Annotated in this window: 48 protein-coding genes (2 of these 48 running past the window's edge); 16 read left to right on the plus strand and 32 right to left on the minus strand. The window is 68.4% G+C overall.

Annotation, left to right across the window (positions count from 1 at the left end; genetic code table 11):
- Window positions 1-449, plus strand: partial view of a response regulator transcription factor gene (locus tag J2W68_RS12010; RefSeq protein WP_310236200.1) — the 3' portion only. Its footprint begins 217 nt before the window's first position; only the last 449 of its 666 coding nucleotides appear in the window; its start codon lies off the left edge, out of view; it ends in the stop codon at window positions 447-449.
- A gap of 246 nt (window positions 450-695) precedes the next feature.
- Here J2W68_RS12010 and J2W68_RS12015 read toward each other — a convergent pair whose 3' ends face one another.
- Together J2W68_RS12015 and J2W68_RS12020 are read right to left on the minus strand one after the other, a co-directional pair.
- Window positions 696-1,997 (minus strand): amidohydrolase family protein, encoded by a 1,302-nt coding sequence (locus tag J2W68_RS12015; protein WP_310236202.1) that lies wholly within the window; start codon window positions 1,995-1,997, stop codon window positions 696-698.
- Window positions 1,994-3,379: an amidohydrolase gene (locus tag J2W68_RS12020; RefSeq protein ID WP_310236203.1), complete on the minus strand. Its 1,386-nt coding sequence runs from the start codon at window positions 3,377-3,379 to the stop codon at window positions 1,994-1,996. Before J2W68_RS12020 ends, J2W68_RS12015 begins: the two co-directional genes overlap by 4 nt.
- A 175-nt stretch (window positions 3,380-3,554) precedes the next feature.
- Here J2W68_RS12020 and J2W68_RS12025 point away from each other — a divergent pair, with 175 nt between their 5' ends.
- Window positions 3,555-4,331, plus strand: a complete 777-nt coding sequence (locus J2W68_RS12025) for an AMP nucleosidase (RefSeq protein WP_310236312.1) — start codon at window positions 3,555-3,557, stop codon at window positions 4,329-4,331.
- Between the two features lie 476 nt (window positions 4,332-4,807).
- Here the strand turns inward: J2W68_RS12025 and J2W68_RS12030 are convergent, their stop codons facing one another.
- Entirely contained in the window at window positions 4,808-5,227 is a 420-nt protein-coding gene (locus J2W68_RS12030) for a hypothetical protein (protein ID WP_310236204.1), read from the minus strand.
- A 103-nt stretch (window positions 5,228-5,330) separates the two neighbouring features.
- Between J2W68_RS12030 and J2W68_RS12035 the strand changes: the two genes are divergently transcribed.
- The gene (locus J2W68_RS12035) at window positions 5,331-5,873 is read left to right on the plus strand and encodes a DUF924 family protein (protein ID WP_310236206.1); all 543 of its coding nucleotides are present in this window, start codon (window positions 5,331-5,333) and stop codon (window positions 5,871-5,873) included.
- 84 nt (window positions 5,874-5,957) lie between these two features.
- On the opposite strand, the gene cls is transcribed toward J2W68_RS12035, so the two are convergent.
- The 8 genes from cls to J2W68_RS12075 all read right to left on the minus strand — a co-directional run bounded on the left by cls (window position 5,958) and on the right by J2W68_RS12075 (window position 14,011).
- The gene (gene cls, locus J2W68_RS12040; RefSeq protein ID WP_310236208.1) at window positions 5,958-7,382 is read right to left on the minus strand and encodes a cardiolipin synthase; all 1,425 of its coding nucleotides are present in this window, start codon (window positions 7,380-7,382) and stop codon (window positions 5,958-5,960) included.
- A gap of 514 nt (window positions 7,383-7,896) precedes the next feature.
- On the minus strand, window positions 7,897-8,061 hold the full coding sequence (gene rpmG / locus J2W68_RS12045) for a 50S ribosomal protein L33 (RefSeq protein WP_096296520.1): 165 nt from the start codon (window positions 8,059-8,061) through the stop codon (window positions 7,897-7,899).
- 11 nt (window positions 8,062-8,072) lie between these two features.
- Entirely contained in the window at window positions 8,073-8,309 is a 237-nt protein-coding gene (gene rpmB, locus J2W68_RS12050; RefSeq protein ID WP_096209782.1) for a 50S ribosomal protein L28, read from the minus strand.
- Between the two features lie 317 nt (window positions 8,310-8,626).
- On the minus strand, window positions 8,627-9,235 hold the full coding sequence (locus tag J2W68_RS12055) for a DUF2894 domain-containing protein (protein WP_310236210.1): 609 nt from the start codon (window positions 9,233-9,235) through the stop codon (window positions 8,627-8,629).
- Complete coding sequence (locus tag J2W68_RS12060; RefSeq protein ID WP_310236212.1) at window positions 9,225-9,869, minus strand: OmpA family protein; 645 nt, start codon at window positions 9,867-9,869, stop codon at window positions 9,225-9,227. Before J2W68_RS12060 ends, J2W68_RS12055 begins: the two co-directional genes overlap by 11 nt.
- Window positions 9,866-12,217: a DUF802 domain-containing protein gene (locus J2W68_RS12065; protein ID WP_310236213.1), complete on the minus strand. Its 2,352-nt coding sequence runs from the start codon at window positions 12,215-12,217 to the stop codon at window positions 9,866-9,868. The genes J2W68_RS12060 and J2W68_RS12065 overlap by 4 nt, the downstream gene beginning before the upstream one ends.
- A 10-nt stretch (window positions 12,218-12,227) precedes the next feature.
- A complete protein-coding gene (locus J2W68_RS12070) occupies window positions 12,228-12,947 on the minus strand; it encodes a DUF3348 domain-containing protein (RefSeq protein ID WP_310236215.1) in 720 nt (239 codons plus the stop codon).
- 251 nt (window positions 12,948-13,198) lie between these two features.
- Window positions 13,199-14,011, minus strand: coding sequence for a fatty acid desaturase (locus J2W68_RS12075; RefSeq protein ID WP_310236218.1), 813 nt, complete (start codon window positions 14,009-14,011; stop codon window positions 13,199-13,201).
- 142 nt (window positions 14,012-14,153) lie between these two features.
- Here J2W68_RS12075 and J2W68_RS12080 point away from each other — a divergent pair, with 142 nt between their 5' ends.
- Window positions 14,154-14,855, plus strand: coding sequence for a hypothetical protein (locus J2W68_RS12080; protein WP_310236220.1), 702 nt, complete (start codon window positions 14,154-14,156; stop codon window positions 14,853-14,855).
- Window positions 14,856-15,023: 168 nt separating this feature from the next.
- Here the strand turns inward: J2W68_RS12080 and J2W68_RS12085 are convergent, their stop codons facing one another.
- Entirely contained in the window at window positions 15,024-16,664 is a 1,641-nt protein-coding gene (locus J2W68_RS12085) for a MutS-related protein (protein ID WP_310236222.1), read from the minus strand.
- A 129-nt stretch (window positions 16,665-16,793) separates the two neighbouring features.
- Between J2W68_RS12085 and J2W68_RS12090 the strand changes: the two genes are divergently transcribed.
- Window positions 16,794-18,563 carry a DUF2207 domain-containing protein gene (locus J2W68_RS12090; protein ID WP_310236224.1) on the plus strand — a complete coding sequence of 590 codons (1,770 nt, stop codon included), beginning with the start codon at window positions 16,794-16,796 and terminating at the stop codon, window positions 18,561-18,563.
- A gap of 60 nt (window positions 18,564-18,623) precedes the next feature.
- Here the strand turns inward: J2W68_RS12090 and J2W68_RS12095 are convergent, their stop codons facing one another.
- The 9 genes from J2W68_RS12095 to J2W68_RS12135 form a co-directional block, all read right to left on the minus strand.
- Window positions 18,624-21,551 carry a bifunctional diguanylate cyclase/phosphodiesterase gene (locus tag J2W68_RS12095; protein WP_310236226.1) on the minus strand — a complete coding sequence of 976 codons (2,928 nt, stop codon included), beginning with the start codon at window positions 21,549-21,551 and terminating at the stop codon, window positions 18,624-18,626.
- Between the two features lie 182 nt (window positions 21,552-21,733).
- Window positions 21,734-24,901, minus strand: coding sequence for an efflux RND transporter permease subunit (locus J2W68_RS12100; protein ID WP_310236228.1), 3,168 nt, complete (start codon window positions 24,899-24,901; stop codon window positions 21,734-21,736).
- Window positions 24,902-25,191: 290 nt separating this feature from the next.
- On the minus strand, window positions 25,192-26,175 hold the full coding sequence (locus J2W68_RS12105; protein ID WP_310236230.1) for an efflux RND transporter periplasmic adaptor subunit: 984 nt from the start codon (window positions 26,173-26,175) through the stop codon (window positions 25,192-25,194).
- Window positions 26,172-27,467 carry a TolC family protein gene (locus tag J2W68_RS12110; RefSeq protein WP_310236231.1) on the minus strand — a complete coding sequence of 432 codons (1,296 nt, stop codon included), beginning with the start codon at window positions 27,465-27,467 and terminating at the stop codon, window positions 26,172-26,174. Before J2W68_RS12110 ends, J2W68_RS12105 begins: the two co-directional genes overlap by 4 nt.
- Before the next feature lie 54 nt (window positions 27,468-27,521).
- Window positions 27,522-27,869 (minus strand): hypothetical protein, encoded by a 348-nt coding sequence (locus tag J2W68_RS12115; protein ID WP_310236233.1) that lies wholly within the window; start codon window positions 27,867-27,869, stop codon window positions 27,522-27,524.
- Window positions 27,870-28,042: 173 nt separating this feature from the next.
- Entirely contained in the window at window positions 28,043-28,960 is a 918-nt protein-coding gene (locus tag J2W68_RS12120; protein ID WP_310236234.1) for a ParB/RepB/Spo0J family partition protein, read from the minus strand.
- On the minus strand, window positions 28,957-29,772 hold the full coding sequence (locus J2W68_RS12125) for a ParA family protein (RefSeq protein ID WP_310236236.1): 816 nt from the start codon (window positions 29,770-29,772) through the stop codon (window positions 28,957-28,959). Before J2W68_RS12125 ends, J2W68_RS12120 begins: the two co-directional genes overlap by 4 nt.
- 194 nt (window positions 29,773-29,966) lie before the next feature.
- Window positions 29,967-30,608, minus strand: coding sequence for a 16S rRNA (guanine(527)-N(7))-methyltransferase RsmG (gene rsmG / locus J2W68_RS12130; protein WP_310236238.1), 642 nt, complete (start codon window positions 30,606-30,608; stop codon window positions 29,967-29,969).
- 292 nt (window positions 30,609-30,900) lie between these two features.
- Complete coding sequence (locus J2W68_RS12135; RefSeq protein ID WP_310236240.1) at window positions 30,901-31,494, minus strand: 4'-phosphopantetheinyl transferase family protein; 594 nt, start codon at window positions 31,492-31,494, stop codon at window positions 30,901-30,903.
- 149 nt (window positions 31,495-31,643) lie between these two features.
- On the opposite strand from J2W68_RS12135, the gene J2W68_RS12140 reads away from it, so the two are divergent.
- Window positions 31,644-33,026 (plus strand): AMP-binding protein, encoded by a 1,383-nt coding sequence (locus J2W68_RS12140; RefSeq protein WP_430539727.1) that lies wholly within the window; start codon window positions 31,644-31,646, stop codon window positions 33,024-33,026.
- A 105-nt stretch (window positions 33,027-33,131) separates the two neighbouring features.
- Window positions 33,132-33,389 carry a GlsB/YeaQ/YmgE family stress response membrane protein gene (locus tag J2W68_RS12145; RefSeq protein WP_310236241.1) on the plus strand — a complete coding sequence of 86 codons (258 nt, stop codon included), beginning with the start codon at window positions 33,132-33,134 and terminating at the stop codon, window positions 33,387-33,389.
- A gap of 145 nt (window positions 33,390-33,534) precedes the next feature.
- Here the strand turns inward: J2W68_RS12145 and xth are convergent, their stop codons facing one another.
- On the minus strand, window positions 33,535-34,308 hold the full coding sequence (gene xth, locus J2W68_RS12150; RefSeq protein ID WP_310236243.1) for an exodeoxyribonuclease III: 774 nt from the start codon (window positions 34,306-34,308) through the stop codon (window positions 33,535-33,537).
- Between the two features lie 128 nt (window positions 34,309-34,436).
- Between xth and J2W68_RS12155 the strand changes: the two genes are divergently transcribed.
- Entirely contained in the window at window positions 34,437-35,804 is a 1,368-nt protein-coding gene (locus J2W68_RS12155) for an amidohydrolase family protein (protein WP_310236245.1), read from the plus strand.
- Between the two features lie 9 nt (window positions 35,805-35,813).
- Here J2W68_RS12155 and J2W68_RS12160 read toward each other — a convergent pair whose 3' ends face one another.
- Window positions 35,814-37,223 (minus strand): coniferyl aldehyde dehydrogenase, encoded by a 1,410-nt coding sequence (locus J2W68_RS12160; RefSeq protein ID WP_310236247.1) that lies wholly within the window; start codon window positions 37,221-37,223, stop codon window positions 35,814-35,816.
- Window positions 37,224-37,283: 60 nt separating this feature from the next.
- Between J2W68_RS12160 and J2W68_RS12165 the strand changes: the two genes are divergently transcribed.
- The 7 genes from J2W68_RS12165 (at window position 37,284) to J2W68_RS12195 (ending at window position 44,669) form a co-directional block, all read left to right on the plus strand.
- The gene (locus J2W68_RS12165) at window positions 37,284-37,826 is read left to right on the plus strand and encodes a gamma carbonic anhydrase family protein (protein WP_310236249.1); all 543 of its coding nucleotides are present in this window, start codon (window positions 37,284-37,286) and stop codon (window positions 37,824-37,826) included.
- Between the two features lie 80 nt (window positions 37,827-37,906).
- On the plus strand, window positions 37,907-38,590 hold the full coding sequence (locus tag J2W68_RS12170; protein WP_310236251.1) for an RDD family protein: 684 nt from the start codon (window positions 37,907-37,909) through the stop codon (window positions 38,588-38,590).
- Window positions 38,587-39,588 (plus strand): stage II sporulation protein M, encoded by a 1,002-nt coding sequence (locus J2W68_RS12175; RefSeq protein ID WP_310236253.1) that lies wholly within the window; start codon window positions 38,587-38,589, stop codon window positions 39,586-39,588. The genes J2W68_RS12170 and J2W68_RS12175 overlap by 4 nt, the downstream gene beginning before the upstream one ends.
- A complete protein-coding gene (locus tag J2W68_RS12180; RefSeq protein WP_310236256.1) occupies window positions 39,578-41,191 on the plus strand; it encodes a DUF4129 domain-containing protein in 1,614 nt (537 codons plus the stop codon). The genes J2W68_RS12175 and J2W68_RS12180 overlap by 11 nt, the downstream gene beginning before the upstream one ends.
- Window positions 41,191-42,315 (plus strand): DUF4350 domain-containing protein, encoded by a 1,125-nt coding sequence (locus tag J2W68_RS12185; RefSeq protein WP_310236258.1) that lies wholly within the window; start codon window positions 41,191-41,193, stop codon window positions 42,313-42,315. The genes J2W68_RS12180 and J2W68_RS12185 overlap by 1 nt, the downstream gene beginning before the upstream one ends.
- 25 nt (window positions 42,316-42,340) lie before the next feature.
- Window positions 42,341-43,333 (plus strand): AAA family ATPase, encoded by a 993-nt coding sequence (locus J2W68_RS12190; RefSeq protein ID WP_310236260.1) that lies wholly within the window; start codon window positions 42,341-42,343, stop codon window positions 43,331-43,333.
- A 34-nt stretch (window positions 43,334-43,367) separates the two neighbouring features.
- Window positions 43,368-44,669: a DUF58 domain-containing protein gene (locus tag J2W68_RS12195; RefSeq protein WP_310236263.1), complete on the plus strand. Its 1,302-nt coding sequence runs from the start codon at window positions 43,368-43,370 to the stop codon at window positions 44,667-44,669.
- A 92-nt stretch (window positions 44,670-44,761) separates the two neighbouring features.
- Here the strand turns inward: J2W68_RS12195 and J2W68_RS12200 are convergent, their stop codons facing one another.
- The 8 genes from J2W68_RS12200 to epsE form a co-directional block, all read right to left on the minus strand.
- Window positions 44,762-46,045 (minus strand): lipopolysaccharide biosynthesis protein, encoded by a 1,284-nt coding sequence (locus J2W68_RS12200; RefSeq protein WP_310236265.1) that lies wholly within the window; start codon window positions 46,043-46,045, stop codon window positions 44,762-44,764.
- Entirely contained in the window at window positions 46,042-47,217 is a 1,176-nt protein-coding gene (locus tag J2W68_RS12205) for a glycosyltransferase family 2 protein (RefSeq protein ID WP_310236267.1), read from the minus strand. Before J2W68_RS12205 ends, J2W68_RS12200 begins: the two co-directional genes overlap by 4 nt.
- Window position 47,218: 1 nt before the next feature.
- Entirely contained in the window at window positions 47,219-48,124 is a 906-nt protein-coding gene (locus tag J2W68_RS12210) for a glycosyltransferase family 2 protein (RefSeq protein WP_310236269.1), read from the minus strand.
- Window positions 48,121-49,551, minus strand: coding sequence for a haloacid dehalogenase-like hydrolase (locus J2W68_RS12215; protein ID WP_310236271.1), 1,431 nt, complete (start codon window positions 49,549-49,551; stop codon window positions 48,121-48,123). The genes J2W68_RS12210 and J2W68_RS12215 overlap by 4 nt, the downstream gene beginning before the upstream one ends.
- 142 nt (window positions 49,552-49,693) lie before the next feature.
- The gene (locus J2W68_RS12220) at window positions 49,694-51,157 is read right to left on the minus strand and encodes an O-antigen ligase family protein (RefSeq protein ID WP_310236273.1); all 1,464 of its coding nucleotides are present in this window, start codon (window positions 51,155-51,157) and stop codon (window positions 49,694-49,696) included.
- A gap of 4 nt (window positions 51,158-51,161) precedes the next feature.
- Complete coding sequence (locus J2W68_RS12225; RefSeq protein ID WP_310236275.1) at window positions 51,162-51,896, minus strand: CpsD/CapB family tyrosine-protein kinase; 735 nt, start codon at window positions 51,894-51,896, stop codon at window positions 51,162-51,164.
- Window positions 51,897-51,898: 2 nt separating this feature from the next.
- Window positions 51,899-53,347: a Wzz/FepE/Etk N-terminal domain-containing protein gene (locus J2W68_RS12230; RefSeq protein WP_310236277.1), complete on the minus strand. Its 1,449-nt coding sequence runs from the start codon at window positions 53,345-53,347 to the stop codon at window positions 51,899-51,901.
- A complete protein-coding gene (epsE, locus tag J2W68_RS12235) occupies window positions 53,347-54,240 on the minus strand; it encodes a polysaccharide export protein EpsE (RefSeq protein WP_310236278.1) in 894 nt (297 codons plus the stop codon). Before epsE ends, J2W68_RS12230 begins: the two co-directional genes overlap by 1 nt.
- A gap of 197 nt (window positions 54,241-54,437) precedes the next feature.
- Between epsE and J2W68_RS12240 the strand changes: the two genes are divergently transcribed.
- On the plus strand, window positions 54,438-55,679 hold the full coding sequence (locus J2W68_RS12240; RefSeq protein ID WP_310236280.1) for a glycoside hydrolase family 5 protein: 1,242 nt from the start codon (window positions 54,438-54,440) through the stop codon (window positions 55,677-55,679).
- A 100-nt stretch (window positions 55,680-55,779) separates the two neighbouring features.
- On the opposite strand, the gene J2W68_RS12245 is transcribed toward J2W68_RS12240, so the two are convergent.
- Window positions 55,780-56,412, minus strand: the 3' portion of a protein-coding gene (locus tag J2W68_RS12245) for a WecB/TagA/CpsF family glycosyltransferase (RefSeq protein ID WP_310236282.1). The gene runs 216 nt beyond the window's last position; only the last 633 of its 849 coding nucleotides appear in the window; its start codon lies off the right edge, out of view — the gene reads right to left on this strand; it ends in the stop codon at window positions 55,780-55,782.

Consider the following 56,412-nt stretch of genomic DNA (forward strand, 5'->3'; position numbering starts at 1 on the left):
AGTTCCCGCAATTGCCGGTGCTGATGGTGTCCGCGCGTGAGGAGCCGGCCGTCATGCGCCGCGCGCTCGACCACGGCGCATCGGGGTTCGTACCCAAATCCGCCGATGCCGAAACGCTGGCCCGCGCTGTCGCGCAGGTGCTCGATGGCGATCGCTTCATACCGGAAGCGGCCGCGTCCGCCGTCGGCGTCTCACCCGGCGAACACGATGTCGCCGCCCGTCTGCGCGATCTCACCCCGCAGCAGTTCCGCGTGCTGCAGATGCTCGGCGACGGCATGCTCAACAAGCAGATCGCCTACGAACTGGGCGTGTCGGAAGCGACCGTCAAGGCGCATATGACCGCGGTGCTGCGCAAGCTGGGCGCGTCGAACCGCACGCAGGCGGTGTTGATCGCCGGCAAGTTGGCGGTGGATCCAGATCCGGAGGAGATTCCGGCGGACGCGCGCTGAGGCGTCAAGCACGCATGGCGGGTGTGACGTCCGCATCAGTCTTCGAGCGCGCTGTGAACTGCTCCTTCCCCCGCCCGCGGGGGAAGGCTGGGATGGGGGCGAACGATCCGTCCGCGAATCAGTCTGCTTCCGCAGCGTTTTTTGCGTTAGAAGCGAGTGTCCGGAGGTCTGACGGTTCGCCCCCACCCAACCCTCCCCCGCGCCGCGGGGATGGCGCCAAGCATCAGTGTCTCGGCGAAGAACGCACTAACGCTTCAGATACGCCCGCGGCAGTCCACCCTCGCTCGCCGGCGTTGCCGGACGCAGGTAACGATCCCGCAATTCCGTCTGCCGCGAGCGCATTTCGATCGCGCGGCCGTCGAACCACACCTGGTCGGCGGTGCTGGTGACATCGAGCGGATCGCCCGACCACAGCACGAGATCCGCGGTCCGGCCGACCGCGATCGTGCCGATGGACTCGCCCACGCCGAACGTCTCGGCGGGCACGCGCGTCAGACCCGCGAGGCCCGCGTCCCACGGCAGGCCGTGCGCGACGGCGTTGCCCGCGAGCTGACGCAGCTTGCGGGCGTTGTGCGAGGCGTCGCTGGCCTGGGCGAAGCCGACGCGCACGCCGGCTGCCTGCAGGCGCGCGGCATTCTCCATCGTCGCGCCGATCTGGTCGAAGTCCGATGGCAGGTTCACCAGCGGATCGACGAACACCGGCACGTTCGCCGCGGCGAGTTCCGATGCGACGCGCCAGCCTTCGGCGCCGCCGCGGATCGCGATGCGCAGGCCATGACGCTTCGACCAGCGCAACAGCTGGCGGATGTCGGCCGCGCGATTGACGCCGACGACGATCGTGCCGCGGCCATCCAGATACGGCGCCAGTGCACGTTTGCCGGCCGGTGTAAGCGCAGCGACGTGCGAGTCGGCCGGCAGGCGGCCGCGCGCTTCGTCGATCAACTGGTCGAGCAGCATCCACTGGGCCGCACGCGAGGACCCGCTCTGTTCCGCGCCGCCTGCGCCGAGCGACAGATACAGCACCTTCGGACCCGCAGGATCGACGCTGCCGTCCAGACGCATCACCGCGCCCTGGCCGCCGATGATCGAACTCGCGCTGCCGGCCGAGATCAGGGTGAAGCCGATGCCCTCGACGCGCGCCACGGGAATCACGATCGAATCGGGATTGAAGGCCAGCGTGACGTCGAACTCGGGACGCACGGCCATGTCGCTGGCCTCGCCGAGCGACAGGCGATCGTCGCGCGTGCCGCGTTCGCCCGACACCTCCTCGATGCCGATACCGGTGACGCCGCCGAACAACGTGGGCGTCAGCGGCCGGCCATTCGCTTCGACCACCTGCGCATCGCCGGCGGCGAGTCCCGCGCCGACCGCGGCCACGCGGCCATTGCGCACCAGCACGTCGGTGTTCTGCAGCGAGCCCTGCGGGCCGGCGGTATGTACGGTCGCGCCGCGGATCAGCAGCGACTGCGCGGCGACGGGCAGGGTGGCGGCGAGCAGCGCGCCCATGATCAGCAGACGCGTCATCGCGCGCGGCAGGCGGCGGCTCATCGGGCACCTCCATTGGCGGCGGCGCCCTGGCCGAGCATGAAATCCGAGACCGGCTGACGCGCGGGATCGAAGCGGTCGTAGACGTGCGCGCCGTCGATCCACACCTGTTCGGCCAGCGCGTAGACGGTGAACGGGTTGCCGTTCCACAGCACCGCGTCGCCCATCTTGCCGGCGGTCAGCGTGCCGGTCTGCTCGAGCACGCCGAGCGACTTCGCCGCGTTCTCGGTCAGCCAGCGGATCGCGTGTTCGGGCGTGATCTCGATACCGGCGCGCTGCGCGCTGGCCATGACCTTGGCCGCTTCCTGGTTGAGGCGCTGGATGCCTTCATCGGAATCGGAATGCACGATCGCGCAACCGCCGGGCGCGCGGTCGACGATCGCGATGTTCTCCTGGATGCCGTCGAAGGCTTCCATCTTGAAGCCCCACCAGTCGGCCCACAGCGCACCGCAGACACCCTCGGCGCCCAGGCGGTCGGCGATCTTGTAGGCCTCCACGCCGTGGTGGAACGCGGCGACCTTGAAGTCGAATTCCTTGGCGAGATCCAGCATCTGCGCCATTTCGTCGGCGCGGTAGCAGTGGATGTGCACGAGGATGTCGCCATCCATCGCACCGGCCATCGTCTCGACCTTGAGATCGCGCTTGCCGGGCGAATCGCCGGCCTGCTTGGTGCGGTACTCGGCCGCGTCGATCAGCGCCGCGCGATAGCCGGCGACATTGCCCATGCGTGTGGCCGGGCCGCCCTTCTGGCCGTAGACGCGCTTGGGATTCTCGCCGCAGGCCATCTTCAGGCCGTAGGGCGCGCCGGGAAACTTCATGTCGGTGACGGTCGTCGAGGCGACGTTCTTCAGGGTCACGCCGCGGCCGCCGATGAGATTTGCCGAACCGGGCAGGATCTGCAGCGAGGTCACGCCGCCGGCCAGCGCCGCGCCGAAGCCCGGATCCTGCGGCCACACCGAATGCTCGGCCCAGACCTGCGCGGTATTGGGCGCGGTCATCTCATTGCCGTCGCTGTGCGCGCTGGCGCCCGGGCTCGGATACACGCCCAGATGCGAGTGCACGTCGATGATGCCCGGCGTCACCCACTTGCCGGTGCCGTCGACGCGCTGCGCGTTCGCGGGCGCGTCGAGACCGGTGCCGACCGCCGCAACGCGGCCGTCCTGCAGCAGCACGTCAGCGCCTTCGAGACGCTGGCCGTCGCCGATCAGCACGGTGGCGTTGGTGATCAGCACGGGCGCGGAGGCGATCGGCGCGTAGGTGCTGGCGTAGGCGTTCGCGCCCACGTGCGAGACGTCGGACTTCGCGGCCGGCGTGCCGGAGGTGGACGTGGTGGCGCAGCCACCAAACAGAGCGACCGCGAGCGCGGCAGACAACAGGCGGGACATCGATGACTCCCCGGAAACGTGTGGACGGATGGATTCCCCGGCACGGCGGCGAGGCGGCGTGCGACAGCGCCCGAGTGTACCTGCGGCCGCGCAGCGTGCGCTGGAACAGGCGGTGCACTGCGTGGAGCGCCGCGGACCACATGCGAGAATGACCGCGTACACGGAGAAGAAGACGATGAAAGAAAAAGAACAGATCGTCGAGAACTGGCTGCCGCGCTACACCGGCGTGCCGCTGGACCAGTTCGGCGAACACATCCTGCTGACCAATTTCGGCGGCTACCTGCATCATTTCGCCCGTCTCACCGGCGCCGAAGTCGTCGGTCTCGACCGGCCGATGCCCAGCGCCACAGCCGACGGCATCACCATGATCAACTTCGGCATGGGCAGCCCCAATGCCGCGACGATGATGGATCTGCTGTCGGCGATCATGCCCAAGGCCGTGCTGTTCCTCGGCAAGTGCGGCGGCCTCAAGCGCAAGAACCAGCTCGGCGATCTGGTGCTGCCGATCGCGGCCATCCGCGGCGAAGGCACCAGCAGCGATTACCTGTTGCCGGAAGTGCCGGCGCTGCCCGCGTTTGCCCTGCAGCGTGCGGTCTCGACAATGATCCGCGACCTCGGCCACGACTACTGGACCGGCACCGTCTACACGACCAACCGCCGCGTCTGGGAACACGACGCCGCGTTCAAGGAACGCCTGCGCGCGATGCGCTGCATGGCGATCGACATGGAAACCGCGACGATCTTCGCCGCCGGCTTCGCGAACCGCATCCCGGCCGGCGCGCTGCTGCTGGTCAGTGACCAGCCGATGATTCCCGAAGGCGTCAAGACCGAAGCCTCCGATGCGCTGGTGAGCGCGGACTTCGTCGAGCGGCATATCAACATCGGCATCGAGGCGCTGAAGCTGATCCGTAGGCATGGCAAGTCGGTCAGGCACCTGCGGTTCGACGAGTAGGGCAGCGGCGCGCGTCTCCCAGAAGGTGCGCAGCGTCAGCTTGAAAGCACCTCTCCCTTCGGCCTGATTAGTGTCGTGTCTCAGCTGGCGAGTGAAACTTGTGAGTCGTCATTCCCGCGAAGGCGGGAATCCAAGGACTTTCGTAACGTCCGCGCGCACGTCCATGGACTCCCGCCTTCGCGGGAGTGACGTGGATTTTTTCTCGCCTATCAGGCACTTAGCCGTATTCCCGCTTCGGAAACTAGTCCCTAGCTGAGACAACACACTAATCTGGTTCCTTCGGGAGAGATCGACGCGCAAAGCGTGTCGGGTGAGGGCCGGGCGTGATGCGCATCGAAAGGCGCCCTCACCCCAACCCCTCGACCCCGGCGGGCACGCAGCCGCAAGCGTAGAGGGGCTCAAAGAAACATCCAGGGCGCAGCCAAGAAAAAGCCCGGCCGTACGCCGGGCTTTCTCAGTCCCCCATCGCGCCGGACTCAGTTCGTCGCAGGGCGCTTCACCACGTAGATCAGGCCATCCGCATGGGCCTGGATCAGGTCGGCCTTGGCGATCTGGATCTGTTCGCTTTCGTCGAATTCGATCGTCGACAGGTCGCCCTTGATATCGCTACGCGACACCGACTTGTCGGCGGCCGCCGCGTTCTCGGTGATCACCACCACGCCCGCGGCATCCGCGGAGACAACCTTCATCAGGCCGTAGGCCGGGTCGATCGGCTTCTCGTTCTCGTCGGTGAACTCGTAATCGGAAAATGCGCTGAGTTCCGCGGCGTAGAGATCGCCGACGGCGGGCGTTTCGAGCAGTGCCTTGTCGGCATCACCGCCCTGGCAAGCGGCCAGCAACATCACACCGGACAGAACGAACAGAGCAGACAGCAGGCGGATCGGGCGACGCGTCATGAAGCACTCCGAAAGGGTATGGAAATCGCGCCGAGTATAGGCTTGTGCAGGGACCAAACGACACGTGGTGTCGCAGCCTGGCGCGTCGCGCTAGTCTGTGGTCATGGAAACGATCACACCCGATGACGTCGTCGCCTTCTGGCGCGCGGCCGGCATGCAGAAATGGTTCGGTGGCGGAGACGCCTTCGACTGCGAATGCGACGAACGTTTCCGCGATGCGCATTTCGCCGCGGGCGGACGCGAACTGGAACACTGGATCGACACCCCGGAAGGTGGCCTCGCGCTGCTGATCCTGCTCGACCAGATTCCGCGCAACATCTTCCGCGACAGCGGACATGCGTTCGCCACCGACAGTCTCGCGCTGTATTACGCGCAGCGCATGATCGACGCCGGCCATGACCGCAGCTTCGAGGCCGACCTGCGCGGCTTCGTCTATCTGCCGTTCGAGCATTCCGAAGACCTGGCCGACCAGAAGCGCTCGGTCGAACTCTTCGCCGACGTCGACAACGACGCGTACCGCAACTACGCCCAGGCGCACCTCGACGTCATCGAACGCTTCGGCCGCTTCCCGCATCGCAACCGCGCGCTGGGTCGCATCAACACGCCTGAAGAGCAGACCTGGCTCGACGAAGGCGGCGGCTTCTAGTGGCGCACTGAATCTGTAGGAACGCGCTTGCGCGCGATGGGCCTTCCTGCGGAAGCCGAAGCACGCGCAAGCGCGTCCCCAGCGTCACAAAAACGAATCCGCCAATCGCGCGATGCCTTCGACGCTGCGCCGCCAGGCCGGCCGTCGCGTCCAGTCTTCGGTATCGAGCACGTCCGACTCGCGTAGATAGTCCTGCTCGATCTCGCGCAGCCGCGCCACGACGCCCGCGTCGAAGCACAGCAGGCCGGCCTCGGCATTGAGCATGAAGCTGCGGATGTCGAGATTGCTCGAGCCCACCAGCGCGATGTCGTCGTCGATGCTCACATGCTTGGCATGCAGGAAATGCGGCCGGTACAGCGCAATGCGCACACCGGCGGCGAGCAGCTCGTCATAGAAGCCAGCCTGCGCCCAGGCGGTCAGGCGCTGGTTGTTGGTGGCCGATAGGATCAGCTGCACCGACACACCTGACAGCGCGGCCACGCGCAGCGCACCGAGGGTCGCCTCATCGGGTACGAAGTAGGGCGTCACCAGCACGGCGCGCCTGCGCGCACGTTGCACGAGTGCAATGAGCACGTCGCGTGCATTCTCAAACGGATACGCCGGCCCGCTCGGCAGCAGCTGCGCCGCCACGTGTCCGCTGGGTGCGATCGGCGGCGCATCGACTTCAAGCACCTCGCCGGTTTCGATGTACCAGTCGCTGGCGAACAACGCCTGCAGTTGTGCGACCACCGGCCCGCGCACCCGCGCGACGACCTCGCGGTTCGGATGGCCGGGGACGAATTCCGGATCGGCCAGGTTCTGTGACCCCGTCAGCGCGAGACGGCCGTCGATCACCGCGATCTTGCGATGGTTGCGCAGGTCCATCCGCGCACTGCGCCGCCATGCGAATCCGCCGGCCAGCGTGGCCTGCACGCTGACGCCGGCATCGCGCAGCGTGCGCCGGAAGGCCCGCAGTCCGGGCTTGGCGCCCACCGCGTCCAGCAGCAAGCGGCAGCGCACGCCGCGCCGGGCGGCACGTTCGAGCGCATCGGCGACCTTGCGGCCGGTGGCGTCGTCGCGCATCAGGTAATAGAGCAGGTGCACTTCGCGCGTCGCCGCGTCGATGTCGTCGACCAGACGCTGCAATGCGCCGGCGTAATCATCGAGCAGCTCGACCGCATTGCCATTGGTCGGCATGAAATCACCCAGCCGCTCCACCAGCCGCGCCGCATCCGCCTGCGCGGAGAACGTGTCCGCCGGACACCAGCGCAGTGCGGTCAACGGCATCTGCCGCTGCCGGATCAATCGCGATGCCTGCGCCTGGCGCTCGCGCCGCAGTTTCGACAGCCACGGATGACCGAGCAGCAGATAGGCCGGCAGCCCGAGCAACGGCACGAACCCGATCAGCAGCAACCAGCTGCGCGCGGCCGACGAGCGCGTGCGCGCCGGAATCCACAGCAGGGCCGCGATCCGGATCAACCAGTCGGCGACGAGGATCCACAGGCCGATGTGCAGGTCGTGATTCGACATGCGTTCGAGTGTGGCATGCGGGTGTGGCGGGGCACGTCATCCGAAGGCCGCCTCGTGCACCGGCAGAGTTAAAGCGGAAGTTCTGCAACTCAAACGTCGCGATAGCGCTTCGAGCCCCTCTCCCTTCGGGAGAGGGGTTGGGGTGAGGGCGCGCGCTGCGCGCGCGTAAACTGGCAGCAATGCCACGTCCCAGAAACACAGGACCCGCCTGGCAGCGGGTTCTGCATTGAAGGCGCTGGATCCCGGATCGTCGCTGCGCGCCGTCCGGGATGATGGGCCGTGGGTAGTGGCTCGCACGTTTGCCGGGCCGTTGACTGAGCCCCTCTCCCTCTGGGACTACTTGCCCCTGGGGTAGAGGGGTTGGGGCGCGCGGCGCGCGCATGCCTCCGGCAACTTCCAGAGTCCCGAAAACACGAAACCCGCCTTGCGGCGGGTTTCGTAAGGAGGCGCTGGATCCCCGCCTTCGCGGGGATGACCTTCCGGCAGCCACGCGCTGCGCGCGCGGGCCGTCAGGTCACTTGATCTTGCCTTCCTTGTAGATCACGTGCTTCCGGACGACGGGGTCGTACTTCTTGAACTCCATCTTGCCGGGGGTGTTCTTCTTGTTCTTGTCCGTGGTGTAGAAATGCCCGGTGTTGGCCGAGGAAATCAGACGGATCTTGTCGCGCTTGCCTGCCATGTTCTAACTCCTCAGACCTTTTCGCCGCGGGCACGAAGCTCGGCGAGGACGACGTCGATGCCGTTCTTGTCGATGGTGCGCAGGGCCTTGGTGGATACACGCAGCTTGATCCAGCGGTTTTCGCTGGCAACCCAGAAACGACGCTCATGCAGGTTCGGCATGAAGCGGCGACGGGTCTTGTTCATGGCATGCGACACGTTGTTGCCATGCGTCGTACGTTTGCCAGTGACTTGGCAGACTCGGGACATTACGCACCTCGAAGTATTTGATATCGCCCTTAGCCAGGGAGATGGCGGCCCCGATGGCGTGGCCATCGCGCGGTACGGGAAGGAGTCTCGCTGCACCACTGCCGGGGAATCGCGCTTCCGGAAGGCAGGTCAGGCCATGTTTCCATGGGCTGGACGCAACGAGCCGGCCATTCTGCTGAAATTCCCTTTGCCGCGCAAGGCCTTGGCGTGACCGGGCATCGAATCGCCCTTGTAGGAGCGCCCTCGGGCGCGATCGACAGTGCAGGGAATGCCCATCGCGCCCAAGGGCGCTCCTACAGGGATGCGATGAAGTGCACTCAGCCCCGCTTGCGTGCCCGCGGCTTGCGCGGCTTCGCGCCCACCGGCGGCGCGGTGTCCTTGCCGCTCAGCACGCCGGCGTCCTGCAGGGTCTCCAGCCAGGACAGGGTGTCCACGTAGGCCAGGAACTGGCGCAGGTACTCCGGCGACAGCCCGCCCATCAGGGTCAGCGAACGATGGGCGAGGGCGGCCGAGTTCAAGGGTCCGGCGCCGGTCGGCACCTCGGCCAAGGACTTGCGGACCTGGCTGCCGGTGCGCAGCGTCGACCACAGCGTGCGGAACTCGTCGACGGCGGGTAACTCGGGATAGGCCGCGTTCGCTGACGCGTGCTGCGTGCGCGCGGTCATGCCGTCGACCAGGGTGCCCAGCACGCCGCGTACCGGCGTGCCATCGATCGCCTCGCGCGGCCAGCCTTCGACATCGCGTGTGTACGCGTCTACCAGGGCGGCCAGCTTCGCATCGAGCGCGTGTCGCGCCGCACCGTCCAGCACCGCTGCGCGGCGATGCAAGGCCGCGATGCGATGGAAGCGCAACGGATCCAGGCGATTGGCCCCGGTTGCACGCCACCCGTCGAGCACCGCGTCGATGTCGAGGCGATCAGCGGCCATCGGGTTTGGCGGCGGCCTGCAGGCGCGGCACCGGCGCCATCTCCACGCGACGGTTCTGCGCGCGGCCTTCGGCGTCGTCGTTGGAACCCACCGGCTGCTGCGCACCGAACGCGGCGGCGAACACCGACTCGGCCGGTACGCCCGCGGCGATCAGGCCGCGGGTCACGTTCAACGCGCGCTGCGCCGAGAGCTCCAGATTGTCGGAGAACCGGTTGCCGTCGCGTACCAGACGGTCGTCGGTGAAGCCGCTGACCATCAGGATCTCGTCGCGCGACGCCAGATACTCGGTCAGCGGGCCAGCCAGACTCTGCAGCAGTTCGCGTCCTTCGGGCTGCAACTGGTCGGACGCATCGGCGAACAGCACGCTGCCGCGGATGCCGATGCGGCCGTCGACCAGCGTGATGCGTCCGGCAGCCAGGGGCGCGGCCAGGGCCTGCTCCAGCGTCTGCCGGCGCTGCTCTTCGGCCTCGCGCTGTGCGATCTCCGCGTCCAGCTTCATTTCCAGCTGCAGCTGCACGCCGATCACGCCGACCAGGATCAGCACGAACACGCCCAGCAGCACCGACATCAGATCGCCGAACGCGGCCCACACCGGTGCGGTCGATTCGTGGTCGCCGTCCAGTTCGATGCTCATGCGGACGCGGCGCGCGAGGCGCCGAGCTGCTGCATGTCTTCGATGATCTGCTTCTGCGCCAGCACGCTGAGATCCACGACCTCCCGCGCCTGCGCCACGTAGTACGCCAGCTGCTCGTCGCTGCGCGCCAGCGATTTCTCCAGCGCATCCTCGATGCCTTGCAGGCGCTCGGCCAGCGCGTGGTTCGATTCGCCGAACACCGCGACCGCCGCGCCGAAGGCCTCGCCCAGGCTGGCCACTTCCACCGCGCCCACGGTCAGGTCGCTGGCGATCGCGTCGAGCTTGCCGGTTTCGGCTTCGATGTGATCGGTGAAGCGCGTGCCCACGCGTTCCAGCAGATCGGCCGAGGTCGCGACCAGCGCGTCGATCGCGTCGCGCTGTTCGCTCGACGCGTGGTTGACCGCGCTGAGCAATGTGTCGAGCGTCGACAGCATCTGCGTGCGTTCTTCCAGCATCGCGGTGTCGCGCACCATGCTCTCCGACAGCGACTGGCGCAGTTCGGCGATGACTTCCGCAGCCGCGCGCGGCGCTTCCGATGCGGTGTCGATCAGGCGCGAGATCTCGGCGATGGTCGCGCTGGCATGCGCCTGCGTCTGCGCGCCGATGGTGTCGGCCGTGGTCGCCAGCGTGTCGCAGATCGCCTGTTGCTGACGCGAGGTTTCTGCGCCGGCCTGGGCCCAGTCCTCGCGCAGCGCGGTGCCCATCGCGGTGAGGCTGTCGGTCCACGCGGCGAGACGCTGGGCGTCCTGCGCGGCGAGCGCGGTCTGCAGGTCGGCGTGCGAGCTGTCGACCTTCTGCAGCAGCGTGGCCGAATGCGTCTCGAACGTCGCCGCGGCGGCGGTCAACGCCTGCTGGTGCTGCGCGCTCATGGTTTCATTCGTCGCGACCTGCTTCGCCAGCGCGTCGTTCCATGCGGCGCTGACGCTGCCGGCGGTCGCATCAAGACGCGTGGCGACACCGTCCACCAGTGCGGTCGCGCGCTGCGCGAAGGTCTCGCCGATCCCATCCAGCGTCGCGCGCAGATCGGCGGTCAGCGTTTCGTGCGCAGCCTGCTGCGCGATCAATGCCTGCTGCCAGCGTTCGGCGACGCTTGCGGTGGACGCATCAAAGCCCGTGGTCAGCGCCTGCAACTGGCGGTCGACGGCGCCGGTGACGGTATCGTGCAGCGCGGCGGTCTGCGCGGTCGTCACATCGAGACGCATGGTGACTTCGCCGAGCAGGCCGTTCGCGCGCTGGTCGAATGTTGAGTTGAAGCCGTCGAGCGCGCCACGCAGATCGCGCGCCAGGGTTTCGTTCGCCGCCTGCTGGCCGTCCACCGCCTGTTGCCAGCGCTCGGTCACGGCTGCGGTCGACGCATCGAAGCCTGTGTTGAGTGCCTGCAGCTGCCGCTCCACCGCATCGGACACGGTCGCCTGCAGCGCTGCCGTCTCGCGTGCCAGCGCCGCCATCGTCGTCTCGAACACCGGCTGCAGTGCGGCCGTCGCCGCGCGTGCGCTCTCGGCCACGCTGGTCTGCAGCGAACGCTCGACCGATGCGGCCAGCTGCGCGTAGACCGCCTCGGTGCGCCCGTGGAACGCGTCCTGGCTTGCGGCATGACGTTCGCCGGTGGCGGCGCTCTGCTGCTCGATCGTCGCCATCATCGCGCCCAGCCGCTCGACCAGCGCCGGCATCACCTCGGTCTGCTGCTGCAGCAGACGCAGGGTTTCCTCGCGCTGGTGCGCCTGCGAATGTGCGCGCAGCGTCGTCGCCGCGGCCACGTCCAGCAGCTGCACGGTGTGCGCACGTTCGCGGCGCAGCAACGCCGAGGCCAGGCCCAGCATCGCCGAGGTCGCGATGCCCGCAATCGACGTGCCGAACGCGACGCCCAGGCCCTTGACCGGCGCGGCCAACGAGTCGCGGATCGCCTGCAGATCGGTCGCCGTCTCCAGCGCCATGCCGGTGCCGCGCAGCATCACCATCATGCCCAGCAGCGTACCCAGCATGCCCAGCAGCACCAGCATGCCGACCAGGTAGGGCGTGACTGCCGGCACCGGCAGCGCGACGCGCTCGCCTTCGATGCGCAGGCGCACTGCATTGCGCAGACTGGCATCCAGCCCACCCAGCCAGTCGCCCAGTGACGACGGCGGATCGCCCAATTGCGCGACGCCATCGGCCAGCGTTTTGGTCGCCTGCCGATAGCGCAGCAACTCCAGACCACCGGCGAGATAACAGGCGCCGATCAACAGCGAGACGGCGAGCGCCAGCGTGTTCGAACCGATGTAGCCGATCGCGATCCAGCCGACCACGGCCAGGCCAAGGGCGAACACGGAGGCGGGAATGAGGGCGGTGCTGCGACTGCGTGAGGACATAAGGACTGCGTCAGTGGGTGCGAAGCGCTGCGAGCAGCCCCTCGACCGGTTGGAAACGGACATCCAGCTCGGCGATCAGCACGCCCTGCATGTCCCTGCGAAAACCATCGAGCCAGGCCGCGGACGGATCCGTGGCCGCCGTACCTGCGGCGGCCCGCAGCCGCTCGAAATGCGTTTCGAGCAGCGCCGGCACCGCGCCGAGCAGCGCGTGCTCGCGCGGGCTCAGCGCGCCCTCCATCACCGCATCCACCTCGGCCAACCGCGCCATGTCGGGCGAACGCTGCGCCAGCCGGTCGCGCAGATCACCGCGCAACCGGCCCGTCGTGATCAGCATCGAGCGCTGCAGCGCCAGGTGACGCTGGCGGAACGGCGCGAAGTCGATCGCGTTCTCCGGTGCGGCTGCGTCGTCGTGCGACGGCCCGGCCGGCTGCGGGATCGCCAGCTCCGGCGCCTCGGCGATCGATGCCAGCAATGTCGCCCGCGCCTTCGCGCAGACCGCGGTGTCATCACGATCAACGACTTGCGTGTCTGGTTCAGCCTCCGACGCCTTCGCGTCCAGCACCTTCGACAGCACCACCGCCCGCGTCCAGTCGAGCCACTGGCTCAGGCGCTCGGCCGGCGCCGTGCCGCCTTGCGGCAGCGTGTCGTCGGTCAGGCGGGCCAGCAGCCGGATGAAGGTCGGGCCGCGGAAGGCGGGGCGGGGCGGGGAATCCAAGGAGGGCGCGCGCAAAAGACGGCGATTTTACAGTGCCGGGCGCGTCGGGACCCCATTGGCGTAGGCGGGCGTCTCGTCTGCAGGTTTGAGGATGCTCAGCGCCGGGCGGTGTGCACACCCCGGGGGAATGTGTCTTGGTCCTGTTCGAGTGCAACTGCCATTGCCCCTTTCCGAAATGACTTGCGGCGATGACGGCGTATCTGCGCCTGGCGGGCACACCTCGCCTTCAACGCAGGAGTACCGGACCCGCCGCGGCGTAGTCCGCTCTACAGCACGCGATTGGATGCGAGTCCCGGCGCCTTCCGGTCCAGCCGCGCCGCCAACACATGCAGGTTGCGGGTGGGCACGCGCGGATAGAGATGATGTTCGATGTGGAAGAACATGTTGTAGGTCAACGCAGCGCGGATACGTCCCCGGATTGTCCGTGCGGGATAGACATGCGTGGACGAATCGTGGTGCACCGTCCATACGGCGAAGAACGCGGTCATGCACTGGCCGGCGAGCATGGCGGCGTAGTGCAGCTTCAGAAAGCCGACATCCAGCACGCCGAATACCAGAACGAGTATCGCGGCGGTCGAGGCCAGTTCCGCGACGATCCAGCAGCGGTCGCCGCGGCTGCCGACCTGCAGGGCCTTGTGATGCAACAGGACCGGAAATACCGGGCCGAAGGCGAGTACGCGCGGCAACGACATGCGTGCGCCCATCGCCTCGACGTCTTCGTCCTCCAGGCAATGCCGGTGATGGCGCAGATGGTTGATCCTGACCGCATGCATCGACCCGAGCATCAGCAGGCCCAATGCGAACAGCAGCACATCGTCCTGTCGGCGCGACAGGCCGACCGCGTTGTGGAAAGCGCCATGCACCTGACGCAACCCGGTCAGGAAAAACAGGAACGCACAGCCGAGTGCGGGCAGCCAGAGGCTGTGTGCCGCAAAGCCCCAGATGCCCAGCAGCCACGGCAGGCACAGCAGCAGTTCGGTGACGACCTGACGACGCGACAGCGGCATCAGGTCGCGCCACTCCACGCGGAAGCCGGATTCGGCGGCAGCTGGCATCAGGCGACGATCCTTCGGCGTCATGCACGACGCGTGAAATAACGGTGTCAGGTTAACTTTAAGGGGGCAACTGTGTCGGATTCTCGCATTCGCCGGCTGCAGTGACCTTGAGGTTGGAGTGCGAGCTAAGACCAAGATGAGCTTTGTTCTTCGGAAGGGAGAAGTCATGCGCCGTGTGTTCGCCATCTCACTGATGGCTGTTTTCACCAGCGCGTCCTCGATGATCGCCAAGGCGACATCGCTGGACGAGTCAGTTCAGATCGAGTTCCTGTGGGCGCCCACACCGGCGGATGCGCTCGCCCGGCAGCCCACACGCGGCTTCCTGCTCGACGGGCAGCACGCGCATCAGATCTGCGTCGTGGCGATCCGCGCGCCGCATGCCTATCGCGAGCTGCGGATTGATGTCGCCGATGCGGACGGTCGACAGGTGGGTAGCCAGCAGCACGACGACTTTCGTAGTGACAAGCGGTGCTACCCAGTGGCATTGGACCCGCGGGGCGCGCCGGGATCCTGGACGTTCACTGTGTTCTTGGATGGCGCGCAACGCGAGACCGGGAGTATCGAAGTCGCGCGACGGCTGGAAGAGGCGGCGTTCTATCGGCCTTCGGGCATTCCCTATGTGCTGGGCAGACCGAACTACGATGCGTCCATTCCACCGGATGCTTTTATCGGTCGCTTGGTCTGGATCATGGACGTCGATACGGACGGACGTGTCACCGACGTCAAGGTCGAGAACGCAGAGGGTGTCGGAGAGCGGATGCGGCATCGGGCGATCGCTGCCGGCTGGCTGTCGCTTTTCCCACCGGATCCCGCGCGTGCTGCGGAGCCGCTGCGCTACCGACGTGAACTGACGTTCGCGACCGATTGATGCGATGGCGGTTGCAGACCGTGTCGCCTCGAAGTGAGGTTCCGGATGATCGACAGATCTGCCTAGGAATGATCAGCAGGTGGCCGCTGGCCGGTGTTCCCGGGTCAGAAATAACGGCAGAACTAACGGTTTCAAGTTCACTTCTCGTGTGTCGGATTGCTTAGACGTTCAGTCAGAAGGCGTTTCGGACGCGATCGGTTGCTTATCGGCGTAGACCGCCGCGTACTTCAACGCATCGCCCACCAGATCCGCCGGAAACCCATTCCGCGCCAGCAACTGGATCGCATTGCGCCGATCAGTCCGTCCGGCGCGCAACCGATAGTCGAACCAGCCGTCGACGTCCGGATCTTCCTGGAAGTAGTAGAGGTCGTAGGGGCCGGTGACGTCGTCCTGCAGCTCGACGTCGTGGGTGGTCACCAGCACCTGCGCTTTGCGACCGAGCCGCTCCAGCACGGCGCGGCCGGCAGCCAGTCGCTCGACGGTGTTGGTGCCGTTGAACAGTTCGTCGATCAGGAACAGACGGCAGATGCCACGGTCCGCGCGTTCGATGAAGGTCTGGATCGCGCTCATCTCGGCGAAGTAATGGCTCTTGCCGGATTCGACCGAGTGTTCGCCACGGATCACCGCCATGACGGGGGTGTCGGGTAGCGTCGCCTTGCGGGCAAAGCAGAAGCCGAGCGTGCGGGCGAGGATGAGGTTGATGCCGACCAGTTTGATGAAGGTGGTCTTGCCGGCCATATTGGAGCCGGTGATCAGGGCTGAGCGCCTGTCGAGCCGGATCGAATTCGGAACCGGTCGCTTCGTCAGCGGGTGCGTACCGTCGACGAGGTCGAGCAGCGATTCTTTCGAGATCACGGGCTCGCAGTGCTGCGGCCGTTGTTCGAGGAACGAGGCGACCGCGATGGCGGCATCCACCGCGCCCACGCTCTCGAAGATCGCCGCCAGTTCGGCGCGCACGCGAACGAAGCGCGTGACGGTGCGGCCGTAGGCGGCGAGTTCGAGCAGAAGCAGCAGGTTCAACCAGATGGCGACGCTCTGGACCCACGGCGAATACAGGACGGCGATCCAGCCGAGCGAACCGCGGACCTTGCGTCGCAGCGGCGCTTCGGCGCGCAGGCGGTCGAGTTGCGGCAAGTCGGATGCGCCGCTGCGAACCCGGGCCAGGCCGTCGGCGACACGCAGCAGCTGGCTGCAGCCCTTGAGCAGTTCGATGTCGCGGAACAGCGGCGCCGAGAGCCAGACGATCAACAGGAGATTGATGCCGACCGTGAGCAGCAGCGCCCAGATCGGCAGCGGCGTTGCAACCACGAGCACCAGAACGGCGACACAGACGAGGCTCCACCACGGCAACAGGCGATGGAGTGGACCGACTTCGGGTGGCGCGCCGAAGATGAAGCGGGCCAGCTGCCAGTTCGATGCCGTGTCCAGACCCGCCAGTGCGAGTTGCAGGCGTTCGCGCAGCGGCGCATCGCCACGCAGCGCCTGGCAGCTGGCGTAGTGCGCGGCGGCCTGCGCCGGTTCGACGTAGCGCCGGAGCTGGCGATAGAGGCACTGGCTACCGAGTGGACTCTCCGTCGTGTCCAGATCGGCGAACAGACGCGGGAACTCGAGGTCGGTCCAGGTCTGGTCGTCCACGAAGTCGCCTGCCGACGCGTCCCGCGTCAGATCGAAGTAACGGCTGGTGCCGCTGTGCACCTTGTCGCCTGGCTGGCCCCATTTTGCACGCAGGTTCGCCAGCGCCTGGCGACGGGGGAACAGCGCGTCGAGCAATGCGCGACCGCCATCCTTGAGCAGTTCGAGGAACGTCATGCGTTTGACTGTATCGATTTCCGATGAAGGCGTACGTCGGCCGCCCGAATGGCGGACTGCAAATACCGATCGCGTGTCGGGTAGCATCTTGGCGCCTTCGCGCGCACCCCCCTTCTCCGGAACCAAACGATGATCCGTCTGTTGCTGTCGTGTCTGTTGTTGCTGTGCACCGCGCCGCTGTTGGCGCAGGAACGCATCCTGTCCTACGACAGCGATCTGCAGCTCAACGCCGACGGCAGTCTTGAAGTGACCGAGCGTATCCGCGTGCGCGGTGAGGGGAACCGGGTGCGCCGCGGCATCTATCGCGATTTCCCCACGCGCTACACGGACCGCCACGGCAACCGCATCGCGGTCGCATTCGAAATGCTCGGCCTGCAGCGCGATGGCGGGCCCGAGCCGTTCTTCATCGAGAAACGCGCGAATGGCGTGCGCATCAACACCGGCAACGACAATTTCCTGCCGTTGCCGGGTGAGTTCACCTACACGCTGCGCTATCGCACGACACGCCAGGTCGGTTTCTTCGAGACGCATGACGAGCTGTACTGGAATGCGATCGGCACCGGCTGGGACTTCGCGATCGACACCGGCACCACGACGCTGCGGTTGCCGCAGGACGTGCCCGCCGCCGATCTGTTGCCCGAATGCTGGACCGGGGTGCAGGGATCGCGGGCGCAGGCCTGCACCGCAGAGATCACCGGGCCCGGCCAGGCGCGCTGGACGTTGGCCGCGCCGCTCGGTCCGGCCGAGGGCCTGACGACCGTGCTGGCCTTTCCGAAAGGGCTGCTGCCCGAGCCGTCCCGGCAGCAGCGCGTGCTGTGGCTGCTCAGCGACAATCGCGCGCCGCTGATCGCGCTGACCGGGCTGATCCTCATGCTGCTCTACGGCGTGACGCGCTGGCACAAGGTCGGACGCGACCCAAAGCCCGGTCCGATCGTCGTGACCTACGACCCGCCCGACGATCTGTCGCCCGCGACGCTGCGCTACATCCGCAGGAACCACGTCGACGCACGCGCGTTCTCGGCGGATGTGCTGGCGCTGGCGGTCGCCGGCCACGTCACCATCCATCGCGAAGGGACGTCGCGGGACGAGGTCTGGCGCGTCGTGCGCGCGTCCGGTGGTGGGGCGGTCACCGACGCGCAACAGGCGCTGCTGGCCGACCTGTTCAAGGCCGGCGACACGCTGGAACTGGACAAGGCGAAGGCGCGCCAGATGCAGAGGATCCAGTCGGCGCACCAGCGCCGCATCGAACAGGCGATGGCCGTGCGTTTCCCCCGGGGACTGGCGAGGTTCAACGGTGGCAGCGTCGGCGTCATGGCGCTGATCGGCGTCGTTTTCGCGGGTGTCGCGGTGCTGTTCGGCGTCTACACGAGCACCGGCCTGGTGCTGCCGCTGATGGTGCCGGCCCTTGTCGCGATGCTCGTGACGTTCTTCGCGTTCGCCTTCCTGATCTCGGCCATCTGGCCGGAAACCCGTGCGATGTGGGACCGCATCGAAGGCTTCCGTCGCTACCTGACCGTCGCGGAACAGCAGGATCTGCAACGCCTGCAGGGCCCGGGCGAGGGCGAGCCTGCACTTGATGCCGAGCGATTCGAGTTCCTGCTGCCCTATGCGGTGGCGCTGGACGTGGAGGACGCGTGGACGACGAAGTTCACCACAGCCGTCGGCAGCGCCGCGGCGGTTGCAGCGACCTCGTCAATCGCCTGGTATCACGCCACCGGCGGCGGCAGCGCGGGCATCGGCGATGTCGCTGGTTTCAGCAAGGCCATCGGTAGCAGCTTCACCTCGCAGATCGCCTCGTCGTCGACGCCGCCAGGCAGCTCGTCGGGCAGTTCGTTCGGCGGCGGCGGCGGGGGCTCCTCGGGTGGCGGTGGCGGTGGTGGAGGCGGCGGCGGGCGCTGACGGGCGACTGGTGCAGAAACCCCAGACCTGTTGCGGACAGGTCGGGCGCGGCCAGCACGATCACGCACGCGTCAGCGCGTGCCGGCCCCAATGCGCAGCCGGCTGCGGTCGGCCGAAATGGTAGCCCTGGCCATACAGGCAGCCCATGCGCTGCAGGTGCGTGGACTGGGCCTCGGTTTCGATGCCCTCGGCCAGCACGTCCAGGCCAAGCGAATGCGACAGCGCGAGGATCGCGCCGATGATCACCGAGCTGCGTTGGGCCGCGTCGCTGCCCAGTGGATCGATGAAGGAGCGGTCGATCTTGATCATCTTCAGTGGAAACCGGTGCACATAGCTCAACGAGGAATAGCCGGTGCCGAAGTCGTCGAGTGCGGCCTCGACGCCCGCAGCGCGCAGGCGCTCGAGAATCCGCGCCACCGCGTCCGGCTCGCCGAGCAGAGTGCCTTCGGTGACCTCGATGTGCAGCCGTGACGGCTCGAAGCCGGACGCCTCCACCATCGTCAGCAGACGCGTATCGAAATCCTCGTTCTGGAAGTGGCGCGGCGAGATGTTGAGCGTGATGAACTCGTCGCCGCGTACGAAGCCGACCGCCGCCGCGCAGGCCAAGCGGTACATCTGCCAGTCGATGGCTTCGATCAGCCCGCTCTCCTCGGCGACACCCAGGAACTCGCCGGGCGCGAGCACGCCGCGGGTTGGGTGCCGCCAGCGGATCAGGGCCTCGTAGCCGACGATCTGCCCATCCTCCAGGCGCACCAGCGGCTGGAAGAACGGCTCGAACTCGTTGCGGATCAGCGCCGCGCGCAGCTCGTGTTCGAGTTCGAGTACATCCATCGCCGCGCGCTGCAGGGTTTCGTCGAACATGACGTATCGCGCGCGGCCCGCACGCTTGGCCCGGTACAGCGCGACGTCCGCGTCATGCAGCAATGCGTCGATGTGCTGATAGCGCGCATCGGCGATGGCGATGCCGATGCTGGTCGACCCCTGCAGCAGGCGACCGGCGATCTGCATCGGCTCCACGAACAGGTCCAGAACGCGCTGCGCCACCTTGCAGGCGGCCCGAGGCCCGGACGTGTCTTCCAGCAGGATTGCGAATTCGTCGCCCGACAGGCGCGCCACGAGATCCGGGGCTCGCACGCATGTCCCCAGCCGTCGCGCGACCTCCCGCAGGACATCGTCGCCGGCCAGGTGGCCCAGACTGTCGTTGAACAGCTTGAAGCGGTCGACATCCAGGTACAGCAGCGAAACGCGGCGTGTGGGATTGCGCTGCAGCTGGGCCAGCGCGGATTCCAGTCGTTCGCGCAGGTAAAGGCGGTTCGGCAGGCCGGTCAACGGGTCATGCATGACCTGGTGCTTGAGCTGCGCCTCGACATGTTCGCGCACGGCGATCTGTTCGCTGAGTTCGCGCGTGCGGGCCTCCACGCGTGCCTCGAGCTCGGCATTGAGGGTTCGCAGCCTCTCGGCGGCGCGTCGCCGTTGCAGCGAGTTGGCGATCTGCGAGCTGACGAAGTTCAGCAGCTCGGCGTCGCCGGTGTCGTAGATCACATCGGACCGGTAGCTCTGCACCGCCACCAGGCCGATGATTTCCTCGTCGACGTAGAGCGGCGCGCCGAGCCACGACACCGACTCCGCGCCCGTCGAACCGGCGCGTTCAAGTTCGCCGGACGCCACCAGCGCCTCGACATCGCGCGCGTCCGCCAGCAGCGGCTTGCCGTGGCGGATGATGTACTCGGACAGACCTCGCCCCAGCCGGCGCGGCTTGCGGCCGGCGTCCTTGTCGTCGACCGAGTAGGGAAAATGCAGGTGGGTGCGCGTGTCGTCGAGCAGCGCGATGTAGAAGTTGTCGGTATTGATCAGTTCGCCGACCGTTTGGTGCACCTGCTGATAGAAGCGGAAGCTGTCGTCATCATCGGACATCGCCAGCGCCGCGATGCGATAGAGCGCCGCCTGCAGATGCTCGGCGCGCAGGCGTTCGCTGACCTGCTTCTGCAGGTCAGCGTTGGCCAGGGCGAGCTGGTGCGTGCGTTCGGCGACGTGGCGCTCAAGCGTCTCCTGGGATTGCTTGCGCTCGACCGCGTTGAGCACGTGTTCGGCGACGAACGCCAGCACCGCGCTGTCGGAAGCGCTGTAGGGCGCCACATCGTCGCGGTAGCTCTGCACCACCAGCGCACCGACCGCGAGGCCATCGCGCAGCATCGGCACGCCCAGCCAGTCGAGCGAGGGCGCTCCCCGCGCCTGCAGCGGCCCTGAGACCTGCTCGCGTAGGCGTTCCAGCGGCCCCCACAGCGGAATGCAGTCGTGAAGTACATACCAGGTGAGCCCGCGTTCGAGCTTCGCGATGGGCACATCTTCGGTCGGCGAATACTTTTCGTCGTTGTACGCATCGGCAAAATAGATGAAGCGGACTGATTGCCTCGTGTGGTCTAGCAATGCGATGTAGAAGTTCTCGGCGTACATCAGCCCACCGATGATCCCGTGCAGGCCGCGCAGCAGCGTGGGCATGTCCCGATTGGAGCCGGCCATGTCGGCGATCGCGAACAGCGCGTGCTGCAGCTTCTCCGCATGGGCGAGCCGGGCGACAGCGCCGCGCAAGCGCTGGGCGGTCAGCAGCTCCGCCATGCGTTGTGCGATGACATCGAGCCGGGCGGTGTCCAGTACCTCGAGCCCATCGCCGAGCAGTACCGCCGCACTGTCGCCGTCGTGGCACAGCACACGTGTGCCGGCGGGTGCCTGCCCACCGCCGCGTCGGGCGTCGACCGCCCGACGCGCCAGTTCTACAGCTGGGGCGCGTTCGCCATTCACTGCCCAGCACTGCGGCTCGTGCGGCCATTGGGACCAGGCGACCATCGCCACCGGTTGCGGCGTCATCGCCTGCAGCAGGTGCAACACCGGCTCGGGACCGGCTGCATCCAGCAGCACGCGCTCGAATGCCGGCAAGCTGCCGGCAGGGGGCGGTCCAATCGGAGAGCGCTTGGAGGAGTCCTGGATCACTTCGTCAGTCGGTGGCGGCGGAGGCCATCGGGACGCGCCGGGTGCGGCGACAGTACCGACACACCCGAGGGCCTGTCATGCGTCATCGGCCGATAACCGGGACACTTGAGTGTCCGTGGTGCTCGACGGGCATCACGCGCAGGCGAGCCTGCCGCGGTAGCCACCGACCCCGTGCCCTGGGGTCAACGCAGGTCACGCCGATGCACCCACCGGTACAGCACCGGCAACACCAGCAGCGTCAGTAGCGTGGACGAGAGGATCCCGCCGATGACGACCGTCGCCAGCGGTCGTTGCACCTCGGCGCCGGCACCGACGTTGAATGCCATGGGCACGAAGCCGAGCGACGCGACCAGGGCGGTCATCAGCACCGGACGCAGGCGTCCCAATGCGCCGTCGACGATCGCGGTCTGCAGGTCGAGACCGTCCTCGCGCAGCTTGCGGATGAAGGTCAGCATGACCAGGCCGTTGAGCACGGCGACGCCCGACAGTGCGATGAAGCCGACGCCGGCCGAGATCGACAGCGGAATGCCGCGCGCCGCCAGTGCGAGCACGCCGCCGGTGAGCGCCAGCGGCACGCCGCTGAAGACCACCAGCGCGTCGCGAAGCGAGCCGAACGCCATGAACAGCAGGGCGAGGATCACCGCCAGCGTCAGCGGCACGACCAGCGACAGACGCCGGCTGGCCGAGGCCAGTTGTTCGAACGTGCCACCGTAGTCGATCCAGTATCCGGTCGGCAGCGTCACCGATTCGGCCACAGCGGTCTGCAGCTCACCGACGAAGCCACCGAGATCGCGCCCGCGTACGTTGGCGGTGACGACGATGCGGCGTTTGCCGTTCTCGCGATTGATCTGGTTCGGTGCGAGTTGCGTGCCGATCGTCGCGACCTCGCGCAGCGGCACGGTGCGTGGCGTGCCGCTGGCCCAGGTGCCGCTGCGGTCGGATTCGTCGGCGCTGTCGCCGGCCGTGCCCGCGAGTGGAATCGGCAGGTCGGCGAGCGCTGCAGGATCGCCGCGCAGCGATTCGGGCAGACGCACCACGATGTCGAATCGCCGGTCGCCATCGAACAGTTGGCCGGCCGTTTCGCCGCCGATCGCCGCCGCGACCACACGTTGCACGTCGCCCGGATTGAGCCCGTAGCGCGCCATCGCGCGCGGGTCGGGGGCGATCTCCAGCAGCGGCAGACCGTCGACGGCTTCGATGCGCACGTCGGCGGCGCCGCCGATGCCCTGCAGCACACGTTCGACCTCGGTCGCCACGGCTTGCAGGGTGTCGAGATCGTCGCCCTGGATCTTCACCGCCACGTCGCTGCGCACGCCGGAGATCAGTTCGTTGAAACGCATCTGGATCGGCTGCGTGAACTCGTAGTTGTTGCCGGGCATGGTGTCGGCGATCGCTTCGAGCTCGCCGACCAGCGCGGCCCGCGGCTTGCGCGGATCGGGCCAGTCGGCGCGTGGCGCGAGGATCAGGAAGGTGTCGGCGACCGATGGCGGCATCGGATCGCTGGCGACCTCGGCGGTGCCGATCTTGGAGAACACGCGCGCGACTTCCGGGACTTGGAGCAGGCGACGTTCCAGCGCGCGCTGCATTGCGACGGACTGTTCGATACCGGTGCCGGGCACGCGCATCGCGTGCATGGCGATGTCGCCCTCATCCAGGCTGGGGATGAACTCGCTGCCCATCCGTGTCGCCAGCCAGCCGCAGCCCAGCACCAGCACCAGCGCGCCGCCGACCAGCCAGCGCCCGTGCCGCAGCGCCCAGTCGAGCGTCGGCGCATAGCCGCGACGTGCCGCGCGCATCATCCGGTTGTCGTGCTCGGCCACGCGGCCGCGCAACAGCAAGGCGATGGTCGCCGGTACGAAGGTCAGTGACAGGAGCATCGCGCCGGTCAACGCCAGCACCACGGTGATCGCCATCGGATGGAACATCTTGCCTTCCACGCCTTCGAGCGCGAACACCGGCAGATACACCGCCGCGATGATGCCCAGGCCGAACAGGCTGGGCCGGATCACCTCGGCGCTGGCCGAGGCCGCGACCGCGTGGCGTTCGCGCGTCTCGAGCAGGCGCCCGAGCCGCTGCTGCGCTTCGCCGAAACGGCGCAGGCAGTTCTCGACGATGATCACCGCGCCGTCGACGATCAGGCCGAAGTCCAGCGCGCCCATGCTCATCAGGTTGCCGGACACGCCGCCCTGGCGCATGCCGATCACGGTGAACAGCATCGTCAATGGAATCACCAGCGCCGTGAGCAGCGCCGCGCGCACGTTGCCGAGCAGCAGGAACAGCACCACGATCACCAGCAGCGCGCCTTCGATCAGGTTTTTGGCGACGGTGCGAATCGTGCGGTCGACCAGCGCCGTGCGGTCGTAGACCGCAACCGCCCGCACGCCATCGGGCAGGCTCGCATTCGTCGCCTCCAGGCGCTGCGCGGCGGCCTGCGCCACGGTGCGGCTGTTCTCGCCGTACAGCATCAGCACCGTGCCGAGCACGATTTCTGCGCCGTTCTGCGTGGCCGCGCCGGTGCGCAGCTCCCGGCCCTCGCCGACGCTCGCGACATCGTGCACGTGTATCGGCACGCCATCGCGCCGCGCCATCACGATGTTGCCGATCGCCTCGATATCGGCCACCTGGCCCGGCACGCGCACCAGCAACTGCTGGCCGTTGCGCTCGATGTAGCCGGCACCGACGTTGCGGTTGTTGTTGGCGACCGCAGTGACGACATCCTCGAACGTGAAGTCGAGCGCGACCAGCAATGCCGGATCCGGCGTGATGTGCACCTGTCGCGCGAAGCCGCCGATGGTGTCGACCTCGGTCACGCCGCGCACATTGCGCATCTGCGGCCGCACCACCCAGTCCTGCAGCGTGCGCAGATCGGTCGCGGTGTACGGCGTGCCGTCCGGTTTTCGCGCGGCCGGCTCGGCCTCGACGGTGTACATGAAAATTTCGCCGAGTCCGGTCGCGACCGGGCCGAGCGTCGGGTCAACATCGTCCGGCAGCTGCCCCTGCACCTGCTGCACGCGCTCGGCGACCTGCTGGCGCGCGAAATACAGATCGGTGCCGTCTTCGAACACAACCGTGACCTGCGACAAACCGTATGCCGACAGCGAACGCGTGTAGTCGAGCCGCGGCAATCCCGCGAGCGCGGTTTCGATCGGGAAGGTGACGCGCTGTTCCGTCTCCAGCGGCGAATAGCCGGGCGCGGAGGTGTTGATCTGCACCTGCACGTTGGTGATGTCAGGCGTCGCGTCGATCGGGAGTTTGGTGAAACTCCAGCCGCCGACGGCGACGAGCAGCAGCGTGGCGGCCAGGACCAGCCAGCGGTGCCGGATGGCGGCGTGGATGACGGACTCAAGCATGGGGGGCTCCGATGCTTGGGTGTGGCATGCCTGCAGTGAGCGTGAGTACGGTTGGCAGCCACTGCACAGCGATTTGCGATTTCCTATTGCGTCGACAGCTCCCCACATCGTCATTCCCGCGCAGGCGGGAATCCAGTGACTTTCGTGACGAAATTGGGTGGTCTAGGGAGAGAGCGAACGTCAAAGTCCTTGGATTCCCGCCTGCGCGGGAATGACGGATCGCCTGGGTCCCTATGCGCGTGACCTGCCATTCCGACGCGCGAATGTCCGGTCGCGAAAACGCATTAGCGTCAATGCGCATGCCCGGCCCCCGCCTTCTCTAGATCCGCCTTGATCGTGTAGCTCTGCTCGATCACCACGTCCTCACCCACCGCGACGCCATCGACGATCTCCACCTGGCGCGCATCGCGCCGCCCGAGCGTCACCACACGCTTCTCGTAGCGATCGCCCTCGCGCACGAACACCACGTCGCGGCCGTCCATCTGTTGCAGGGCCGTCAGCGGCACGACGAGATCCGCCGCTTGCGTCGACACGGTGACCATCGCGCGCACGGCTGAGCCCGGACGCCATTGGCCGTCGGCGTTGTCGAGCGTGGCGCGGGCGATGGTGCTCTGGCTGGCGGTCGCGGTGCCCGGCAGCACGCGGTCGACACGCGTGTCGGCAGTGGCACCGTCGCCGAGGCGGCTGATCGTCACCGGCGAACCGGCGGCGAGATGTTCGGCATCGCGGCCGAACACGTGCAGGTCCACCCACAGCATCGACAGATCGGCGATCTCGTACAGCACCGCGCCTTCGCCGGCGCTCTGGCCGACGGAGGCGTTGCGCGCGAGCACGGTGCCGGCGATCGGCGCAGTGACGGTGTAGCTGGACAGGCTGAGGTTGCTGTCGATCGTCGCCAGCACCTGGCCGGCGCGCACGCGGTCGCCGACTTCGGCATGCAGGCGGCGGATCGGGCCGGGGAAGCGTGCGGTCACGCGGGCGTTGCCGCTTTCCAGCGTGGTCAGCAAGCCCTGCACTTCGTGCTGGTCGGCGATGGTGCCGGCGGCCGCGGGCGCGACGCGAATGCCGACGTCGTTGGCGATGTCGGCCGCGATGGTCGTGGCGTCGTCGGGGTGGTCATCGTCAGCATCGCCCTCGTCCGCATGTGTGTCATCGGCGTGTTCGTCTGCGGATGTGCCGGTGGCATCGGCGACCGGCGCGGTCGAGGGCGCGCTGCATGCGGAAAGCAGCAACGCAAGTGCAATCGATGAGGCTGTGGTCGTGAACGTCCTCATCGGGCGTCTCCTTCAAAGGGTGCGGGCGTTGCGTTCGCGACGACGAGGGACTGGCCGGTCAGGCGCTGCAGTTCGATCAGGGCGATCTGCGCGGCCTCGGCGGCGTCGAGTTGCTGGCGCAGTGCGTCACTGCGCCCGTCCTGCAGTTGCGACCACTCCAGGTACGACACCGCGCCCGCGCGCCAGGCGCGCTCGGTGGCGCTGGCGGCACGGGTCAGACGCGGCAGGACATCGCGCGCCAGCAGCGAGACGGCCGACTGCGCGACGCGATACTGGCCATGTGCTTCGGCCAGCGTGGCCTGAAGCGCGCGATCACCGGCGTCGCGTTCGATCGAGACCAGTGCCAGTTCCGCCGACGCCGCACGAATGCCGGGCTGCGCGCGCGTGCGACTGCCGAGCGGCACGACGAAACCGCCAACCAGCGAGATGTCGCCGTTCTCGCGCTGATGGCGAATGCCGGCCTGCCATCCGATGTCGGGCGTCGCGTCGCTGCGCGCGAGCTGCAGTCGCGCTTCGGCGATGCGCGCGCGATCGTTGAACTGCAGCAGCTCGGGCGACCGCACGAGCAGGGCGCGCAGGATGTCGAAGTCGGCGATGTCGGGCAGAGCGAGCGGATCGCCTTCGAGGACGTCGAAGGCACCATCCGGATCGCCCCACAGCATCGACAGGCTGCGACGCGCGGTCTCGATCTCCAGTCGCGCGTTGGCGGCCTGCAGTTCGGCTTGCGCCTGCGCCGCCTGCGCGGTCAGCACGACCGCTTCGGGCGATGCGCCTGCCGCGAAGCGCTGACGCGCGGATGCAACGAAGCGCGTGCGCTGCGCGACATCGGCCTGGGCGATGGCCAGGCGACGCGTCGCGATGACGATGGCCAGATGACGCCGCGCGGTTTCGGCCAGCAGATCGACGCGCGCGGTTTCGCGTTGCAGGGCGAGCGCATCGATGCGGGTCTGTGCGAGCGCGCGTCGTGCATCGGGTTTGCCGCCGCGTTCGAACACGCCGGCGAGCGTCAGCGTGGTTTCGAGCGTGCGCGCGGGGGAATCGAGGCCGAGGTTCTCGATCTCGATGCCGGCTTCCAGCGGCGGGCGCAGTGCAGCGACCTCGCGTTCGGCATCGAACACCGCGCGCTGGCCGTCGAACAGGCGCAGATCGGGATGGGCCTGCGCGACACGCGCGAACGCGTCATCGAGGGTCAACGCCTGCGCGCTTGCGCGCACGGGCACGGGCGCCGACTGCGCGGCCACAAGGCACGGCGCAGCGGCGAGGGCGGCCAGGGCCGCCAGTCGCAACAACATGGGAACACTCCAATTTCGGGATGACAAAAAGCCGGCCTCAGGCCGGCGCGGGCGTCATGCGGAAATCGGCGGTCGCAGCAGGGAATCGGTTTCGCGCGCGGGCGCAGCCTCGAACGCGCGCAATGCGGGATGCGACATCGCCAGCGGTGCGATCAGCGGTGCGACCGGGGGAAGGGCGGGGGTATGCGCGCCACAGGTGGCGCAGTGCGCGACCGCATGCAGCAGATCCCCCCCGTTGTCGTGGGCCTCTGCGGCGTGGTCGTGCTGCTCGGCGGTCTCGCCGTGCGCGGCTTCGTAGGTATTGCCCATCGCCACCAGCACCGGCGCCGCCATCAGGCCCAGTACCAGCAGCGCCATCAGCAGACGGCGCGGCCAGGACAGGAGAGTGGGGGTGCGATGCATCGGCGCAGCCTATGCGGTGCGTGCCGCGTTACACAATTTCAGCGGCCGCGCGCGACGCGATGGATGTCCTGCATCGGCGCAGTCCGCGATCACCAGAGACACCGACGCGACCCGAGCGGGTTCAGACGGGGCGCTTGCGGTGGTCGCTGCGCGCCACCGTCGTGCGGCGCGCGTTATGGGCGCTCGGCGCGCAGCCGTTCCAGCACGCCGTCGAGGGCTTCGAGGTTGCCGTAATGGATCACCAGACGTCCCTTGTTGCCGCGGCCGTTGGCGATAGACACACGCGTGCCCAGGGTCTCCGACAGCTCGTTCTCCAGCGAGACGATGTCGGCCTGCGGGCGTGCCTTGTTACGCGCAGCGGTGCGGGTGTCGCCGCCCGGCACACGGCCGGCGGCGAACTGCTGCGCGCGGTGTTCGACTTCGCGCACCGACCAGCCGTGTTCGACCGCGTCGCTGGCGAGCTTGCTGGCGAGTTCAGGCGACAGCGTCAGCAGGGCGCGGGCATGGCCCATTTCCAGCTGCTTGGATTCGACCAGGATGCGGATCGCCGGCGGCAGTTCCAACAGACGCAGCAGGTTCGACACCGCGGCGCGCGAACGGCCCACGGCCTCGGCGGCCTGCGCGTGGGTCAGATCGAATTCGTCGATCAGCCGCTGCAGCGCCTGTGCTTCTTCCAGCGGGTTGAGGTCTTCGCGCTGGATGTTCTCGATCAGCGCCATCGCGACGACCGTGCGGTCCTCGACATTGCGCACGACCGCCGGCACTTCGGTGAGGCCCGCCTGCTTCGACGCGCGCCAGCGGCGTTCGCCGGCGATGATCTCGAAGGTGCGGTCGGCACGCTCGCGCACGACCAGCGGCTGGATCACGCCCTGCGCCTTGATCGACTCGGCCAGCTCGGTGAGCTTGTCGGCATCCCAGTGCTTGCGCGGCTGGTACTTGCCGGCGCTCAGCGCATCGATCGGCAGCACGCGCAGCGTGTCCTGCTCAGTCGCCTCCAGGCTCGGCGCCTCGGCGGCGGCCTTGGGGCCGAGCAGGGCTTCCAGGCCGCGGCCCAGACCGCGCTTCTTGGCGGGCGTCTTCGCAGCGGTCATGCCGGCGTCTCCATGGCAGTGGCGTCCTGAGTGCTGTTCTTTGCGTCGCGTTCGCGCTGGCGGCGGATCACTTCGCCAGCGAGACCGAGATAGGCGATCGCGCCGCGCGAGGCCTTGTCGTACCCGACGATGCTCTGACCGTGGCTGGGCGCTTCGGCCACGCGCACGTTGCGCGGCACGATGGTGCGGAACACCTTGTCGCCGAAATGATTCGTCAGCTCGCCCGACACGGCGTTGGCGAGGTTGTTGCGCACGTCGAACATCGTGCGCAGCACGCCCTCGACCTCGAGCTTTGGGTTGAGGTTCTGCTTGATCGCGTCGATCGTCTGCAGCAGCGCGGTCAGGCCTTCGAGCGCGTAGTACTCGCACTGCATCGGCACGAGCACCGAGTCGGCGGCGGTCAGCGCGTTGAGCGTCAGCAGCGACAGCGCCGGCGGACAGTCGATGAGGATGTAGTCGTACCGCGGACGCAGCGGTTCGAGCGCTCGCTTGAGGCGCTGCTCGCGATCCTCGGCGCCCATCAGTTCGAGTTCGGCGGCGGTGAGATCGGTGTTGCCGGGAATCAGGTCGACCTCTTCCTCGGTCTGCACGATCGCATCGCCCGCTTCCACTTCGCCCAGCAGCACGTCGCAGGTCGAAACCGGCACCGCGCCCTTGTCGATGCCGCAGCCCATCGTCGCGTTGCCCTGCGAATCGAGGTCGACCAGCAACACACGGAGTGGCGTGCGGGCGAGCGCCGCGGCCAGGTTCACGGCCGTCGTCGTCTTTCCGACGCCGCCCTTCTGGTTGGCGATGGCGATGATGCGGGCCATGGGCTCCGTGCGAGGTTCAGGAAGGGAGCCGGCCACCGCGGGCGGCGGCCGGACCGGGGATTATGCCCCCCAAGCGTCGCTTGGGGACACCGGTGCGGACCTGCGACGACGACGCGGTTGCAGCTGAACCGCTGATGCGCGGGCGGGCATCGGCGATGTCCTGCGCCTGGAGCGGGACAGATGTGCAGGCGGGCTCAGGCGCGCGCGACGACGACCAGATGCCGTTCGGCGTCCAGCCCGGGCACCTTCAGCGGCGTCACCGTGTCGAGCCGCCAGCCGGCCGGCAGCGCGGCGATCTCGTCGACCGGATTCACGCCCTTCATCGCCAGCAGGCGTCCACCGTCGGCCTTCGGCAGATGGCCGCCGACGGCGAGGATGTCGGGCAGCGTGGCCAGCGCACGTGCGGTGATCGCGTCGAACGCGCCGGGCCTGTCGACGGCTTCGATGCGCGATTCGGCGACGTCCGCATTGGTCAGTTTCAGCTGGCGCACCGCCTCGCGCAGAAAGCGCGCCTTCTTGCCGTTCGACTCCACCAGGGTGACGTGCAGACCGGGCAGCGCGATCGCCAGCGGAATGCCGGGCAGGCCGGGGCCGGTGCCGAGATCGGCGAGCGTCGCGAGACCGTCGACGTGCGGCACCATCGCCAGCGAATCGAGCAGATGACGCACCACCATCTCGCGCGGATCGCGCACGGCAGTGAGGTTGTAGGTCTTGTTCCAGCGGACAAGCAGCGCGAGATAGGCGAGCAGCGGATCGGCCAGCGTCGGCGCGAGGCCCAGCGTGCGCAATCCGGCTTCGAGTTCGGCGCGCAGCGCGGTGTCGTCGGAGAGTTCCATGGGGCGCATTGTAGAAGCTGGTGGAGCGCGTGGTCTGTGGCGCAGCTGCATCGGATGGGTCGCCCCCACCCAACCCTCCCCCGCATGCGGGGGAGGGCTCGATCACGTGCGACTCGCCATTCGCTGCAGCTGTTGATCCGCCCCGCGTACGGGGAAGGACGACGTCAGGCGCGATTCGCTTTGAGCCGCGGCCGTTGAAAGCCCTCCCCCGCTTGCCGGGGGAGGGTTGGGTGGGGGCGATGCTTCAGCGCTGCAGATAGCGATTCGAGCGGATCAACGACCGGGAGCCCGCTCAATCCACCCGCCGCCAGGCCACCGTCGCCAGATACCCCGGCAACGGCGCGAACGCATGCAGATGCCAGTCCCCCGGCGTCCCCAGCGCCGGATCGCAGGCGACCAGCGCCCAGCCATCTTCGCGTGCGGCGAACTCCAGTCGATCGAGCCCGAACGACAGGCCATGTCCATGCGCCTTGAGTACGGCTTCCTTCGCGCACCACAGCTGCACGAAGGCGGCTTCGGCATCTTCGGGCGTTCGCTTCGCAAGCGCGGTGGCCTCGCTCGCAGCGAAGAAACGCTGCGCCAGCGCCATCGCCTGCGGACGCGGGCGCATCCATTCGATGTCCACGCCCACGGACACGCCGTCGCCCAGGGCGACCAGCAGCGCATCGCCGCTGTGGCTCCAGTTGCTGTCGAGACCGGAATCGCCGGGCACCTGCAATTGCGGACGGCCGCGGGCATCACGCGCGAGGACGATCTCGGTATCGGGGCGGCCGAGTGTCCCGGCCAGCCAGGGGCGCACCAGCGCTTCGGCGGACTGGCCGCGGCGGTAGTCCCGCCACGCGACGCGCACGGCCCCGGCGGCCAGGCTCATGGTTTTGCTGAACATCCCTCGCTGAACATCCGCACTTTGGCATCCCGCAGGCTGTCCAGCGTAAGCTAAAACAGCTGTTCCGCGGGCCGGACACGGCATACGGAACATCTTTTTGGAGTGGCAGCACGATGTCGGCAGTGGGTGTGGAACAGGGCGCGATGCGCATCGAAGGCTTGCATGGCGCAGGCGAGAGCCGACCGCTGGTCGAGGGCAATCCGTCGCGCGTGATTGCGTTCGACGGCAATGGCGTGGTGACGCTCGCGACATTCCTCGCCCATGTGCATGGCGTCGCTGCGCTGCTGCCGGACGCGCCGTTCGCGTTGAATCTGTGCGAAGACCGCTACCGCTTCCTCGTCGCGTTCTGCGCGGTCGCGTTGCGCGGCCAGACCACCCTGCTGCCGCCGGCGCGGACGCGCGGCGCGATCGACGACGTGCGTGCGCGTCATGCGCACAGCTATTGCATCGGTGATCGCGACGACTGCGGCTGCGATGCCGGGCATGCGGTGACGCATGCGCCCGCGCCGCCGCATTACGTGCGCCTGCCGGACCTGCTGCCCGCGCTCGATGGGAGCGTGCCCGATGTCGCGCTCGATGCGCTGGTGGCGATCGGTTTCACCTCCGGCAGCACCGGCGTGCCCGGCGCCAATCCCAAGACCTGGGCGACATTCCACACCGGCACGCTGCAGAACCTCGCCGCGCTCGCCGACCTGCATGGCGAGGCCACGCTGCCGGTCGTCGCCACCGTGCCGCCGCAGCATATGTACGGCATGGAGCTGTCGGTGCTGCTGCCATTGCTTGGCAATGTCGCCGTGCACGGCGCGCGACCGTTCTTTCCCGAAGACATCGCCGCGGCCCTGCGCGATGCACCGCGCCCGCCGCTGCTGGTGACCACGCCGGTGCATCTGCGCTCGCTGGTCGAATCGGGCGTCAGTCTGCCGCCGCTCGCCGCGATCGTCACTGCGACTGCGCCGCTGCCGCAGGCCCTAGCGGCCGCCGCCGAAGCGCGTTTCGGGTGTGAGGTGCGCGAACTGTTCGGTTCAACGGAGACATGCATTTTCGCGCGCCGCCGTACCGCGCACGAACAAGGCTGGACCCCCTTCGACGGCGTGCGCCTGCAGCCCGTGCCCGACGGCACCCTTGTACATGCGCCGCATCTGCCCGAGCCGCGCCTGCTGGCCGACATCGTCGAACTCGACGCGGCCGGCCGCTTCGAATTGCGGGGCCGCCAGGCCGACATGATCGAGATCGCCGGCAAACGCGCGTCGCTTGCCGATCTCACCCGTCGCCTGCTGGCGATCGTTGGCGTACGCGATGGCGTGATCTGCCAGTGTGATGCGCCCGGTGCGACCGGCGTGCGTCGCATCTTCGCCGCGGTCGTTGCGGATTCCGCGCTCGACGATGCCGCGCTACTCGACGCACTCCGCGCGGACGTCGACCCCGTGTTCCTGCCGCGCCGTATCCGCCGAATCGACGCGCTGCCTCGCAACGAGACCGGCAAGCTGCCCCGCGCTGCGCTGGAGGCGCTGTTCGACACAGACTCAAACTGAATACTGACGTGCCCGTCACGGAAGCGGGTGGATGCTTGCGCCGCACTTCGGGCCGGTATGCGCCCGCTCTCTCAGATGTTCGCGATCCGCCAACGGAGTACGTCCATGAATTTCCTCATCTACATCATCGTCGGCGGCATCGCCGGCTGGTTGGCCAGCATCCTCATGCGCACCAATGCGCAGCAGGGCATCCTGCTGAACATCGTCGTCGGCATCATTGGTGGCTTCATCGGTGGCTGGTTGCTGCCGATGCTGGGCGTGTCGTTTGGTGCAGGCTGGATCGGCTTCCTGCTGACCGCGCTGATCGGCGCGATCATTCTGCTGGCAATCGTCAACCTGTTCCGACGCGGCAGCGCGCGCTGATTTTTGAAGGCGCTGCAATGGTTCCGAGGGCCCGGCATTGCCGGGCCTTTTTTTGGAGCATGCCAGCCGGGTGAATTGCAGCCGGATCAACCGTGCCAGTTGACTCGCGCCGCGCGGTTGAAGCGGCGCGGCGATGTCGCGCGGGTCATCCGCGAAGCGACACCCACGCGGGTGCGTGATCGCTTGGGCGGTCCCATGTCCTGGGCTCGCGATCGATTCCAGACGCCACGGCCGTATCGCGCAACGCGTCGGACACCAGCGTCAGATCGATGCGTAGGCCGAGATCGCGGCGGAAGCCCGCCTGCCGGTAATCCCACCAGCTGAAAACACCCGCGTCCTCGTGATGCAGGCGGAACGCGTCATGCAGGCCGAGTCCAAGCAGGCCACGCAGGGCATCGCGCTCGGCGGTGGAGGTCAGGATGTGGCTGTCGTTCCAGACCGCTGGGTCGTGCACGTCGCGGTCGTCGGGGGCGATGTTGAAATCGCCGAGCACGACGAGTTTCGGATGCGCGGCCAGTTCGCGCTGCACCCATTCGTGCACGGCGGCCAGCCAGCGCAGTTTGTAGGCGTACTTGTCGGTGCCCACGTCCTGGCCGTTGACGACGTAGAGGTTGATCACACGCACGCCGTCGATGGTCGCGGCGATCACGCGCTTCTGTTCGTCCTCGAAGCCGGGAATGCCGATCTGCACGTCGTCGAGCGCGCGGTTGCGGGCAAGCAGGGCGACGCCGTTGTAGGTCTTCTGGCCAGCGAACACGCTGCGATAGCCGAGCGCGGCGAGCGCGGTGTCGGGAAAGCGCGCGTCCTCGAGCTTGGTTTCCTGGATGCCGACCACGTCGGGTTGCGCGTCGCGCAGCCACTGTTCGAGGTGCGGCAGGCGGACGTTGAGCGAATTGACGTTCCAGCTGGCGATCTTCATCGGCGCGGTTTGCGTTCCGGTGTGGCCGGCGATTGTACGCGGGCCGTTCACGACGTCGCGGGCATCGGCACCCCGCGTGCACGGGCGGTGCGCGACGCTGTCGGCCCCGGCGAACCGAGTGATCCCCGATGCGATTCCCGACGATTCCGCTGGCGGCCACGCTGCTGGCACTGGCGATGCCCGCTGCGGCGGCCCCGCCCAGCGAGACCGGCGCGCTGCTGGTCCGCAACGGCCACGTGCTGACGATGGATCCCGAGGTCGGCGATCTGCCGCGCGCCGACGTGCTGGTGCGCGATGGTCGCATCGTCGCGGTCGGCCCGGATCTCGAGCCGGGCGATGCGCGCGTGATCGACGCCGAAGGCGCCTACGTGCTGCCCGGCTTCGTCGACACCCATTCGCATCTGTATACGACCACGATGCGCGGTCAGTTCCGCAACGCCGACGGCGCCTATTTCGATACCGCCGAATCGCTGGCGCCGTCGATGACGCCCGACGATGTGCGCATCGCGATGCACATCGGCGCGCTGGAACTGCTCGACGGCGGCATCACCACGACCGGCGACTTCTTCGACAACGTGCGCTCGCCGGCGCACGGCGAGGCCGGCCTGCAGGCACTGGACGCGGCCGGCATCCGCGCGGTGCTGTACTACGGCGGGCCGGACAAGAGCACGCGGTATCCGATCGACGTCGAACACCTGTCGGCACTCGCGGCCACGCGCGGCGAGGAGGCGCGCGTGCGCATGGGCCTGGCCTGGCGGCTGCCGCGCGACCGCGACGACGCGACCAACTGGGCGATGCGCATGCACGAGCGCGATACCGCCCGCGCGCTCGGCCTGCCGGTGCAGGTCCACGTCAGCGTCGAGCCGGGGCCGATCTTCGATGCGCTGATCGCGCGCGACCTGCTCGCACCTGACCTCAGTCTGGTCCATGCGACCGATGCGACACCGGCGCAGCTGCAGGCGCTGGAGGCGGCGGGCGGCGCGCTGTCGCTGACACCGATCAGCGAGCACCGGGTCGGCTATGGCCCGACCCGCATCGATCATTTCGCGGCCTTACGCCGGCAGGGGCTCGGCATCGACGGCAATGCACTGGCCGGCCGGGGCGATATGTTCGCGACCATGCGCCTCGCGGCGCTGACCTGGAGCGGCGAGGCGCGCGACGAGACCGCGGTCGATCCGCGCGCGCTGCTCGAGCTGGCGACACGCCGCGGTGCCGACGCGCTGGGCCTGGGCGCGATCACCGGCACGTTGGTGGCCGGCAAGCGCGCCGACCTGCAGGTGATCGCGGCCGATTCGCTGCAGATGGCCGGCTTCGGCGGCGGCGACCCTGCGGCGCTGCTGGTCTATTCGGCGTCGCCGTCGGACGTGCGCACGGTCATCGTCGACGGCGTGCTGCTCAAGACGGACGGCGCACTACGCGATGTCGACCTGCCGCGACTGCGCGAGGCCGCGCAGCAATCCGCACGCGACCTGCTGCAGCGTGCGTCGCCGCGCTGAGCGCGTGGCTCAACGTACCAGGCGGTCGATGAGCGTTGCGATCCGCGCATAGGGCGGGCGCAGCCAGTCGCTCACCGCGAAGCGAGACTGCCACAGCACCGGCAGTGCCTTGGTCATCGCATCGAAACCGGCGCGGCCGTGATACGCGCCCATGCCGCTGGGACCGACGCCGCCGAACGGCAGCCGATTCGCGGCGAAATGCAGCAGGGTGTCGTTGACGGTCACGCCGCCGGCGACGGTGCGGGCGAGGATCGCTTCGGCCTGGGCGCGGTCGCCGAAGGGATACAGCGCCAGCGGCCGGTCGCGTGCTTCGACGAAGGCGATGGCCTCGTCGAGCGTGCGGTAGGACAGCACCGGCAGGATCGGCCCGAAGATCTCCTCGCGCATCACCTCGGCGTCGTCGCCGGGTTCGACGATCAGCGTCGGCGCGAGTGCGCGCGTGCCTTCGACCTCGAGCAGCGGCAGCACGGTCAGGCCGCGTGCACGCGCATCGTCGATCAGGCCGGTCAGTCGCGCGTGCTGCGCGTCGCTGACGATGTGCGTGTAATCCGACGCCCGCGCGCCGGCATCGGCATAGCGCGCCTGTACCTCGAAGCGCAGCGCCTCGAGCAGCGCATCGCGGCGCGCGGCATCGACGAGCACGTAGTCCGGCGCGATGCAGGTCTGGCCGGCATTGAACAGCTTGCCGGTGACCAGACGCGCCGCGGCCTTGTCGAGCGGATAGCCGGGGCAGACGATCGCCGGTGACTTGCCGCCGAGTTCCAGTGTCAGCGGGGTGAGGTTGGGCGCCGCCGCGGCCATGACCTTGCGGCCTACGGCGGTCGAGCCGGTGAACACCAGATGGTCGAACGGCAGACCTGCGAACGCGGCGCCGATGTCGGCATCGCCCAGTGCGACGGCGACGCGGTCAGGCGGAAACACTTCTGCCAGCAGCGAACGCAGGAACGCGCTGCTGCGCGGCGTGTGTTCGGACGGCTTGAGATAGACGTGATTACCGGCGGCGATCGCGGTCGCCAGTGGAATCAACGCCAGATTCACTGGGTAGTTCCATGGCGCGATCACGCCGACCACGCCCAGCGGCACCGGCCGGACTTCGGCGCGCGCCGGCCACAGCTTCCAGCCGGCGCCGACCCGGCGCGGGCGCATCCAGCCGCGCAGATGGCCGCGCAGCGCATCGATCTCCGACAGCACGGTCATGCCGTCGGCGATCAGCGATTCGGCGCGCGCGCGGTGACCGAAATCGGCCGAGATCGCATCGGCCATCTCGTCGAGACGACGCGCAAATGCAGCGCGCAGACGGGCGAGATCGTCGCGGCGCTGCGCGGCGTCGGGGCGACGGCTGCGCCAGGCCGCGCGCAGCGCGTCGAGCGTCGGTTGCAGGTCGGCGACGGGTGTCGAAGCGGGCAGGGCAGCATCCATCGCCGCAGTGTAGCCGCGGCCGTCGCGGCAATCCGGTGGAGCCGCAGGTAAACTTCAGCAATGGACCTCAGACCCTACCGGAACATCGCACCGACTCTCGGCGCACGCGTCTACGTGGATCCGGCGGCGACAGTGATCGGCGATGTCACGCTTGGCGACGATGTGTCGGTGTGGCCGGCGACAGTGATCCGCGGCGACGTCAACCACGTGCGCATCGGTGCGCGCACCAGCGTGCAGGACGGCACCGTGATCCACGTCAGTCATGCCGGACCACACGCCAAGCTCGGCGGGTTTCCGACTTTGATCGGCAGTGACGTCACCATCGGCCACAAAGCGGTGATCCACGCCTGCACGATCGAGGACGCGGCGTTGATCGGCATGGGCGCGCTGGTGCTCGATGGCGCCGTGGTGATGAAGCACGCCTTCGTCGCGGCCGGCGCGGTGGTGTCGCCGGGCAAGGTGGTGGGCGAGGGCGAACTGTGGGTGGGCAATCCGGCGCGCTGCGTGCGCAAGCTCGATGACGCGCAGATCGAAGGCCTGTACTACAGCGCCGCGCACTATGTGCGCCTCAAGGACGAATATCTCGCCGCGTTGGCGGGCTGAGCACGGCAGGGACGCCCACCACGCATGACCGACAGGGACGACGCGCAAACGCGCATGACCGCACGGAGCCGCGGCGCCTGATGCTCGATACCGTGCGCGAGGTCCATACGCCCGAAGGCGTCGCATTGCGACTGCCCGCCGCCGGCCCGGTGCCGCGCGCGGTGGCGTGGCTGATCGATCTGGCCATCCGCGGCGCGCTGCTGATGGCGATCTCGGTCGTGCTCGGCATGCTCGGCAAGTTCGGCTCGGGCATGTACATGATCGTGCTGTTCGTCGTGTTCTGGGGCTATCCGGTGGTGTTCGAAGCGCTGTACGGCGGGCAGACGCCCGGCAAGCGCGCGCTCAGCCTGCGTGTGGTGTCGGCCGACGGCGCGCCGATCGGCTGGATGGCGAGCTTCGTGCGCAATCTGATGCGCACCGTCGACATGCTGCCCTTCGGTTACGGCGCAGGCCTGGTCGCGAGCCTGGCCGATCCCTGGAGCCGGCGCCTGGGCGACATGGTGGCCGGCACGCTGGTGATCCACGCGCCGCGCGAGCGCACGCGCATCGACGCGCTGCAGATCGCGCCGCAGGCACCGGCCGTTCCATTGCAGGCGCACGAGCAGGTCGCGGTGATCGCGTTCGCCGAACGCGCGCATGCCTTGACCGGCGAGCGCCAGCAGGAACTGGCCGACATCGCCACACCGGTCACCGGTGCGCGTGGTGAGACCGGCGTGCTGCGGCTGCTCGGCGTCGCCAACTGGCTGCTGGGGCGACGCGCATGAGGCAGGACGCCTTCGTCGCCCGCCACGAGGCCGATTGGGACGCGTTCGAGCGCTGGCTCGATGCGCGCGAGGGCAGTCCGCGACGCGCGCGCGCGTCGCGTCGCGAATGGACCGGACTGGGCGACGAGGATGTGCCCTCGCGCTATCGCCGCCTGTGCCAGCAGCAGGCGCTCGCGCGGCGTCGCGGTTACAGCCCGCAGGTCACCGCACGTCTGCAGGCGTTGATGCAGCGCGGCCACAACGTGCTGTACCGGCCGCCGCCGCCGCCATGGCGCCGCGCGTTGCGCTTCCTGCTCGCTGATTTTCCGCGCCTGGTGCGCGCGCAACGTGGCTGTCTGTGGGCCTCGCTGGTGCTGTTCGCGGTACCGCTGGTGCTGCTGTTCGTGCTGATCCAGTTCTGGCCCGAGCTCGCCTACGGGGTGATGTCGCCCGAGCAGCTGGCGCAGATGGAAGGCATGTACGACCCGGCGCGCGCCGCCGAGCGTTTCGCGCGCGAGCGCCAGACCGACATGGAGATGTTCGGCTACTACATCTGGAACAACGTCAGCATCGGCTTCCGCACCTTCGCCAGTGGTCTGCTCGCCGGTGTTGGCACGATTTTCGTGCTGATCTTCAACGGGGTGGTCATCGGCACGGTCGCCGGGCATCTGCAGGCGATCGGCCACGGCGGCCCGTTCTGGCGCTTCGTCGTCGGCCATTCGGCGCCGGAACTGACCGCAATCGTCATCGCCGGCGCCGGTGGTTTGCGCCTGGGGCTGGCGCTGGTCGCGCCGGGCCAGTTGCGCCGCGTCGATGCGCTGGTGCAGGCCGGTCGCGATGGCGGACGGCTGTGTCTGGGCATCCTCGTCATGCTGGTGTTTGCGGCGTTCGTCGAAGCGTTCTGGTCGTCGACCGGCGCGATTCCAGACCCGATCAAGTTCGGCGTCGGCGGCGGTCTGTGGCTGTTGACCGGGCTGTGGCTGTGGCGCGGCGGACGCGGGGTGGCCGATGCGCGTTGAGACCGTGCAGGTGGAACTGCGACCGCGCACCGCGTGGGAGGCGATGGAGCTCGGCAACGCGCTGGTGCGCCGACATGCGCGCGCGATCTGGGGGCCGTCGCTGCTGCTCGGCCTGCCGGTGTTCGTCGTGCTCAACGCGCTGGGTTGGGCGATCGACCAGTTGTGGCTCGCAGCGCTCGCGCTGTGGTGGCTCAAGCCGGTGTTCGACCGCGTGCCGCTGTTCGTGCTCTCGCGCGCGGTCTTCGGCGCGGCCCCCGGCATGCGCGCCACGCTGGTCGCGCAATGGCGTTGGGGCTGGCGGCCACTGATCGGCCATCTGACCTGGCGGCGCTTCAGTCCGTGGCGCGCCGCGACCTTGCCGGTGGATCTGCTCGAAGGCCTGTCCGGCGCGCCGCTCGCGCAGCGGCGTCGGTTGCTGGCCGACGGCATCGGCGGCCACGCCCTGCTGCTGACCGTCATCTGCCAGCTGTTCGTGATCGCCCTGCTGCTGTCGCTGACGACGCTGGTACTGATGTTCGTGCCCACCGAACTGCTGTCCGAGTCGGCTCGGGCGATGTGGGCGTTGATCTCCGAACAGCCGCCGCGCTGGGTGCAGGTGCTCGGCAACCTCGCGTTCTGGATGGCGATCGGACTGGTCGAGCCGTTCTACGTCGGCGCGGGTTTCGGTCTGTACCTCAACCGCCGTACCCAGCTGGAAGCCTGGGATCTGGAGATCGCCTTCCGGCGCCTGCGCGCGCGCCTGGCGCCGGCGGTGACCCTGATGCTCGGCCTGCTGCTCGCCGGGCTGATGCTGGCGCCGGTCTCCGGACATGCGCAGGATCCGGCGACCGCCAGCGACGACAGCACGCGCGAGATCAATCCGACCAAGACCTGGCGGCCCGGCGAGCGGGCACCCGACGAGGCAGAGGCAGATGAGGCACAGGTGCCGACACTGCCGCAGGTGTTCGGCAACGTCGAGGACGGTGCCTCCTTCGAACGCGCGATCGAACGCGCCTATGCCGATCCGCTGCTCGACAACAAGCGCGAGGTCACGCGCTGGCAGCGCAAGAAAGTCGAGGAGAAGAAGCGGGAGCCGAGCGGCTCGTCCATGCCGAATACCGGCCTGCTGGCCGCGATCGCGCAGATCTTCGCGCTGATCGCCGAGTACGGGCTGTGGATCGTGCTGGCGATTCTCGTCGGCCTGCTGGCCTGGACCGCGCGGCACTGGTGGCCGTGGATGCGCGATACGTTGGGACCTGTGCGCGAGCCGAGCGAGATCGTCGTCGAAGCCGCGCCGCCGCCGCCCGAAGCGCTGCCACCGGATCTGGTGTCCGAAGTTCGCCGTCTGTGGGCCGAGGGCCGGCATCGTCGCGCGCTAGCGCTGCTGTATCGCGGCAGCGTCGAGGCGATGGCGACGCGCGCCGGCGTCACGCTCGTGCCGGGTGCGACCGAGGCGCAGTGCCTGCGCGCCTCGCGGCGCATGCCCGATGCGGAAGACCGCGATGCGTTTGCCGAGATGGTGCGCGTGTGGCAGCGCGCCGCCTATGGCCAGCGGTTGCCGGACGACGCTGGGCTCGACGCGCTGCTGGCGCGTCTGGCGCCGCGTTTCGGATGGTCCGCCTGATGCGCTGGCCCGCACGCCTCGGACTCGCCGCGATCGGCGCGTTGATCATCGCGCTGGCCGTGGTCTGGTTCCTGCACACGCACGAGCGTGTGTCCGAGACCGTCGACCTGCCTCCGCGCGGCGAGGCCGCCTACAACCCGCTTTATGCCCTGCGTGAGACCTTGCGTGCCGATGGTGTGGAAGCGCGCTCGCGCCAGCGCCTGCAGCTCTCCGGCGTGCCGCTCGCACCCCGCGACACCGTGCTGCTCTACAGCGAGCCGCGCACGTTGCTACCGTCCGAGGTCGACGCTCTGCTTGGCTGGGTCGACGGCGGCGGACACCTGCTGGTGCGCACGCCGCTCCCGCGTCGACGCGCGGATGCGGCGCGTGACTGGGATCTGCTCGAACGCCTCGGCGTCCACACCGTCGACGGGCGGACGCGGTGTGAACCGCTGCTGGTGACGGGGCAGGGCGGCCATGTCGAGTTCTGCAACGGGCGGCGGTTCCTGGTCGATGAGGCACCGCTTCTGGAGTGGGGCGACGGCGCGGAGGACGGCCTGGTATTCGCGCGGCTGGCGCATGGCGCCGGCACCATTGATGTGCTCGCCGATTTCGACTTCATGCGCAACGCCGATCTGCGCGAAGTGCCGCACGCGCTGCTGACCCGGCAACTGCTGGCGCCGAACTGGGGCGCGGGCACCGTGCATCTGGTGTACGCCGCCAGCGTGCCGCCGCTGTGGTACCAGATCCTCACCCGCGGCTGGATGGCGTGGGGACCGTTGCTGCTGGCCCTGCTCGCATGGCTGTGGATGCGCACCCAGCGGCTCGGCCCGGTGCTACCGGCGCCACCGGTCGCGCGTCGCGCGCTGCTTGAACACGTGGCCGCGAGCGGCGAACACCTGGTGCGCTACGGCCGCGCTCCGCTGCTCTACGACGCGGTGCGCGGGGCGTTTTTCGACCGACTGCGCCGGCGCGATCCCCTGGCTGCCGCGCTCGACGGCGAAGCCGGGATCGAGGCCGTCGCCGCGCGCACCGGCCTGTCGCCGCGCGATGTCCGCCTCGCGCTGCAGGCGCCCCGACCCGATGATGCGAAGGCGTTCCGCCAGCGCATCGCCCGACTGATCCAGATGCGAAACAACCTGTGAGGACGAACCCGATGAGAGCTGGAACATGACCGAGCTGCCCGTGCCCCCGTCCGCGCCGATCACTGGCGACGCCCTTGCCGCGCGCGTCGCCGCCGTCCGTGATGAAGTCTCCAAGGCCTTCATCGGCCAGCCCGAGGTCCTCGACCAGATTCTGGTCGCGCTGCTCGCTGGTGGGCACGTGCTGATCGAAGGCGTGCCCGGCCTCGGCAAGACGCTGCTGGTGCGCGCGCTGTCGGCAGTGCTCGGCTGCAACTTCGCGCGCGTGCAGTTCACGCCCGACCTGATGCCCAGCGATGTCAGCGGTCATGCCGTGTGGGACACCAAGAGCGAGACCTTCGTGGTCCGTCGCGGTCCGATCTTCACCAACCTGCTGCTCGCCGACGAGATCAACCGCGCGCCTGCCAAGACCCAATCGGCGCTGCTGGAAGCCATGCAGGAACAGCAGGTCACGATCGAAGGCCACAGCTTCGAGTTGCCGCCGCCGTTCATGACCCTCGCGACGCAGAATCCGGTCGAACAGGAAGGCACGTATCCGCTGCCGGAAGCGCAGCTCGACCGCTTCCTGCTGAAGGTGCTGATCGATTATCCCGAGCACGCGGACGAAGTCGCGATGGTGACTGCGATCAGCAGCGGCAAGGTCGCGGCCGATTTCGACCTGTCGCAACTTGAGACCGTGCTGCAGCCGGGCGAGATCGTCGCGTTGCAGCAGGGCACCGCGGCGACCGTCGTCGATGCGGCGGTGATCGACTACGCGGTGCGCATCGCGACGGCCACGCGCAAATGGCCGGGCATCGCACTTGGCGCCGGGCCGCGCGGCAGTCTGGCGCTGGTGCGCGCGGCGCGTGCGCAGGCGGTGCTGTCGGGTCGCGACTTCGTCACGCCCGACGACATCCGCGAGATCGCGACCCCGGCGCTGCGCCATCGCATCGCGCTGGCGCCGGAACTGCAGATCGAAGGGCAGGACGCCGACCAGGTGCTGCAGGCGCTGCTCGCGCGCGTGGAAGCGCCGCGCAAGTGAGTCCGTCGCGACGCCCGCACGCGAGCCGCCGCGCATGAGGCCGACGATCGTCCTCGTCGTGCTGCTGGTCGTCTGGGGCCTGGGCGGTGTGGCGGCGTCGCTGTGGCCTGCGGCAGTGCTGCCGTGGAATACGTTCGGCACGGCGCTGTTGCTGCTGTCGATCCTCGATCTCGTGCTGCTGCTGCGGCGCCCGACGCCGGACGTGGTGCGCACGATGGCCGAGGCCTGGCCGATCGGCATTGCGCGACCGGTGTCGCTGCAGATCGAGGGTGGCGCGCAGGTCCAGCATCTCGAGGTCTTCGATCTGCACCCGCCGGGCTGGCGCGTCGAGGGTCTGCCGCGACGTCTGCGGCTGACGCCGGATACCGTGTCGCGCGTCGACTACACCCTGCAGCCCGACATGCGTGGCGCGGCGGTGTTCGAAGGCGTGCAGCTGCGGCTGCGCTCACCGCTTGCGCTGTGGCGGCAGCGGCGCGAGGCCGGTACGCGACACCAGGTGCGCGTGTTTCCGAACTTCGCACCGCTGACCCGCTTCGCCCTGCTCAGCGCCGACCGCGCCTCGCGGCTGGTCGGCGCGCACATCAAGCGCCGCCGTGGCGAGGGCACGGACTTCCACCAGATGCGCGAGTACCGCGTCGGCGACAGCCTGCGCCAGATCGACTGGAAGGCGAGTTCGCGCGCCCGCAAGTTGATCTCTCGCGAGTACCAGGACGAGAAGAACCAGCAGCTCGTCGTCGTGCTCGACACCGGCCGCCGCATGCTCGCCCAGGACGGCGCGCTGTCGCATTTCGACCACGCGCTCGATGCCGCGCTGGTGGTGTCCTATCTCGCGCTGCGCCAGGGCGACGCGGTCGGCCTGTTCGCGACCGGTGGCGAGAGCCGCTGGATGGCCCCGCAACGCGGCATGGGCGCGGTCGACACCCTGCTGCGGGTCAGCCACGACCTGCAGCCGCAACCGGTGGCCACCGACTATCTCGCCGCTGCCACCGAACTGTCGCTGCGCCAGCGCCGCCGCGGGTTGCTGATGCTGGTCACCAACCTGCGCGACGAGGACATCGAGGATGTGCTCAGCGCGGTGCGCATGTTGCAGAAGCGGCATCTGGTCATCGTCGCGTCGCTGCGCGAGCGCGCGCTCGACGAGGTGCTGTCGGCGGAGGTGCGCGATCACGACGACGCGATCCGCGCCGGCGCCACCGCGCGCTATCTCGCTCAACGCAAGGCCGCGCACGACGCGTTGCGCAACCATCGCATTGCAGTCCTCGATGTGACCGGTGAAGAACTGCCGTCCGCGCTGGTGGAGCGCTATCTGGCGGTGAAGCGCGACGGCCTGTTGTAGCGCCCGTTACGACGTCAGCCGCGCGTGGTATGCCCGGCGCCACTGCCATTCGATGTCACCCGGGACCGCGCCCACGGCGCGCGGTCGGCGCTTCATTGCGCCGCGCAGATCTGGACCGGCGCCGGGCGCCCGAGCTCGCGCAGGGACAGCAGCACGATGCCGGTCAGGCTGAGGGCTTCGCCCACCAGCAGGCCGAGCGGTGCGCCGATCACGCCGAAACGCTGCATACCGGCATAGCTGACCAGCAGTGAAAGCACGGCGCTGACGGCCGACAGCGCGGCCAGGATTCGGAAACGCTGGCGGGCCACCAGCAGGTAGATCAACTGGTCGCGCATCACCATCAGCACGAACACGCCCGACCAGAGCACCAGCAGCGTGTCAGCGTGTTCGAACTGTTTATTGAGGACCGTGGCGAAGATCCAGTCGCGGGTCAGCCAGAGTACGGCCAGGTAGACCAGCGCGCCCGCCGCGACGCCGCTGGCAAACAGGCTCAGCCGGCGCAGCACCGCCGCCGGGCCCAGGGTGTGCAACCAGCCGGAGGCCAGCGGGAGCATCAGCGCACCGATGCCGGTGGAGAGCAGATTGATCGGCATCAGCAGCAGTCGTGTCGCAGCGATGGCGGCGATGGCGGCCACGTCCAGGGTGCCGGCGACCAGGTAGTTGTAGCCGTGGCTGTAACTCCAGTGGATGACCGCGCCGGTCACCGCCCAGGCGCCGACCGGCGCGATGCGCCGCAGGATGCCGTGGTCGCCCGTCATGTCCCAGGCTTCGCGGCTGCGCAACAGGCGCTTGAGCAGGGTGCCTCCGACCAGCGCGGCAAGGCCCAGCAGCACCGTGGTCGCCATCGCCGGGCTCGGCATGAGGCTGGTGGCGAGCACGCCGCCGACCAGCAGGACCACATAGGCCGTGTCGGCCCTGAGCACTTCAGCGGAGCGGCGGTAGGCCAGCAGCACCATGCGGAAAAATTCGCGTCGCAGGGCCGCCGCAGCGGTGCAGATGGTCACCAGCACCAGCGGGCCGGTCTGCCGGTCGAGCACGCCGGAGCCCCACAGCAGCACCGTGCCGACGCCCGCGACCAGGACCATGAGGTGGCTCCAGCGGCGCTGTTCGCGATAGATGGCGCCGGTCAGTCTGCCGCGACCTTCCCGGTCGAGCGTGGTCATGCGATGGATCATCGCCGGACCGATGAAGGAGCTCTGCAGCGATGCCATCAGCATCAGCATGCTGGTGACGAGGACGAAGTAGCCGTACTGCAGTTCGCTGGCATGGCGGATCAGCAGCAGCCCGACGGCGAGGCTGCCTGCCGACAGCAGCGCCTGGTCGATCACGGCGCCGCTGAACATCCGGACGAAGAATCCGCGCGTTTGCGGCTTCATGGGCGGCGTTGGGTCCGGACCCAGCCTGCCGTGCGTGGCCGCAGCATGGCCAGCAGCTTCCAAAGGACGAAGCCCGGCGCAGCGGCGAGATCGAGCAGACCGCGCGATCCGGTGCCGCTGAGCTGCCAGCCGCGCAGCACGTAGAGCGCGATGGCGAGCAGGGAGACTGCAGGCCACATCAGCCAGAACCCCAGGGCGGGCTGCCATGCGGCGGCGGCCGCGGCCAGCGCGAGCAGCGCCACTGCCGACAGGGCCAGAGACGACAGCGGCGGGACCAGCAGGTCGAGTGCGAGGTCCAGGCACAGGCTGCTGGGACGGCGCAGACCTGCGTACAGCAGAGGCAGCGCGTGCTGCCGTGTGAGTGCAAAACGACCCTGTTCCCAACGCTGCCGCTGCGGTGCCGCGGTGGCGCCTCCAGCTTCCATGTCGCCGTCGGCGTGGGCCTCGTCGGCATAGTGCACGCGCACCCCGGCCAACCCCAGATGGATGCTGTATTCCAGGTCCTCGGTCAGCGAGTAGGCGCGATAGGGAACCTGGTGCAGCAGGCCATGGGTGACGCACCAGCCGTTGCCGCGCAGGCCGCAGGACAGACCCATGCGCTCGCGCCCGCGCGAACGCACGATGTGGAAGGCGCCTTTGGCGATGGTCATCAGGCGCGTGCGCCAGGAGGCGAGGGGATTGCGCACGCCGTAGTGCGCCTGCACCGCGCGCGCGCCCTGCTCCAGGCGCGTGGCGAAGGCCTCGAGCAGGTTGGGCGAAACCCCGGTGTCGGCATCGACCACGGCGACCGCATCGGCAAGTCCGTCGCGGCGACTGGCCGCGAAGGCGAAGGCCAGGGCATGGCCCTTGCCGCGCAGGCGTGCGTCATGACGTTCGAGCACCTGCGCGCCGGCGTCGCGGGCAATCGTGGCGGTGGCATCGGTGCAGTTGTCGGCGACGACCAGGATGCGGAAGCGGTCGCGCGGCCAGTCGATCGCCTGCAGGCTGGCGATCGTGCGGGCGATGCCGCCAGCCTCGTCGTGCGCCGGCACCACGATGTCGAAGCGCAGGTGCCGGCGCGATGGGGGCTGCGGCCGCGGCTGGCCCGACAGCAGGGTCAGCAGCAGCAGGTACAGACTGCCGAGCAGGGGCAAGGCCAGCAGCAGGAATCCCACCGACGCGATCACGGACATGTCACGCGTACTCCCGATAGTGCCAGCCCCAGAAAACGGTCAGTTTTCCGAGATTGGCGGAGGCTTTGGTCATCCAGTGCACGGCGTGGTGGCGGCCGAAGGGCAGGCTCAGCGGCGTCAGCAGCGTGGCCGCCAGCAACTGCGCGGCGGCGCGGAGCACCAGTCGCGCGCGCGCGCCCAGACTGTTGGATCCATAGCGCCCTGCCAGGGTATGGCGGGCGAAGTCCTGGCCGCCGCGCAGCGCCCTGCGCAGCAGCCAGCCCAGGGTCAGGCGTGCGGACTCCACCGGTTCGTGCACCACCGCCTCGTCGCACCACACCAGGTGGGCGCCGGACTGCGCCAGGCGCGTCAGCAGATCCCCGTCCTCGCCGCCGGTCAGGCCGTAGGCGGGATCGAAGGGCGCCGGCCCGTGCAGCAACGAGGCGCGCAGGATCAGGTTGCCGAAGCGCAGGCGGTTGGGCGGCACCGGCTGGCCGCTGCGCAGGCGTGTCCAGTCGTAGAAACGGCCGCGACGTATCCACGCCGGCGCGTTCGCAGGCAGCACCGGCACGACCGGTCCCAGCACGCCGTCAGCCGCGTGGTCTCGGACGGCACTGCAGAGCTGGTCCAGCCAGGCGGCGGGGGCACGCTCGTCGTCGTCGATGAAGGCGATCCAGTCGCCGCCGGCCAACGCCACGCTGTGGTTGCGGGTCAGCGAGATGTTCTTGACCGGTTGCCGGTCGTATCGCACCGGAAAGGGCAGGCCGATGGCGAGGCGCGCGGCGACCACCGCCTCGGCGCTGGCGTCGGGATCGTTGTCGACGATGACCAGTTCGTCGGGTGGGCGTGTCTGCGCCGCAAGGTCGTCCAGCAGCAGCGCCAGCCGATCGGGACGGCGGTATGTAGCGATGCACAGACTCACGTTCATGCGGGCGTCCTGTCGATGCGGCTGGCGGCGTTCACCATGGACAGCAGTTCCTTGCGCGCCCGGAACAGGTTCCAGCCCAGCAGCGCCGCCGCCGTCCAGTCCAGCAGCGGCGCGATGCCCACGGCCAGCGCGAGCAAGCCGCTCAGCACCCCGAAGAACATCAGCCGCACCAGATGGAAGCGGGTGTCGGGCCATTCGCGGCCGCCGATGCGATAGAGGAGATACGGCGTCCAGCGCGCCAGCACGTGGGCACCCAGCGCCATCGCGCCGACGGGGCTGATCGGCACCAGGACCGCGAAGGCCGCCGCGCGCGCCAGCTGCAGGCCTGCGAACGGCCAGATCCGGGTCTGCTTGTCCAGACGGTTGTAGAAACGGAAGCTCAGCTGCAGCGCCAACAGCAGGCCGGTCCAGATGGCGAGGTCGCCGATGCCGGGCGGCGCGGGCCAGCGCAGCACAGTGATGGCCAGTGCGGCGCTGCCCAGCGCCCAGATCCACGGCCGCACCCTGGGCGTGGCGACGGGCGCGGCGTGATAGGCCGCGCTGAGCTTGGGGTCGGACTCGTAGCGGGCGGCGACGCGATCGTTGTCGACGTAGCCCAGTTCGTAGATCGTCCAGAACGACAGCAGCAGCAGACCCAGGCCCAGCACATGCAGGACCGGCAGGGCGGCCAGCCCCACCGATGCCAGCACCCAGAAAACGAAGTCCTCCTGCAGGATGCCGCGGACGATGTAGCGCTCGCCGGGTCGCTTGACCTGGCTGAGGTATTGCCCGGGCAGATACGTCCGCGCCAGGGCCGAGCGGAAGCGGGCGCCCGGCCAGATGGTCAGCAGCGGCCGCCGGCAGGCATCCAGCAGCGGCAGGTCGTCCAGGGAGTCACTCAGCACCAGGGCGTCGCCCACGATGCGGTCGCCGAGCTGCTCCTGGGCCATCCGCAGCTTGCCGATGCGGCGATCGCGCGCCGAGGACAGGCCGGCGGCGATGACCTGGTGGACGGACAGCCCCAGACCGGCGACCAGCGCGCCGACAATCGGCGCGAAGCCGTTGGTGATGATGATGACGGCTGACGAACGATGCGCATTGAGCGTGTCGATCAGCGGCTGGTTGGCGTGTTCGGCCGCCAGTCGGTGCGCTCGTCGCCGCCAGCGCCCGCGCGTCCAGGGCATCAGCAGGCCGATCGTGCGCACCCGCCAGAAATCGCGGGTCGCCGGGCCGCCGGTCCAGCGCCAGGGCTTCAACAGGTCCAGCACGCGCAGCAGCACGATCGCGACGAGGCCGGGACACGCGCAGTCGATGAAGTCTTCGGTCGAATTGCGCAGGTAGAGGGTTTCGTCCAGGTCGATCAGCAGCGGGCCGTCGAAATCGCGGATTGCGGACAGCGCGGCCCTCGGCGACCGGCTGTGCGTGCTCAGGCGTACGGCGGTCGTCATGACGCGGTGGCTTCGGAATGCGCCGCGGACGCGGCGTCACCGCACAACACCGCAGCGCAGTGGTGCAACGCGGTCGAGTGCGCGGGGCGACACGCACGCCGCTCGCCCCGGTGCTGTCGTGCGTCGCGGGTGGGCACGGCGTTCATCGCGGCCCGCCCGTGGGGGCCGCGATGAGGGACCCAGGCGGCAACGCCCGCAGCGGAACCGAACGGTATTCTCCGGCCTCCGCGGATCGCGGCCTGCCGAACGCGCCCTGGAGCCGGTGCTCCAGCAGTGCGCGCGACAGCGACACGCTGGCCGCGGTCATGACCACCATGCTCAGCGTGGTGACGTTGAGCCAGTGCGATTCCGACAGATTGTTCACCGCCTGCTGGAAAAAGATCGCCAGGTACAGCGCGGCCTGGCCGCGGTCGATCTTCATCAGCTGCAGGCACTGGGCCACGTGGACGACCAGGTAGCCCAGCAGCACGAGCAGGCCGATCCCCCCCAGGTCGTTGGCGATATCGATATAGCCGTTGTGGCCGGAGCCCGGGTAGAAATACAGCAGGCGCACCATCTCGTAGGCGGGCGAGCCCTGGATCGGCCCGATCCAGTACGCGCCATAGCCACCGCCCAGCCAGGGGTGCAGCCGGATCTGTTCGATCACGATCGCCCAGATCTCAGTGCGGCCGGTAAAGGTGAGGTCCTTGCCGGTGATCGCAGTGATCGGGGTCAGCAGCACCTCCAGCCCCGGGACCAAGCGCAGCACCGCCAGCGAATAGGCCAGCAGCACGGCCGCGAACAGCGCCGTCAGCCATGGCATCCAGCGACGCAGCCCCTTGGGCGAGCGCATCAGCATCAGCAGGAAGATGCAGGTGAACGCACTGGTGACCAGCGCCGTGGAACTGCGCGACAGCAGCAGGCAGGCGACGGCGACGGCCGCGCCGCCCAGTGCCGGCAGCCGCCGGGTATCGCGCGCAAGCCCCGCGTGCAGCCAGAAGATCAGGCCCAGGCACGCCAGGGTGCCGAGACTGTTCTTGTGGTTGGTCAGGCCGCGCCAGGCGCCTGCCAGTTCGGCGGCGCTCTCGCTGTGGATGGCCAGGTGCGGAAAGGCCAGGCCGAACAGCAACGAGCCGACCAGCAGTGCCGTGACGATCGGGCGCAGGACCTGCTGGAACCGTCGCGGATGCCAGGCCACCAGGACCATCGCGCCCACGCACAGCAGGATCGCGGCGACCCGGATCATCCGGCGCAGGGTGATCCCCGGCTCGATCGACCACAGCGTACTGGCCACGGCCAGGATCACGAAGGCGAGCAGAAACGGATTGAACCAGCGCACCAGCAGCCAGGCGAGACCGCCGCGCCACAGCAGGAACGCCGTGCCCAGACCGATCAGTGTCAGCCATTGCAGGCGGCTGACCGCACTGCCGGAGGTCGGCATGTCATTGGTGGTCAGGGCCGAGTAGTCGAAGCCCTCGGGCACGGTGATGAGCACCACCAGCGCCCAGACCATGGCCGCGAGCAGCCACGAGAACCGGTCGTCGCGGATCCAGGACGCGCCATCGTCATGCGCGGGCGGAAGGCCAGCGGCCGCCGGTGCGTGGGGCAGGTTGCCGGAGACGGCCATGGGGTCAGAAGTGATTGATGACCGAGCCCAGGATCTGTGCCTGGGTGGCGGCCAGGCGGCGCAGCATCTGCCTGGTGTCGTGGTAACGCGTGTGCTGGGCGCGGGTCAGCACCAGTCCGCGCCGTGCCAGGTTGACCACGGCCAGACCATCGGCATAGGTGTCCAGCGGCGGGGTGTCGATGATGATGAACGCGTAGTCCTGGCGCCATTGCGCGAGTGCGTGCTCGAAACCGGGGCCGGACAACAGTTCCAGTGCATTGGACGGCGGCGTCCCGGCGGGAAGCAGCATTAGGTTCGGCATCCCGCTGACCGGAAAGAGGCGTGGCGGGAGCCGCTCGGTGAGCATCTGCGACAGGCCTTGGCGATTGTCGATACCGAACAGCATGTGCTGGCGCGGATGCCGCATGTCGGCGTCCAGCAGCAGCGTCGGCCGGCCCAATTGCGCGAAGGTGATGGCCAGTTCCGCAGCCAGCTGCGAACGCCCTTCGCCGCGTCCGGCGCTCAGCAGTGTCACCACATCCGCGCCGCCAGTGTCGTCACGGCGCAGCATCAGTTCGGTGCGCAGGGCGCGCATCTGCTCGCTGCGTGCGGCATGCGGCTGGTGCGCGGAAATCAGCGACTCGTCCGGATAGGCCAGGCCACCGACCAGGGCGTGGTCGGGCTGGATCGTATCAGCGTCGCGTTCCGTGTCGACCGGCTCGCCAGGTGTCGCCGTGGGTGTGTCCATCACTTCGATCATGGTCAGGTCCGGAGGGCGGGGACGCTGGCGAATTCGCCGAGCACGGGCAGGTCGTAGTCCCGCTCTAGATCGTCACGACAGCGCACCCGGCGGTTGAGCAGCAGTTCGTAACCGAGCGGGCCGAGCAGACCCAGAAGCAGTCCGATGCCCAGGGCCAGGATCACGTTCTTGAGCAGATTGGGCTTGCTGGGCTTGAGGGGTTCGGGCGCGGGGCCGACGAAGCGCACATTGGTGTAGTGGCCACCAGAGGCGAACATGATCTGGTCGTAGCCCTCGAGCGCACGCCGGTAGACCGACTGCGCCGATTCCAGTTCCAGCTCGTACTTGCCCAGCTCATCCTGAAGCTGCCGCGCAGCGATGACGTTCTCGCGCTGTTCGTCCACCGCCTGCTGCAGGCTGGACTCCAGCTGCCGCGAAGAGGCAACCGTGGAGGTGGTATTGCGCCGGTAGTTGCCCGTCTCGGTGTTGAGCGCGCGCTGGCTGTACTGGACCTGCGATTCGAGCTCGAGCAGCTGGGGATGGCGCGGGCCCAGCGTGGCCCGCAGTTCGGCCAGGCGCGCGGCGTCGGTGGCAACCCTGGCCTTGAGCGTCTGCACCAGCGGCGAGTTCAGGACCTGGTCTCCGACCGACAGATCGCCGGACAACTGTGACTCGGCCGTGCGGCGCGTGTGCTGGGTGTCGAGCAGGCGCTGCTGCAGCGTCCCGAGCTTCTCCATCTCGATGTCGATCTTCGCGGTCGGGTCGATGGTGCCGTTGCGGGCACGTAGCGCGGTGACCTCGTCCTGCGCGCGCGCGACTTTCTCCTGCAGTCCCTCGAGTTGCTCGGTATAGCGATCGGCGCGTTCGCGCGCCGGGCCGGTCAGGCGCGAATGCTGCTGCTCCGCATAGACCTCGGCCAGCGTGTTGACGACGGCGGCGGCCGCCTCAGGCTTGCGGGCGGAATAGGTGATGTGGATCAACTGGCTGCCGAAGCGGCCCTGTTCGATGATCAGCTTCCGCTCCAGTACGGACTTGACCCACTCGTCCAGGTGCTCCGGACTGCCGTCGAAGCCCGCGGTATAGCGCGGATCCTGGTTGAGCTTGAGCCGGCGCACCACCTCCAGCAGGACTTCGGCGCTGTGCATCAGCTCGATCTGCGTGGCCATGTAACTGCCCAGCAGGCCGATCGGAAACTCCTTGCCGCCGAGCGGATCGTAGATCTCGTAATTGACCATCAGCGTGGCGGTCGCGGTGTAGGTCTTGGGCAGCAGCTTGGACGCGGCCAGGGCCAGCAGCAGTGCGCCGGCGACCACGGCCAGGGTGACCTTGCGCCAGGCCCAGACGATGGCCAGCAACTGCCAGAGCGACAGACCGGGATGGACGAAGTGACGCGGCACGTAGGACGCGATCTGGGACCCGGAAGACGGACGCTTCCCGGGTTCCGGCGCAATGGCAAGAGGCTGGGTGTCCATCAGAAAATCCGTTCCTTGATCAGGATCACGTCGTCGGCCTGCACCAGATCGGTCAGCTCTGGGCGGAACGTGATGTAGCGGCCGTCGGCATCGCGCCGGCGGATCTCCATGCGATTGCTGCTGCCGCGCTGCGTCACACCACCACCGCGCGACAGCGCCTGCACCACGGTCATGGCGTGCTCCAGGCGATACATGTTGGGCGTCTGCACCTCGCCGTGGATGTAGAACTGGCCCGCGCGCGGCACGAAGATCGAATCGCCGCCCTGCACGGCGGGCGCCGCCTGCAAGGTGCCGCCCTCGGTCAGCGCGCGCAGGTCCACGGCGTGGCGCTGCACGCTGCCGTCGGCGGCCGGCCGCAGCAGATAGATCACGTCCGCGCCGTCTTCGGTGGTGCCGCCGGCCTGGGCGATCAGGTCGAACACCGAAACCTTGGATTCGATCGGAAACCGTCCGGGTGACTGCACCTGGCCCAGCACCGAGACCTGCTGGCTACGGAACTCGACCAGGAAGATCGTGACCTGGGGATCGATCAGGAACTGGCCCTGGCGCAGCGCATCCGCAACGCGTGCGGAGGCCTGCGCGGGAGACAGCCCGCCGATCTGCACCGACCCCGCAAGCGGAACGGGTGCGGTGCCGTCGTCGGAGATATAGGTGGTGGTGTCGAGCTCCGGTCGGCCGAAGACCTTGATGCTCACCGCGTCGCCCGGGCCCAGTCGCAGCAACGGGTCGGCGGCCTCGCCCGTGCCTGCCTCCGCCGGGGTGGGCGGGACCACAGACGCGGGTGCTTGCGCCATGACCGGCGTCCACAGTGCCAGCAGCAACAGCGCGGTCGCGATGACGAATGCCGAGCAGCTGCGTGTCGTGCCTGTCGGCGCGCGCGGGTGGGTGATCATGCGGTCGATCTCCGTGAGCGATCTGTGCTGGATTGAACCGGTGAGGCCGGATGCCTGGGGCGGTGCGCCGTGGTGGCATGGCGGCATATTCCGAGCATCAGAGCGCGTCGTCTGTGCGTTGCGTGACCGATGGCGCGTCGAAGGAGGTCTAGGGTGTGGGCCAGACGATGTCCGCCTCGAAAACGCCGGAGACTGCGATGCGCAAGACACTGCTGGGCGCGACGTGCCTGCTGGTACTGGGATGGCTTTTGCTGGCAGCTGCGGCCGGACCACCGGCGCCTCTTGCGACCGGATCGCCACCTGCCACCCTGCCGCCGCCGTCCGGCTACCACGTCCGCGCGGGGCAGGTGCACGACCCGGACGGCAGACCGGTCCAGCTGCGCGGCATCAATCATTTCGGCTTCAATGCGCCGATCCTGCAGCCGCAGTTCCTGTGGAAGATGGGCTGGAAGGCGCAGATCACGCAGATCAAGACGCTGGGCTTCAACGCGGTGCGTCTGCCGTTCGTGCCCGACACCCTGCATGTGACCACGCCGGTGGACCAGCTCAGCTGGCTGGACGGCCCAGAAAACCAGCAGCTTGTCGGCAAGACCCCACTGCAGGTCCTGGACCTGTGGATGGCGGAGGCCGATCGCCAGGGGCTGTATGTGGTGCTGGATTTCCACAGCGTATCGGCCCAGCGCCAGTACCCGACCTGGTTCGTGGACACGCCGGCCGATTTCGGGCTGATGTACCACGGCCGCGCCTACACCGAGCAGGACTGGATCGACGATCTGGTGTTTGTCGCCGCGCGCTACGCGCACCTGCGGCGCTTCATCGGCATCGACCTCTACAACGAGCCCAATGGCATCGTGCGCTGGTCCGCCGGCGATTCAAGCGCGGCCGATCCCAGGTACCACTGGAAGACTGCGGCGGAGAAGGCGGCCGCGGCGGTGCTGACGGCCAACCCGGACCTGCTGGTGTTCGTGGCCGGAATCACCGGCAACTGGGACGGGCGGGAGGATTCGACCATTCCGATGAACTACGGCGAGAACCTGCAGCCGCAGGCCTACCAGCCGCTCGACATCCGCGGCGACAAGCTGGTGCTCAGTCCGCACACCTACGGCCCCGACGTCTACGGCAAATCCACGTTCGAGGCGTCGGACTACCCGGCGAACCTCGCCGCGCACTGGGAGGTCTTGTTCGGGCAATTCCATCCCCGCCATGCGGTGATCATCGGCGAGTGGGGTGGCCATTACGGTCGCGGTCCCGGTGCCGGTCCAGGGGACGTGGCCTGGCAGGACGCCCTGGTCGAGTATCTGCAGGGCAAGGGGATCCACAGCAGTTTCTACTGGTGTTACACCCCCAATAGTGACGATACCGGCGGCATCCTCGATGCGCAGTTACGGGTGCGCGAGGACAAGATGGCCCTGCTGCGTCGGCATTGGGGCGCGCAATAGGGGCGACGGGAACAACGCGCCTCGACGTTGAATTCCAGCATCGTTTACAGCCCGTTCGATCCGCAGCCTGGCGCGCAGGACCGCGGGTGGAGAGAGCTCGCTAAGCGGCAGGCTCGGCCGGTTCCGGCCGGCCGTCGATCACCGGCCTGCGTCGCAACACAATGTCGGTGCGCGGCAGCAGGCCGAACACGCGCGGGCCGCGCACCAGGTAGCGCCGGGCGAGCCGGTTTGGCTCCTGCAACAGTCGATAGACCCACTCCAGTCCGCTGCGTTGCATCCACCGCGGCGCGCGCTTCTGGGTGCCGGTGATGAAATTCACCGACGCACCGATACACAGGGCGAGCCCACGCGCGTGCCCGCGTTGTTGCAGGTGCCGGGCAATGATCTCCTGCTGCGGCGAGCCGATGGCCAGCAGGCAGAACCGGAACGGGCTGTGCGCCTCGATGAAACGCAGGCAGTCCTCCACTGCGTCCGGGTCGTGGATAAAGCCCATGGGGGGATTGTGATACGCCAGCCGGGTCAGTCCGTGTCGCGCTGTGAGCTCGCGCACCTGCTCGATCGAGCCGCCGATCAATACCAGCGGATCGTCGGGATGGATCACGTCCGCGAACAGTCGTGCGACCAGGTCGCTGCCCGCGCAGACCGGCAGGTGCACGCCCTTGGTCACGCGCAGGACGTGCGACAGGAAGCGGCTGTCGAGAAGCACAAAGCCGGCATCGGCGTACAGGGCGCG

Source organism: Luteimonas terrae (assembly GCF_031457535.1).
GTDB lineage: Bacteria > Pseudomonadota > Gammaproteobacteria > Xanthomonadales > Xanthomonadaceae > Luteimonas > Luteimonas terrae_A.

What these genes read in the sequence shown, in the direction of transcription:
- J2W68_RS12205 (WP_310236267.1), bottom strand. Translation starts at nt 47,217, where the DNA reads ATGTCCGTGATCGCGTCGGTGGGATTCCTGCTGCTGGCCTTGCCCCTG.
- rsmG (WP_310236238.1), bottom strand. Translation starts at nt 30,608, where the DNA reads ATGGAACTCTCCGACGACACCGCGCTGCGCGCCGAACTCGAAGCCGGA.
- J2W68_RS12125 (WP_310236236.1), bottom strand. Translation starts at nt 29,772, where the DNA reads ATGGCCCGCATCATCGCCATCGCCAACCAGAAGGGCGGCGTCGGAAAG.
- J2W68_RS12230 (WP_310236277.1), bottom strand. Translation starts at nt 53,347, where the DNA reads ATGGACACCCAGCCTCTTGCCATTGCGCCGGAACCCGGGAAGCGTCCG.
- J2W68_RS12025 (WP_310236312.1), top strand. Translation starts at nt 3,555, where the DNA reads ATGAAAGAAAAAGAACAGATCGTCGAGAACTGGCTGCCGCGCTACACC.
- J2W68_RS12185 (WP_310236258.1), top strand. Translation starts at nt 41,191, where the DNA reads ATGCGCTGGCCCGCACGCCTCGGACTCGCCGCGATCGGCGCGTTGATC.
- xth (WP_310236243.1), bottom strand. Translation starts at nt 34,308, where the DNA reads ATGAAGATCGCCAGCTGGAACGTCAATTCGCTCAACGTCCGCCTGCCG.
- J2W68_RS12085 (WP_310236222.1), bottom strand. Translation starts at nt 16,664, where the DNA reads ATGACGTTCCTCGAACTGCTCAAGGATGGCGGTCGCGCATTGCTCGAC.
- J2W68_RS12090 (WP_310236224.1), top strand. Translation starts at nt 16,794, where the DNA reads ATGATCCGTCTGTTGCTGTCGTGTCTGTTGTTGCTGTGCACCGCGCCG.
- J2W68_RS12015 (WP_310236202.1), bottom strand. Translation starts at nt 1,997, where the DNA reads ATGAGCCGCCGCCTGCCGCGCGCGATGACGCGTCTGCTGATCATGGGC.
- epsE (WP_310236278.1), bottom strand. Translation starts at nt 54,240, where the DNA reads ATGATCACCCACCCGCGCGCGCCGACAGGCACGACACGCAGCTGCTCG.
- J2W68_RS12145 (WP_310236241.1), top strand. Translation starts at nt 33,132, where the DNA reads ATGAATTTCCTCATCTACATCATCGTCGGCGGCATCGCCGGCTGGTTG.
- J2W68_RS12035 (WP_310236206.1), top strand. Translation starts at nt 5,331, where the DNA reads ATGGAAACGATCACACCCGATGACGTCGTCGCCTTCTGGCGCGCGGCC.
- J2W68_RS12175 (WP_310236253.1), top strand. Translation starts at nt 38,587, where the DNA reads ATGAGGCAGGACGCCTTCGTCGCCCGCCACGAGGCCGATTGGGACGCG.
- J2W68_RS12100 (WP_310236228.1), bottom strand. Translation starts at nt 24,901, where the DNA reads ATGCTTGAGTCCGTCATCCACGCCGCCATCCGGCACCGCTGGCTGGTC.
- J2W68_RS12110 (WP_310236231.1), bottom strand. Translation starts at nt 27,467, where the DNA reads ATGTTGTTGCGACTGGCGGCCCTGGCCGCCCTCGCCGCTGCGCCGTGC.
- J2W68_RS12065 (WP_310236213.1), bottom strand. Translation starts at nt 12,217, where the DNA reads ATGTCCTCACGCAGTCGCAGCACCGCCCTCATTCCCGCCTCCGTGTTC.
- J2W68_RS12055 (WP_310236210.1), bottom strand. Translation starts at nt 9,235, where the DNA reads ATGGCCGCTGATCGCCTCGACATCGACGCGGTGCTCGACGGGTGGCGT.
- J2W68_RS12105 (WP_310236230.1), bottom strand. Translation starts at nt 26,175, where the DNA reads ATGAGGACGTTCACGACCACAGCCTCATCGATTGCACTTGCGTTGCTG.
- J2W68_RS12215 (WP_310236271.1), bottom strand. Translation starts at nt 49,551, where the DNA reads ATGACGACCGCCGTACGCCTGAGCACGCACAGCCGGTCGCCGAGGGCC.
- J2W68_RS12120 (WP_310236234.1), bottom strand. Translation starts at nt 28,960, where the DNA reads ATGACCGCTGCGAAGACGCCCGCCAAGAAGCGCGGTCTGGGCCGCGGC.
- J2W68_RS12195 (WP_310236263.1), top strand. Translation starts at nt 43,368, where the DNA reads ATGAGGCCGACGATCGTCCTCGTCGTGCTGCTGGTCGTCTGGGGCCTG.
- J2W68_RS12180 (WP_310236256.1), top strand. Translation starts at nt 39,578, where the DNA reads ATGCGCGTTGAGACCGTGCAGGTGGAACTGCGACCGCGCACCGCGTGG.
- J2W68_RS12210 (WP_310236269.1), bottom strand. Translation starts at nt 48,124, where the DNA reads ATGAACGTGAGTCTGTGCATCGCTACATACCGCCGTCCCGATCGGCTG.
- J2W68_RS12165 (WP_310236249.1), top strand. Translation starts at nt 37,284, where the DNA reads ATGGACCTCAGACCCTACCGGAACATCGCACCGACTCTCGGCGCACGC.
- rpmG (WP_096296520.1), bottom strand. Translation starts at nt 8,061, where the DNA reads ATGGCAGGCAAGCGCGACAAGATCCGTCTGATTTCCTCGGCCAACACC.
- cls (WP_310236208.1), bottom strand. Translation starts at nt 7,382, where the DNA reads ATGTCGAATCACGACCTGCACATCGGCCTGTGGATCCTCGTCGCCGAC.
- J2W68_RS12190 (WP_310236260.1), top strand. Translation starts at nt 42,341, where the DNA reads ATGACCGAGCTGCCCGTGCCCCCGTCCGCGCCGATCACTGGCGACGCC.
- J2W68_RS12075 (WP_310236218.1), bottom strand. Translation starts at nt 14,011, where the DNA reads ATGACGCCGAAGGATCGTCGCCTGATGCCAGCTGCCGCCGAATCCGGC.
- J2W68_RS12020 (WP_310236203.1), bottom strand. Translation starts at nt 3,379, where the DNA reads ATGTCCCGCCTGTTGTCTGCCGCGCTCGCGGTCGCTCTGTTTGGTGGC.
- J2W68_RS12115 (WP_310236233.1), bottom strand. Translation starts at nt 27,869, where the DNA reads ATGCATCGCACCCCCACTCTCCTGTCCTGGCCGCGCCGTCTGCTGATG.
- J2W68_RS12160 (WP_310236247.1), bottom strand. Translation starts at nt 37,223, where the DNA reads ATGGATGCTGCCCTGCCCGCTTCGACACCCGTCGCCGACCTGCAACCG.
- J2W68_RS12220 (WP_310236273.1), bottom strand. Translation starts at nt 51,157, where the DNA reads ATGGCCGTCTCCGGCAACCTGCCCCACGCACCGGCGGCCGCTGGCCTT.
- J2W68_RS12080 (WP_310236220.1), top strand. Translation starts at nt 14,154, where the DNA reads ATGCGCCGTGTGTTCGCCATCTCACTGATGGCTGTTTTCACCAGCGCG.
- J2W68_RS12060 (WP_310236212.1), bottom strand. Translation starts at nt 9,869, where the DNA reads ATGAGCATCGAACTGGACGGCGACCACGAATCGACCGCACCGGTGTGG.
- J2W68_RS12200 (WP_310236265.1), bottom strand. Translation starts at nt 46,045, where the DNA reads ATGAAGCCGCAAACGCGCGGATTCTTCGTCCGGATGTTCAGCGGCGCC.
- J2W68_RS12170 (WP_310236251.1), top strand. Translation starts at nt 37,907, where the DNA reads ATGCTCGATACCGTGCGCGAGGTCCATACGCCCGAAGGCGTCGCATTG.
- J2W68_RS12155 (WP_310236245.1), top strand. Translation starts at nt 34,437, where the DNA reads ATGCGATTCCCGACGATTCCGCTGGCGGCCACGCTGCTGGCACTGGCG.
- J2W68_RS12135 (WP_310236240.1), bottom strand. Translation starts at nt 31,494, where the DNA reads ATGTTCAGCAAAACCATGAGCCTGGCCGCCGGGGCCGTGCGCGTCGCG.
- J2W68_RS12240 (WP_310236280.1), top strand. Translation starts at nt 54,438, where the DNA reads ATGCGCAAGACACTGCTGGGCGCGACGTGCCTGCTGGTACTGGGATGG.
- J2W68_RS12030 (WP_310236204.1), bottom strand. Translation starts at nt 5,227, where the DNA reads ATGACGCGTCGCCCGATCCGCCTGCTGTCTGCTCTGTTCGTTCTGTCC.
- J2W68_RS12225 (WP_310236275.1), bottom strand. Translation starts at nt 51,896, where the DNA reads ATGATCGAAGTGATGGACACACCCACGGCGACACCTGGCGAGCCGGTC.
- rpmB (WP_096209782.1), bottom strand. Translation starts at nt 8,309, where the DNA reads ATGTCCCGAGTCTGCCAAGTCACTGGCAAACGTACGACGCATGGCAAC.